Genomic DNA, 48,099 nt, shown 5'->3' on the forward strand with positions numbered 1-48,099 from the left:
ACCCAGAGCGCTGCGCGCTCTGGAAGTGATCCACCGGCGCTGCGCGCCGGTGGCCGGCCCTTCGGGCCGGTGCGGCCTGCGCTTCGCCTTCGGCCGAGTCAGTTCGCTTCGCTCTCTGACCTGCGGGGATTCGCTTCGCTCTTCCCCTTGGCGGGCTGCGCTGCGCTTCGCTCGGGGCGGCCGCTGCGCGGCCCGCGGGGCCTGGGTCGCTGCGCTCCCCTGGCCCTGGGCCCGCTTCGCGGGCAGCTGGCAGCAGCAGGTGCGGGTGCCGTGGGCATGGTCCCCTGGGCCGACTCCTGGGGTTGCATGCCTACGCGGCCCTGACGGCCCGTCTGCGGCCTTGTGGCCTGCGGTAATCCATCCGTGTCAAGCAGGTGTGGAGCGTCTCTCACAGGAGCGTACAGGGCTCCGGAAGTTGGGGCCAGGAGCCAGGAGCCACTGAAACGCACCTATCTGACGCATCATCAGGAATGTATCTCGAAATTCATCTGTCGCTCATTCGAATTCAGATTTCGTTTCTGAATTCCTTGAAACTGAATTCAGTGGCCGTGTTGATAAACCGTGTAGGGGTGAGGATTTGGGGTGCGTTTCGGGAGGAGTGGCTCCCGGCCGGGTGAAGCGGTGGACTGATGTGCGGTCCGGTTCCAGCCCGGTCGGCGGGCCGGACGGCGCTGCCGCGAGACTGGCCGGATGAACGAGCGCCGCCCGCTGGGCACCGGCCCCCGACCCGCCACCAACTTCCCGGCCACGTCCGGACCCCGGGCCCGTCTGGCGGCCGAGCCGGCCGAGATGACTCCGGCCACCGAGGCCACCGGCCGCACTGAACAGTCCGCGGCCGTGCCCGGTCGGCGCATCCTGGGCCCCGGAAGCGCAGCCGCCGATCGTCCACTCACCCACCAGGAACCTCACCGGCCAACTCACCGGTGACTGCGCCCTGGCCGAGAGCGGGGCGGAACGGACACTCCGGCCCAAGATCCCCCAGTGGGCGGCCCGTATCCGGTACTCATGGCACGCGGCCCTCTTCCGTTCTCCGGGGCCGCACCCGGCCCGGCCAGACGTCCACCACGCAGGCCGGAGCCAGTTGGCGGGGCCCCCTGCCGTCACAGCAGGGCCCCGTCACACCCCCGCATCGGGCACCCAGCCCCCGAAACCCGGGGGTCCCCAATCGGCCTGTCTGACCCGTCAACCCTGGCCACAGCCTGACGCCCGCCTGTCCTGACGCGACAGGCCGACAGGCCACCGCCACTGACCACCGGCGAACAACCGGGCCAACGTGACCGCCGTACCCACCGCCGTACCCACCGCCGCGGGACGGCCGCGGGACGGCCTGTACGGCGGTGCCACGGCGGTGGGCACGGCGGTCCGGGTCGCGGTGGTGACTCCCCGCCCGGTACCCGCCCAGAGCGCCGGACGGGAAGCCCTACACGCGCGCCTCGCGCCTGCACGCGCGCCCATGGCGCCGGCGTTCATCGGCCCCACGGCCGTAATGAACCCCCATGTGACAGGCCCCCCGCGACACCTGACGCGGTTACCGGTTACCGGTTGGGCGGACATGGATTCGCGCTGCTCAGAGCCGACCAGGACAACGTTTCGGCCTGTAACCGGTAACCCGTAACCACGTCCAGGTGCGGCACGCGTTGGCCGACTCCACCCAGGCACCGTGCTCGAGTTGGGCGGCCCGGTGGTACTGCTGCCCCCAGAGCGCTCTGGGCACCGGGCCTCACCCGAGCACGCCATATCGGCACGGGCTGCGCCGACCCTAACCACGCTGAACCTCCCCCGCTGCTCCCGGGCCAGCCCAACCCCGGACGCCCGGCGGCTCCACGGCGGTGCCGAACCCCTGTGTGACACCTGGGCCAGGGGCGGGGGTTCGGCAGCCCGCCCGTGGTCAGCCATGTGACAGGACCTCCGTGTGACACCTCCCGGCGGCCCGTGTGACACGCCCGTGTGACTCGGCTCTGACAGCTGACGCTGACAGCCCGCTCGCCGGACAGGACCGCCCCCGCCCCAGGTCAGGCGCCGTCCTGACACGTCAGGTGTCAGCCGGTCCGGAGCCGGGTCAACGCGAGCGTTTCCGCAGGTCGGCCCCGACTCCCGGAATCACGGGAGTCGGGGACCAGGCACCGGAGCCGTGCACACCGAGGGGGAAAGACAGGGGGAATCAAAGGGGGACATATGGGGGGGTACTCCTGGGGGGGAACAAGAGGGGAAACGGTTCCGCGGCCCCGGCCGCATCTCCCCAGGTCAGCCCCCGAATTGCAGCCGGTGACCAGCCAGACTTTCTATCGGGGAGGGGGTGGAGGGCGGGAACGGGAGGGGTGTGCAGGCGGGTGCTGGCGGGGCCGTGAGGAACCGTCAACCAAACATCGTCTGCAACAAAGAGCCACAGGCGCCCCGCTGAGCGACTTTCAGGAACCGATGCGACCGGAGGGGCCGAAACGGGCTGCGAGGCGCTCAGCGGGGCGTACAGCGGCTAGAACGGGGCAGTGGCGGGCTGGTCCTGCGACTGCTGGGCGTAGGCGGCCAACTCCGGGTGCTCCCGGGCCAGCTGCTCGCGCAGCCGGCGGGTCTCCTCCGCCTCGGCGGCCCGCCGGGCACGGAACACCGCGTCCTTGGCCACTTCCCGCTCGGCATGCTCGGCGTAGGCGTCGTCCACCATGGCGTTCCACCGGACCGCGGCCCTGGCCCGCTCGGCCTCGACGGCGTACTCCGTGTCCCTCTGGGCCCGCAGGGGCGCCGTGGCCCGCTCGATCGCCTCGGCCTCGGCCCGGTCGTGGCAGACCCAGCACAGGCCGTCTTCGGGCCGGGTGCCCTTCCCCGTCGCGTCGCAGCCTTCGCCTTCGCAGTCCCACCACACCACGGCCGGGCCTGCCTCCCGGGGACCGGGCACCAGGCCCTGCCGCCGCGCGGCACGGCGCTCCGCCCGGCGCTCCTCGCACTTCGGGCAGACATCCGTCGGCCCCACATGGATCCGGGCACCGTCCTCGCACATCGGGTCCGGGCAGTCCGTGGACGGGCGCACCAGGCCGACCGCCACGCCGACCGCGGAGCCGATGCCCTTGCCGCCCTCGGCCGCGTCCATGGCGTAGCCGTGGTTCCACCACCGCCGCCGCACCCGCTCCGCCAACTGTTCTGCGGTCCGGCCGCCGTCAAGCGCGTCTCGGACCGCCTGCTGGATCGGGTGCAGGTTGTGGCTGTAGCTGGGCAGCAGGGCAGCGAGCTCTAGCGGCCAAGTCGCCGTCACGGTGGTCACCGCTGCCGCTAGCTCGGGGGTGAGCGTCATTCGGGGCACCGCAGAGCCCGTCCCCGCCGCCGACCCCCGCTTCGGCGCTTCGGCGCCGTCGGACGCGGCGGAGCCGCTCGCGCTAGCACGCGCGCTACTACCTGCACTAGCCCTACGGGCGTCACCAGCGGCTCGCGCCGCAGGCGCTTCCTTGTCCTCGGATGGTGACTCAGAAGGTGACTCAGAAGGTTGGGGGACTTGTAGTCCCTGGGGTAGGGACTTGTAGTCCCTGGGGTAGGGACTTGTAGTCCCTACCCCCCTCGCCGGAATGTCTGCTTTGCCCCGGGGACTATCAGTCCCCGGGGCGGGGTCCGGGGAGGTCTTCTTCGGGCGCTTCACGCCCTTGTCCGCCCGCACCTTCTTGGGAGGAGCCGGGACCAGGACCGGCCGATTCTCCGGCGTGAGCGCATGGCGACCCAGGTTCGCGCGCTGCTCATTGATGGACTCCAGCTGCGCGGCACTCCACCACTCGGCGGGGATCATGACCTCCCAGATCACGGGTCGCTGTTCCTTGGGGATGGACAGCCACGTCCGTGACTGGTGCTTGGTCTGGCGGCGCAGGATCCCCCGAGACTCCATCGCGCGACACCTCCGGCCGGCAGTCTTCGCGTCCACCCGCGCAGCCGCGGCCAGGGTGGGGTACGACCGGAAGCAGTTCATCCCGTCGAAATCGCCCTTGACCACCAGGGCCACCAGGATCGCCCGCTCCTCGGCATCGTTGACCGGGGCATGATCGATGGCCCACAGGACCGGATACATGCTCACCGACCCACCCCCGCTCGGGTGGACCTGCCGTCGTGACCGACACCATGTGGTGCCCGGCCTGCTGTTACACGTACGCTCATCAGTGAGCGCACCTCCAACCTCTTGCTGTGATGTTGCGCCTCTCCAGACCAGGGCCGCGAACCCTGGGATGGACCTGTCGAGCCCCGCCGACCGGCGGGGCTCGCTGCGTTGTGCGGCCATGCTCCCGCACCCCGGCTCATGGGGGCCGGGTTATTCACCTTCTGACGGTTCCTCTGGGCAATGCGGCGGGGTCACATATCCGTTCAGTCGCGTGCAAGACCGATGCATGCTTCGAATCTGCACGTGAATTACGGATTTCTCGCATTGCGGTATCGGCTTATTCAGGGTTTTCCGAAGCAGTCCGAGAGTTCAAGGAAGTGGCCCATCGGAGAATGGTTGCTCCTCCGGCAACCTTGACGGCCACTTCCACTACTCGACCGTCGGTCAGGTAAACCGTCCGTACCACCTGAGTCACGATGACTTCCCCGGCGGTGAGACCTAGAGCTGCCTTTTCGGATTCCGTAGCGTAACGAGAGGTAACTTCTTCCAGGACGTGGTCCTGGTCGCTTCCCAGTCGCTCTGCCGCCAGTTCACGAGACCCGCCGGTGGACACCAGTTCCGTCAGTTCCGGCGTGACAGCGATCACGTAAGCCGGGTAGTACGAGCTGCTGACGTGCACGGGCACGCCGTTCCGGCTGACTACACGGCGACGGACATGCACTGGCGTGCCGTGAGCCACATCAAGACGCGGCGCTACCACTTCGTCCGCGCCGACCGTGCCGACCTCCAGGATCTGCGAGGTCTCACCGCCGGCCAAAGCGCTGCCGGTCGTCTCGTGCAGGCGCACCCGGGCCGCGATGTTGTTGCTGATTGGGCCAGCGACAATCGTTCCGACGCCCGCCTTGGGGAGAGTCAGCCCCTCCTGCTTGAGTACGCGAAACGCCCTGTTGGCGGTCGTCTGGGCCACGCCGAAGTGCTCGCTGACCTGCCGCAACGACGGCATGGTCTCGCCCGGCTTAAGCACTCCGTCCTGGATCTGCTTGCGGTAGTACGCGGCGATCTCCGCGTAACCGGCTGTCTCGGGCATTTCAGACCCTTCCTTTGGCTAGTGCCGCACTCCCCGCGAGTGCAGCGGTGCACCTCTGAGGCTAAACCACGCACAGTTACAGCGCTACCACTAGCGCTCTCTATCGCTAGTGGTCTACTGTTTGGCGTGCTGGCGGACCACCCGGAGCGAGAGCAACTGGGGCCTGTCAGCACGCTTATCGACCTGCGTAAACGCTGTTTGACCTGCGTGAACGCAGACTGCCCGGCAGGTCTGGACACCGGCCGGGCAGAGCGGCCCAGGTGTAGCACCTGTGCCGCTGTCGGACCCGACGTGATCACGAGGGAGTACCGACGTGGTGATGGTGACAGAGGTATTACGCAGGTGGCGGGTGCAGCGCGGCGCGTGCCGCGCCGTGGTGCGGACGCGGACGCTTCTGCCGTCCGGGTTCTGCACCACGGCGCGGCACGCGCCGGCCCAGGCGGCGCCGGAGGCGCTGGATCTGGGTGGGGATGAGCTGCGGGTGCGTGCTGGCCTGCGGGCGCTCGGGGTGGAGTTGTGACCGGGCAGGGCGGGATGCCGTCCTGGTGGTCGCAGGGTCCGTATCTGGCCGTGGTGCCGGAACAGCGCGTCGAAGAGCACGACCGTGACGCCTGGTTGAACGAGTTGTGGTCGGACCCGGTGTACGCGCCGGTGGACTCGATTGCGGACCGGGCGTCGTCGGCTGACGATGCGATCGACTGGGAGCGGGTGCGGGCTGCGGTGCGGCGGGTGCGTCCGGTGCGGACGCTGGCCGTGGCCGGTCTGGGCGTGCTGCCGGCTCTTTGGTGGGCGCAGGGCGTCACGGTGCCGCTCGCGGCGCAGGTGTCGGTGGACGCGGCCTGGGCGGCCGGGGTGCTGGGCGCCGGGATTGCCGCGGTGGGCGCGGCGACGGGCGGGCGGGTGCGTCGATGGGTGTCTGCGGCGCTGCTGGTGGCCGCTGTGGGCGGAACGTTGATCGCCGGACCGACCCGTCACCTGGTGGCGGCCTGGATCGTGGGGGCCTGACCGATGGATCTGATCACGTTCACGCACGTCGTGACCCGGGCCGGGGCTGCGTTCGGGTTCTCCCTCGCCGTGGTCACGGCGATGTGGGTCTACTACTCCAAGGGCCGCAGCCTGAAGGCGCTCAAGAAGCGCAAGGTGTGGCTCCCGTGGGGCGGCGCCGCCCTGACCATGGTCATGGCCTCGGCGGTGACCGGCGGTCTGCTCGGGCAGATCAGCGGCGGGTTCACCGGCACCGGCAACGAACTCGGGCAGAACATCGGGGATGTCGCGGTCGGGCAGTCCGGGGCCGGCGCGGTCCCGCTCTCCACCGGCGAGGTGTTGTCCTACTCCGGTTCCTGGCTCGCGTTCTGCATGATCATCGGCCTGGCCCTGTTCATCTGGTTCGCCAAGGGCTGGGAGGAGCGCGGCCTGGCCCTGTCCGGCGCACTGACCGGTGCCACCTGGGGGATCACGGCCGCGATCGGCGGCTGGGCTTCGATGCTGGGTGTCCCGCTGCTGTCGTGGCTCGGGGAGGTGCTGATCGGATGAGCCAGCGCCCCGCCCGCCGGACGCGGTCCGGCGCCCGTCACCTGGCCCTGTTCCTCGCCCACTGGGCGGGCGGGCACACCGTATCCAACGAGGAACTGTTCCGCCGGATCATCAAGCAGCGCGCCGAGGCCCACCAGGAGGCTCTGGAAGAGCACCGCCGCTTGGTCCTCAAGGCGCGCAAGAAGGCGACCAAGCTGCACCGGATTGCCGAGGAGGACGGCGGCCTGACCCCGGCCGCCAAGGCCGAACTCAAGGCGGCCACCAAGGAGGCGGAGCGGCACACCGCCGCGCTGCGCGCCCTGGGCGAGTTCACCGTGCCCGCCCTGGACCCCGGTCAGGTGCGCCACCGGCGCCGCCGGATCGCCGCTGCACGGTGCGCGGTCCTGGCGGCCCCGGCCGCCGGGATCACCGCCGCCACGGTGGCCGGCGCGTGGTGGACCGGGCCGACCGCCGCCGTGCTGGGCGTGCTCACCTCCTGGGCGCGCGGCCTGCAGGCGTTCGACCTGACCGTGCGCCCCGTCCCGGCCGACCTGATCGCCGAGACCCCGATGGTCCTTGCCGTCCCGGGCGCTGCCCCCGCTCCGGTCGTGGCCCCGGTCGTGGCTGCGGCGGCCGGCCTTCCGTCGGTACCGCCCATGCCCGCTACCGCCCCCGTCACGGCCGCTCCGGGCGGGACGGGCACGGGGGTGGAGGGCGGGCAGGACCTGGTGCTGGCCCTGTCCCGGGCGCTGGGCGCGTGCCGGGTGATTCCGCGCGGCACCCAGGTCACGCTCCTGGCCGTGCCGGAGGTCACCGCCCAGCGGTGGACGGCCGTGGTCCGCCTCCCGGATGACACCGGCGCCACGGTGGACCACGTGGTGGCCGCCCGGAAGAACCTGGGCGGGGAACTCGGGCTGGACCGGGCACGCCTGCACGTCGAGCAGGTGGCTGGCGCGGACGACAAGACGCTCAGGGTCAGTGGCTTCACCGTGGACCCGTTCGCCCAGCCGATGCTGTGCACGGCGCAGATGCTCGGCGGGGTCGACGTGTGGGAGCAGGGCATCCCGGTGGCGTTCGACGCGTTCGGGCGGCTGCTGTACCTGCGGCTGCGGGATGTGTCGATCCTGCTGGGCGGCTCCTCCCGCTCCGGCAAGGGCGCCGTCCTGCGCCTGATCATCGCCGGGTGCCTGCTGGACGCCCGGGTGCGCCTGCACTTGGCGGACGGCAAGTACCCCGGCCAGCACCGGTGGAAGGGCCTGACTGACTCCTACATCTACGACCCCGACAAGCGCGCCAAGCAGCTCGCCAAGCGCCTCGAATCCCTGGTGGCGGAGATGGGCGAGCGGGCCGGCCGTCTGGCCGCCATCGGGGTGGAATCGCTCGCAGAGCGCCCCGACCTGGTCGGCACCGAAGGCCTGACCCTCGAAGTGGTCGTAGTGGACGAGGTGTCCGCGTTCACGCTGGACGCGAAGTACGGCAAGCGCATCACCAAGGCGCTGATCGAGCTGGCGGCCCGCGGGCTGGCGTTCGGGATCGTGCTCATCCTGGCCACGCAACTGTCCACCGCCGGGGTACTTGACCGGCTGGTCACCTCGAACGTCGTGTGGCGGTGGTGCATGTACGCCACCGGCGCCGACGAGTCGAACACCATCCTCGGCAAGGGCATGGCCGGGCGCGGCTACTCCGCGCACCTCTTGGACCCCGAACAGCGCGGCTCCGGCCTGCTGCTGGCCGAGGGCCGCATCTCCACCGTCCGGTCCCTGTGGCTGGACGGGGCCGACATGGCGGCCGTCCAGGACATGGTCCGCGCGCTGCGCGCCAAGCCCCCCACCCCGCCGCTGGCAGCAGTTCCGGCGCAGGCACCGAGCCCGACGGCCGTCCCGGCCCCGGCCGCGGTGGCCGCGCCGGAGGCCGACTGGTCGGTCCTGGACGGCTGGCTCGAGCAGGCGGCACCCCCCGTACCCGGGCCTGCGCCGGTGGCGGCCGGAGCGCTCCAGCGGGCCCGCGCGTTCGACGTCATCCGGGACGCCGGCCCTGACGGCATCAAGCGCGCCGCCGTCGCCGACGCGGTCGGCGTCCCCGCGACCACGGTCGGCGGGTGGCTGCGGGAGTGGACCGACATGGGCGTCGTCGAGGCCATCGGCCGCCCCCCGCACACCCGCTACGCCGCTACAGACGGCCGCCAGTAGCCGTCCGTAGAGCGCGTTTTCTACAGACGAGTGCAGGTCAGAGCGCTGTACCCCTACTGACGAGGGGGCGTCGGTAGCCGTTCGCCAGTAGCTCGTCAGTAGCCGCACCACCGTCTGCCCGCTGCCCGCCCGCCCCCGCGTCGCACGCCCGGGGGCGGGTCGAGGGGAGCCGCCAGACGGCCCCAGACACAGCCGAGCGCCCCCGATCAACTTGGCGGAAGAGCAAGGGGCGCCCGGTTCCATCCCTCACGAGAGACGGAGCCACATCATGGCATTCCGCAAGACGATCTCCCAGAGCGAGCTGGCCGAGGGCCAGAGCGACGCCGACCGCGAGCGCCACGCCACCGAGTACAGCGCGTCGCGCGGCGGCTGGTTCAAGGCCGAGGCCAAGCCGGAGCCGGGCCAGGACAACGACAGCAGCGGTGGCCGCCGGTGGGGTCGGCGATGAGCCGGGCGACCGCGCCCAGGTGCCACGGCCGGCGCATGAAGAGCGACACGTCGGGCCGGGAGTACCGGTGCCTGCGCTGCGGGGCCTGGACGATCCGGCTCCTGGCCCTGCTCCTCGGGGGTGCGTGATGGGAGACGCCGAGCGCCAGGCCGCCGCGGCCGCCATGGAAGCCGCCCGCGCCGCCAACGCCCAGGCCATACAGCAGGCCCAGCATTCGGCCGACGTACTGAACGCCGCGAACAACGCGGCCGCCGCCCTTGCCGCGGACGTCTCGGCCCACCTGTCCGGCAACTGACCGGCCGGCGTTCCGACTGCGGAAGAGCACCCGCCCGGCGGGCAATGCCACCGCGCCCACCCCACCCGGACCGGCTCCCGGTCCCCACCGACGAGAGGACATCACCGTGTACGACCAGGACGCCAACGCCCGCCAGCTGCTGGCCGCCAGCCTCGACATCCGGGCCACCCGCGCCGACGAGGAGGTCAAGATGCACGAGGAAGCCGCCGCCGACGTGTGCCGCGGCGCCGACCAGCGGGCCCTGGCCCGCGAACGCGCCGACCGCGCCCGCCAGAAGGCCGCCAAGCTGCGTGCCCGTGCCGCGGCTCTCGACTGACGGCCGCCCCCTCGGGCTGCGGGAAGGCGCCCCACGAGGATGGGCAGCGCCACCGCGGCACCAGCACCACCCGGGCGGGACTCCGGTCCCGCCCGGCCCCGGCATCCTCAGCAGAAGGAGAGACATGACGACCACCATCGAGCCGGACACCGTCCCGGCTCCGGTGACAGGCCCGGCCTCGCCGGTGCCCGATCCGCCCGCCTCCGCCGAACCGGGCTCCGTTCCGGTGAGCGCGGATACGGTTCCGGTGAAGGCGCCTGCCGCTCCGCCGGTGGCGAAGGACCGTTCCGCCGCCGCGATGCGCGCGGTCGTGATCGGCTCCACGCTCGGCGGTCTGGTGATCGCCTCCATCGGGTTCGCCGGTTCGTACACCGCCGTGCGCGCCCTGGCCGAAGCGAAGGGATTCGGGGCGGTTGCGCCCTGGTTCCCGATCGGCGTCGATGCGGGAATCATCGTGATGTACGGCCTGGACCTGGTCCTGGCCTGGCGGCGCACCCCCAAGCCGGGCCTGCGGTTCATCGCGCATCTGCTCACGTTCGCGACGATCGCCTTCAACGCCGTCTCGGGCGAGAAGGGGATCGTGGAGGACCCGGTGGCGGCCGGCATGCACGCGGTGATGCCGGTCCTGTTCGTGGCCACGGTGGAAGCGGCCCGCGCTCTGGTCATCAAGACCGCCCGGGTGCGCCTGGGTATCGAGTCCGACCAGGTACCGCTGCACCGGTGGGTGCTCGCTCCCTTGGCCACCCCAGCTCTGTACCGGCGCATGAAGCTGTGGGGCATCACCTCGTACGCGCAGATGGTGGCCATGGAGAAGGAGCGCACCGTCTACCGGGCGTGGCTCCAGCACAAGCACGGCCGGGCCTGGAAGAAGGCGGCCGGCGCCGAGGCGCTGCTGCCGTTCACGATGGCTCCGTTCGGCCTGAGCGTCGATCAGGCGCTGGCCCTGCCCCAGGAGCAGAAGGCGGCCGAGGACGCGCGGAAGGCGGCCGAGGCCGCCGGTCAGGCCGAGGCCGCCGAGCGAGAGGAGCAGCGCGCACTCGACGCGGAGGAGCGGAGGGCCGCAGCCAAGGTACGGCGCATGGAAATCGGCGCAACGGTGACCACGGCGGAGCACCGGATCGGGGCGGAGACGACCGCGGCCGGAGCGGAGGCCCGCGCGGCCGAGGCGGCAGCCAAGGCGCAGGCACAGGCCGCGGAGGCGACCGCAGCGGCGGAGGCCGAGGCTGCCGCGCACGCCGCGCAGCTTGCGGCGGAGGCCGCCCGCCGGAAGGCGGAGCGCACCGCGAGTGAGGCGGAGCGCACCGCCGAGCGCGAGGAGGAGGCCGAACGGAGCGCGGCTGAGGCCGAGTTTCAGGCCCGCGCCGAGGCGGCCCGGCGGAGCGCCGCCGAGGACCGGCGGAAGGCGGCGTTCGAAACGGCGGAGGCCGATGCGGTGGAGCGAAAGGCTGCCGAGGACCGCCGGGCGGTCGCCGAGGCTGACCGGCTTGGGAAGGAGGCGCGCGCGGATGCGGCCGCTCTGGCGGAGCGGGAGGCGAACGCCGCCCGCTTCACCGCCGTCCACCGTGAGGCCACCGCTCGTGCCGAGCTGGCCGCGCAGGAGGCTGAGGACGCCGCCCGCCTGTCTGCCCGCGAGAGGGCGGAGCGGAAGGTGGCCCGGATGATTCTCGCCGCCGGCGGCGACCAGAAGGTCGTCCCGCTCGCGGATGTCGAGACGCTCCTGGGCGTGGGCCGTACCGTCGCGAGCGAGCGCCGGCAGGCGGCCGCCGAGCTCATCGCATCCGGCTACACGGGCTGACCGGCCCCCGTTCCGCCACGCACGGACAAGGCCCGCAGCGCTCGAATCGCTGCGGGCCTTGCTGTTCCATCCCACCACAGGCCGGGGGTCTTCCCCGGAAGCCCCCGGGGTCTTCGCGAGGAAGACCCCGGGTCTTCCCGTCACTTGGACGAAAAGACCCGGGGTCTTCCTGGGGTCTTCACGCGTCCGGCTGCCCGCTCCGCTGGGAGATCTCTGCACTGAGCGCGGTCAGCTCGCGCATCAGCTCGCTGCACGCCTCCAGGGCCCGGTCCGGGTCGCTGGTGCTCAGTCGGCGCAGGGCGGCGAGGCTGAGCCTGGCCGGGTCGATCGCGGCGGCCGACGGCCGAGGCTGGGACTCGACCTCGACCTTGAAGCCGAGCATGACGGCCGCCTTCAAGAACCCCTGATAGGTGAGGTCGCCTGCCTCCTCTGCCGCAACCCAGCAGGCGCGGGTGGCGTCGTCACCGTGATCGCGCTGCACCGACACCAGCGGCCGCAACGGCTTCTCCTGGAGCTGGCGCTTGGTCACCGGCGCCAGTGCCCGCACGACCGGGCCGATCCGGATGACCTTGTTCATGTAGTCGGCGCCGTGGCCGTTGAGGGCCTTGCCCCACGCGTCGAAGGAGCCCAGGCCGCTGTCTTCCCAGAGCCGTTCCTCACGGACAAGCTCATAGGCGCCGCTGACCATGAGGAGGTACTGCTGCTGGATCGCCTCAGTCGCCGTCTGCGCCCACGCATCGGCGCACGTGATGGCGCCCTGGCAGTGCGCCAGCCGCTCCGCACGGTCCTGACTCGCCGGCATGCGGAACACCGGGATCTGGGGTTCGGCCTCCCGGCGGACCTGCGGCTGGACGGTCTGCTTCTCCGGTGCCACCCCGGTGCCCACCGCGGTCCTGCTGAACTGCTCGGCGATGCTCGTGCGTGTCCCCGCCATCAGACGCCCGCCTCGATCTCGTCCAGCCGGCCGCTCGCGCCCCGCAGCCCGTGCTCCAGGGCGAAGCGGTAGAAGTCCTCCCGGGCCTGAAGCTCGACCCGGTTGTTGTTGTACTGGGTGACCACGCGCGTCGCGTTGGTGTGCACGCGGTACCGGCGGATGACCGTCCGCGCGACCGGCCAGCCGTGGCTCTCGCAGAACGCACGGGTGCCATCCACGTACGCCTGGCCCTCGGCCGGCGGCCAGTTGTTGATGACCACCTGGTAGGACAGCCCGCGGGGCTTCAGGACCCACTCGATCGTCTGCCACGTCGGCTCGAAGGAGTCGGGCTCGGTCAGGATCGGCACGATGACGTCGTTCGCCTGCTCCAGGAGCGCGGTCAGGAGCCGACCGTACCGGTCGTCACCGAGCGGGTCTTCACCGGCCTCGTACTGCTCCGGGGTGATCTCGGCCCATCCCGGGGTGTCCACGAAGATGTGGCTGTACGGGAGCTTCTTGAGGAGCTGGATGTTCTCCAGGTCGCCGGAGATGTCGAGGACGTCGAAGGGCTGGTCGACCAGCCGTGCCGCCCGCCACAGGGACGTGCCCTGAGGGTCGGCAGACGCGACCGCGACCGAGGGGGATCCGTCACCCCGTGGACCCGCCACATCGGCGCAGACCGCGCCCAGGTTCAGGGAGATCAGCGATTTCCCCACGCCGCCCTTGCGGTTCGCGACCACATGGATCTTTGCCATTGAAGGCCTTCCGTTCGCTTCACCGGCCCGCGAGCGGACCGGCTACTTCGGTGTGCATAAGCAGTCTGTCCCATAAGCCTCGTCTGGTTGAGCAGCCCCGCCCTAGACACAGGTCTTACCGTCCGAAAAGGGTGAAAAATGGCTCCGTCGGAGGCCACATGGACTGGCAGGACATCGGTGCGCGCGGGGCGGAGCTGCAGGCGCAGGCTGTCGACGGGCCGTCATCACCCCGCCGACGGCGCCGGAAGGGCTCCGCGCCCGCACCCGGTGGTGGGGCTGCGGGATACCGGCTACGTGGAGATCGGCTTCCGACCCGCCGTCATGGGAACGCCCCGCGAGCGCACTTTGATGACCGGCTTTGAGCGGGCGCCAGGTCTGCGTCATGAACGACTTCTGCGTGCTCACGAGAACCGTCCCGGATGGGACGAAAGTGAGGGGCGCCGACCCTGATGCGAACTCATAATCGAAATAGGGAACTATCGTTCGATTCGAGTGGCCCGAATGTGCCACGCAGGCGGGTGACCTCGATCACAGATGGCGTTTCGTGTGAGAGGTGGACTGCCGGTTGTTCACAGATGACGACCGGCAGAGGGTGAACCTGGATGAAGCGGGCGAAGCGCTTGTTTCGCGAAGGGGGTCTGGCGGAACGTTTTAGGCCCCCCGCCGAAGCGGGGGGCCTTCAAGGTGCACTCAGGCCATGAGATGCCTCTTGTATTGCGGTCAGTTGGAGCTGAACCGCGTCCCCATGGTGGCGTGCCGCGGGGGGTCATGTATCGCGATTCGCGGCTTGCTGAGCAGGACGTCACGCAAGCCTGAAGAACCACAACAACTCAACAATACCTCTGAGCTGGGATTCTTCCCTCGCGAGAGTGGTCTCGGCTGGTCAATTCTGCGGGTTTCTTCGTTACTCCGTAGGCCTGACGGCGCTCAAGAGGCGATCCGTAGGCCTGGAATGCCCGCGGCCGCTTCTACCAGATCGGCGTTCTTCATGTCGTAAGTGGGACCCGCGTGTCGTGGTGGGGCGGGTTGTTCACGAGTTCACAACCTCGTGAGCAGAGGTTGTCCCCGTGTCCTGGTGAGGACCCCATGGGGCAGACTGATTACCGCGCGCGGAAGCCTCGGAGGACCACAGTCCTCCACCCCGGCGGACAGGAGTTGGAGCTCCTGTAAGTCGGGCCTGTGGCCAGGTTCGCAGCAACTGAATATGCACTCAGGCCGAGTTACACCCCCGGCACGGAAGCCACCCGTGCGAGGGCTGAGCGAGGGCGCCCCCACTTTGGGGGCGCCCTCGCTCACATCCACCCTCTAACCGAGCGGGCACAAAGAGCCCCTCGCACAGGAGTTGAGATGTCTCACCCGAAGAAGCGCCGACGCGCCGTCATGGCCGCCGCCGCGGCGAAAGCAACCGGCACCGCAGCGGGCTTCACCGCCCACGCGCTCGGAGCCGACCCCGAAACGAGCATGACGATCGGCGCCGTCGTCGCGGGAGCCGTCGGCGACGTCCTTCTGCAGTACGTCGCCAACGCCGACGACCCGGCAGTCGAGCCCGCCAGGCCGCCCCTCGAGCCCGCAGAAGCAGGCAACGCCTCCGAAGCCACCGCGGGAATCCGCCCCCGCGAGCACCGTCGCGGCCACCGTGGATACGCGCGATGCGTGCAGCGCCACGGGACGCCGGTCACTATGGCGCAGCCTGCACCTTCCCCGCGCCCGGCGGCCGAGCCCCGGCACGCCGGCCACCGGCACCTGCACCGGGGAGCCCAGAGGTTCGTGCGGCGCCTGCACGAGCGTGACGCCGGCCTCCAGGAGGTGGAGGGACGTCGTGGCGCGTCCTGAGAATGAGATCTCCCCGGACGTGCCGATGGAGGTGGCGGAGCTCGCCCGCGAACTGCGGGCGCTCCGGCGCCGCAGCAACTTGACCTACAAGGAGCTGGCCTCCACGTCGCACTACTCCGCTGCGGCCCTGTCCACGGCGGCATCCGGAAAGAACGTGCCGAAGTGGGAGATGGTCGAGGCCTTCGTCCGCGGGTGCGGCTACAACGGTGATCTGCGGACGTGGCGGACCATCCACCGCAACGCGCTTGCCCGCGTGGCTGGCGAGGAAGCACGCAGGAACGTGAACCTGGCCGGCGCCGAGGTGCTCGTGATCCAGCAGGCGGAGCCGGAGGACCGCGAGAAGAACGAGGGCAACGCGCTGGTCAGGTCCCGCTCCCGACGGGCGCGGGCGGCCCTTGATTCCTCCACACCCATACCGGCTCCGCCCGACGGCCTGCTCGCCCTCGTACAGCAGTTCATGGAGGCGCACCAGAACGACGAGCTGCAGCGGGTGACCAGCCCGACGGTGGACCGCATGCACACGGCCCTGGCCCTGTGTACGACCCCCAAGGACGTCCTGTCCGTGATGCGTGAGCTGGTCGCGGACAGGGGACTGACCCTCAGGGATCTGGAGAAGCGGAGCCGGCGCTCGTACCCGATCTCCGGCGCGACCTTTTCACACGTCCTCAACGGGGACGAGCTGCCCACCACAGAGTGGCTGCACATCTTCCTCATGGCCTGCGGCTTGGAGGAGGAGCGCACCCTGATCTGGCACCACACGGTGACACGCATCAAGATTGCGAACCTTCGGCATCGCCAGACCCCGCCGCCGATGCCGGAGTCTCCTGCCGCCACCGAGCGGACTCTGGTGACTCTGCGCACGTGGCTCACTGTTCTGATCTGTCTCTTCATCGGCGCGGTCACCGGAACGCTGGGCTACCTAAACCTCGAATCCGTACCCCTCGCCGCCGCCGTCGGCGTGAGTTCGGCCTTCGCCGCCCTTCCTCCGCTGCGCTTTCTGATCAGCAATGGCTCCGACTAGCAAGAAAGCGGCGAAGCTTCCTCTGACGTCCTCGTTGGCGTGGGCGTGTGGACAGGAGCGAGGGCGGGCCTCCACCCCAAGTGAGGGGAGGGCCGCCCTGCTCTCTGTCCGCCATCCGGCCAGATGCGGACCGACAGGCTGCTGCGGAACAGGGGGAAGCGTGTCCTCTCGGAGGGTGCACACCTGAGGGGGCACGTCTTACCAGTGCACTGCACCCATCTTCAACATCGCGCTCACCTGGACCGGCAAGCTCGTCGCCGCCGGCGAATGCGAGCGCGGTGCGACCGGCCGTGACGTGTGCCTGACCCGGTACGGGATCGGTGCGAAGGGCCCGAAGGTCCCGACGGGCAGTTTATCCAGGGTCACCAAGGCGCCGCACGGCTCCACCGGTGGAGCGGCGGCAAGCCTCCGGAGGGCTGACCCCGAGCGGGATCGACTGCACCGCCGCGACTGACCGAACCCCAGCCCGGGACCTGGCCGGACGGCCAGAGTCACAGGTCGACACCTGACACATGTCCCACTGCCTCAGCTCAGAGGCGGTCTGGCCGGTCGGGGATGTGGTGGCTCTGAGGGCCCTCGGTCAGCTGGCTGCTCAGTCGGCTGACCGAGCCGGGGCCTGGGGCGTGTGTGGTCGGTGCGATCGGCGGGTTCCGCGGGGCTTGTTCGGAAGGCGGGGGGTGGTTGCGGAGCGTGTACGGAAGAGGGCCCCCGCCGGTAACAGGGGCCCTCTCATGTCCGTGGGGTCCGCGCCTGGCCCAGGAGGACTTGACGGGGTTTTCACGGCCGCGGCCGCCCCTGAGAGCGGCTGCACACGTTCAGTCTCATCACGGCCGGAGGCCAATAGCAAGATCGTTAGGCCGTTCCGCCCTGTTCCGAAGGGTGAATGGCCAGGCCGGCGTCCTGGACGGTACCCCGTGGGGGCCGTGTACGGAACGCCCGCAGACCGGCTGTGGCACCGGTCGGACCCGCGTGAACGGCGCCGGAATCGGGAGCGTCCGGGCGCGGAACACCCCTTGCTGGGAACGGATTTGGCGGCTGGACGTTCCGGTGGGGTCAAGTGCTTGCCAGGCATTGGCCGATCACCGCAGGCTTGCTTTCCATCACGGCCCGTAACGCGGCGCTCCGGTAAAGCACCGCTTGGGCCTGGCATGCACCACGTCGCCCAGGAGGCTTTCTCATGCACGTTCGTCGATCTTCCCGGCGTCACCGCCGGTCCGCCGCCGGCACCCCGTCCTGCGGGACGGCTTCGCTCTCCGGCGGCCTTCGCGTAGTCGTCTTCGTGGTGGTGGCGGTCGTCGTCGTCGCCCTCACGAAGTCCGGCCAGTCCATGCTCGACGCGTTCGGACTCGTGGCGGTTGCGGCCGGCGCGGCCGCCCAGATCAGTGCGGTGCTCTCCCAGCCCGCCGCGGCCCTCCCCGGCGGTGAGGCGTGAGCGGTCTGACGGGGCCCGGCGGCGCCGCCTGGCAGGAGCAGCTGTACAGGATAGAAACCCACCAGGAATACCGCGGGCTGCTGACCAGCCTCCTGAAATCCGTGGGGCTGACGCTGGACCAGGTCGCCGCCAAGGCGGCAGAGCTGGGAGGTCTGCCGCTTCCGAAGGGCACCGTGGGGGCGACCCTGACCCGGGACAAGCTCCCGAAGGCGGAGTTCGTGCAGCAGCTGCTCAGAGTCTGCGGGGTGGAGGAAGCCGACCGGGCCCTGTGGATGAAGGTGTGGCAGGCCGTGGCAGACGGCCAGGCCCCCCTGGGCGAGCCGCAGGACGAACCGCCCCCGGAGAAGGACATGCCGGCCGCGATCGAGGAAGAAGACGCCGGACCCTCCGGCTCCTTCGGCTGGGCCGCGTTTCCCCGGCTCCTGCGCGATCGGCTGCGGGGCGCGCCTCGGCGCTGGCTGGTCACGCTGACCGCAACAGCGGTGGTGGCCCCGGCCGTCGGCGGCGGCCTGTGGTGGTACAGCGACCATTGCGGCACCACGAATCCGGCGCTGCGCACGGTGCTGGGCGGTGAGTGTTCGGGGATCACCGACGGCAGCGACGGACACGGTGTCTTCGGCAGGGAGCTTGAGCCGGTCCTGGCCGCGATCGATGCCGAGAACCGGGCGGTGGTGAAGGAGGGCGGCTACGTCACGGTGGCGCTGATGGCCCCGCTGACCAAGGGGAGCAAGAGCCTGACGGGCGACCGCGCGCTGCATCAGGTCGAGGGGGCCTTCATCGCCCAGTACGAGGCGAACAAGGACAAGGCCTATCCCAGGATCCGGCTGGTGCTGGCCAACATCGGCAGCAACGAGTCGGAATGGCCTGGCGTCGTCGAGGGGCTCAAGGCGATGACCGGCGGGGATGACCAGCTCGTCGCGGTGACCGGGATGGGCCTGAGTCAGCAGCAGTCGATCGACGCAGCGCGCTCGCTGTCCAAGGCCCACATCCCGATGGTCGGCGACGTGATCACCGCCGACGGCTTCGACAAGAGCGGTGCGATCGACCACGGCGCCCCGATTCCGGGCCTGGTGCGGGTGGCCCCCAACGTCAGCACCCAGTTCAAGGCGCTCGCCCAGGAGGTGGCCAAGCATCCGGAAATGAAGGCAGGGGCCCTGGTCAGCGCGCCGGAGACCCCGGACGGAAAACCCGACTTCTACACGCAGTCCATGGAAGCGGCCATCCGCAACCCGGATATGGGCCTGCAGCCCTACCTGGATACGGGAGGCCTCGCGTTCAACTTCACCGTCGAGCAGGAAGCGGAGGACAGCAGCCTGACCACCATCGCCAACAACATGTGCGGCAACCCCAAGATCGACGTGGTCTTCTACGCGGGCCGCGCGACGTACCTGGGGACGTTCATCGAGAAGCTGCGCAACCGCCCGTGCCGCACCACCCCGATCACGGTGGTCACCGGCTCCGACGCCGCCACCCTGAACCCCAAGATCGAGGGACTGAACGACGCCGGCGCCCCCATCTCCGTCCTCTACGTCCCGCTCGCCGACCCCGGCCAGCTCGCGGACAGCGCCAATCCCGACCAGACGCTGTACCTCGACTTCGCCACCGAGTTCACCACTGCCCACCACGGACAGGAGTTCGACAAAGGCCACCTGGCCAGTGGCTGGGCGGTCATGTCGCACGACGCCCTGCTGGCCGCGCGGCTGGCCATCCGCAACGCCACAGGCAAGTCCCAGACCCCGCCCAGTATCCGCGCGGTGGGAGACCAGCTCTACCTGTTCGGCGGCTTGAACGTCGTCACGGGAGCCGGTGGCGTCTTCGGTATCGACCCGCAGACAGGCAACCGCAAGGCTGGCCACGACCCCCAGGTCGTACGCAAGGGAACCCATCGCCCCTAGCTGATCACCCCCCGGGCGGTCCCAGTGGGGCCTGCCCGGGGGCGCTAAAAGACAGCGGCGCTCGGTACCCCTCGAAGGGGCCGAGCGCCGCTGGGTGTCGAGTGTTGCGGGTGTGCGTGGGTCGGAGGAGGCCGAGCTCCTTCTCGATGTAGGCGACGATGCCCAGCGCGGCCGTGAAGGAGGCGCCCGAGCTGCAGACGCCCACGAGCGCGGTGCCGCCGACGTGGCGGGTGAGCATGTAGGCGACGAAGGCGGCGATGATCGCGCTGAGGATGGCGATGATGATCGCCATGACCTTCTCGGTCTTCGTCGGGCCTGTGGTGGGCGGGATGTTGACGGCCATGGGTGGCTGGTCCTCTCTGGTCCCTGACTGCCCCGTGTGAAGCGGTCTGGCATCAGACAAGCCCGCCGTCCCGTGCTCTTCGAGAGCAAGATCGTTCTTGAATTTTCCTGACACGCCGTACATGACGTTCACCCAGGTCGAAGGCGTAAATGTACGTCCGATGCACAAGATCGACATCAGGGTGTATAGCCCACTGAACGCGACATCCAGGGTGTACGGGATGCTGGTTGCTCGGAACGGTCGCGAAAGGGCGGCACGGATGGGAACTTGGCCGGAAGAGTTAGATGCGGCGCGGGACTGGAAGGGCTACCGCAGAGCTCTGTGCACGCTGCGCACGGCCGGGCCGGTCTTCAAGGATCTGCCCGGGCTGAGCTACGACATAGCCACGAAGAATCCCCACCTTCGCGGGTACTCCAGCCCGGCCACGTTCAGTGGGTTGCTGGACCGTCGGCTGCCTGACACGCGGCCGGACTGGCTCAAGGTCGAGCTGGTGGTCCGGATCTGCCTTGCCCACCAGGGGTATGAGAACGCCAGCGTGATCGTGGCCGACTGGGCCGTGGCCTACCGGCGGTGCGGAGGTGATCCCGGCTCCCGGTTCCCGACGCCAGCCGCCATCCCGGCACCCAAGCCGGGGCCGGAACTTCCTTTGCCAGAGCTCGACGGTGATCCGGTTCCCGTGCCTGTTCCCGTTCCCGAGCGGAAGTGGTGGAAGTGGTGGGAGCGGAAGCCTGTCCGGGCAGGCGTTGCCGTCGTCCTGGCTGCTGGTATGGCCTTTGGCGCGGTGGAGACGGCTGACTCCCTGCGTCGGGGAACCTTGTTGGGCGCATCCAAGGAGCCCAGTCCGCCGCAGCAGTCGGCCGACCGGGCTGCTTCGTCTTCCCCGAAGGCTCAGCCAGAGCCCGGCAAGAGCCCGAACGAGACGCCCACTGGGAAGACCCCTTCGCTGCCCCCCGTCATCCCCGAGGACACCCGGTCCCAGAATCAGGGCAATTCCGATGGCCACGGCGACCCGGGCCAGCCTGTGTCTGTCTCCTCGCCTACCCCTTCGGTGCAGCCAAAGCCGGTACAGGCGGTGGTCAAGTGGTCCGATGACGGCCCGAACAGTACGGACGACTCCTCGAAGGTCTGGGCCTACGACTCCACGACCACGGGCGGGGCTGAACACCACAACGGTTCTTACGTGCTGGGTGAGTCGCTGGTGGTGCAGTGCCAGATCACCGGTGGCCGCCAGTTCCAGCTCGGCGACGCCTACAAGGGACCCGACCCCCGTCGCTCCGGCGTCTGGTATCGCGTGCAGCCCGGGAAGTGGGTGCCAGCCGTCTACATCGACGCCGGCTCCGGCCCGCTGCCCGCCTGCTGATCGCTTGGTCCCGCACAGCTTCACCAGCGAAGGGAACGCCCATGACACCCGATTCCCGGTCCGCCCCGCCCTCGAAGCCACGACGCACGCTGGCGCTCAGCGCCGCAGCGGTGACCGTGATCGCGGCCGCCGCCGCGGGGATTGGCTACCTGGCTGCCGACCGCGCCCCGCACCGTAACGACAAGGTCGACGTCGAGTTGGCCGGCAAGCCGGGCAGTAACCCCCATCCGGAGGTCACCCGCACCTCCGGGGTGAGCCGGGTGAAGTCCGACAGCCCCGGCGACCCCGTCAAGATCCGCCCCTGCCCCGGCCTGAACCCCTACGGCACCCACGACTGCCCTGAATCGTCCATCGTCTCCGTGGCCGACGGGACCTCGGTGCAGATGTGGTGCTGGACCGACAGCATGGCCCCGGACGGCTATCCGGCCGACCACAAGCGCTGGTTCTACGTGATCCAGGCGCCCGGCAGTCCGAAGCCAGGGGAAGAGGGCTACGTCTATTCGGCCCTGATCCCCGTCTCCGAGCAGATCATCACGCCGGTGTGCTCGGCTCAGCGCTGGCTGGAGCTCCACCCGCCGGCCCCGGCCCCGCCCGACCCGGAACCGGACCCGGCCAACACCCCGGTCCCCGCACTTCCGTCCCCAACACCGCTGCCGGTCGCGCCCACGGTCAAGGCCCCGGAGGAACCGACCCCCGCCACGCCGACGCCCCCGCAGCCGGCCAAGCACACGATCCGCGAGCAGAGCGGCAGCCACGGCTCGCCCACCTTCCTGAACGCCCACGGCGCCAAGGGCCCCGGTGAGCGGATCCCGGCCCACACCTGGGTGGAGGTGGAGTGCCGGGTGCTCGCACCCGAGATCGACTCGGCGAACCCGGACGGCTGGTGGTACCGGATCGCCACCAGCCCGTGGAGCGGTGGCTACTACGCCGTCGCGAACACCTTCATGAACGGTGACACGCCAGGCCATACGCCCGCGACCAATACGGACTGGTCAGTTCCGGAGTGCTGACCGCAGGAGAGCTGTTGAGCGGTTCGATCTTGCACGCACGCCCGGCAAGTTCGCGGAGGGGCCGGGTCACCCAGTCTTGGGTGACCCGGCCCCTCCGCGCTCGGGGCTTCACTCCCCCCAGACGAGCAGTGGGACAAGTGGCTCAAGTCTCTATACGAGGCCCGTGGTGGCGGCGATCCAGGTGCCGGCCGTGACGAGGGGTTGGTAGGGGATGAAGTTCCCGGCGGTGAGGGCGACGGGTATGGCGATCAAGGTGGTGGCGCTCATGTAGCCCGGGGCGTTGGGTCCGCCCAGCACTGTGACCGGCCAGATGGTGATGGCGATGGCGGCGCCGGCGATGACGGCAAGGACGCACAGTCCGATCAGGCAGTACAGGATGAGCGCGAGGGCGCCGGGTCCCGGCCGACTGAACAGTGCTGCGCGGTTGCCCGCTCCGGCGATGAGCGCGGCCGTGGAGGTGAGGGTGGGCGCCAGGAAGAGCAGGACCATGTAGGTGGTCCTGGCCAGAATTCCGGCCTTGTACCTGGGCGGGGTTCCCTCGCCGGATCCCGAGGGAGGCCCCGCCGCGATGGTGCGGCGCCAGCGGTCCAGGGGCACGGCGCCTGCGAGGGCCGCTGCGATCGCTACGGCCGCGCAGGCAGTCAGAACGGTGGTGTACGCGCCGGCCTGATGGGCCTCGGCTCCTCCTGTGCGGGAGCCCACGGCGTAGGCGTGGGTGATCAGAGTGGTGGAGAGGGCCGTCGCCAGTGCTCCGCTGTACTTGGTGTGCGCGTCGAACGTGTGCCGTTGGCCCGGGGTGAGTCCGGGGGGCGGGCAGCGCACGACGGCGGTCCCGGCGCCCGCGAGGGTCAGTGCCCCCACCAGAGCGGGGACGGGGAAGGCATCCGGGTTGGACAGGCCGCTGGACAGCCACAGCAGGCCGCCGGCCGTGGCCAGGAACCCGATGAGCCGGGACGGCGCCCGCAGGCGGGCGGGGAGAGCTCGGGGGAAGGCGATGAGAGCGACCGCGGGGGCCGCGATCAGGAGCAGGGCGGCTGCCGTCCATGCCTCGTAGTGGAAGACCTGCTGCACCGCGAGGGCGCAGTAGAGCCAAGCCGTGCACTGCACCGCCCCGCCCACCCAGGCCCAGATCATGGGCACCCAGAAAACCGAGTCGCGGCTCTCCACGCTCTCGCGGTTCTTCAGGCGCCGGGCGCAGCCGAACAGCAGCAGGAGGCCGACGGCCAGGACGAGAAGGGTGGACAGCCAGAAGGCGGTGGCGGCGATCTCGATGCCCCAGACCAAGGCCACGTTTGCAGCCACTGTGAGGACCAGCAGCCAGGTATCGGGTCGCGGCGCGCGCGGTACTCCGCGGCCGGACACGAGAGGCAGGGTGAGGAGCAGCACCAGTGCCATGGCGGCCGGAACCTGGAATGCGATACGCCATATCCAGGTGGACAGGATGAACCCCGAAGCCGCGATGGCGATCGCGCTGCCTGCCACCACCGCCCACATGGTCCGCGACTCTGCCCAGGGGAAGCCTCTGCTGCCGCTGAGGATGTAGCCGGCGGCGGCCACACACAACCCCTCGCCGAGGCCCTGCAGTACACAGCCCGTCAGCAGCTGGACCACAGACCAGTCGACGATGCTCTGCGGGGTCCAGTCGAGGCTGTTCTCGAATGCCGGGGCCCAGGAAGCCATGAGCGACCCGACCGACAAGAACAGCAGCCCCGGCAGCAGAACCCGCCTGGGGCCGTACCGGAGCGCCGCGCTCCGCCCCCACCATCCTGTGACGGCCGCCGCCAGCAGGTTGCAGGTGATCATCGGCGCTGTGGCGCCGAGCCGCGCGAGTAGGTCGTGGCGGACCGCCGGGAGCGCGAGCACGACCGTCACGGACGTGTACGTACACAGAGTGAGGATCAGGACGGCCAGTACGACTCCGTCCGCGGCTTTGCTGCGCTGCAGGGCCCGCTCGTCGACACGGGAGAGACGAGGTGATTCCTGCGCCGCAATCCGGGCGCCCACCGGCCCCTGCGCCGGGTCGTCCGGATCCTCGCCGGTGCCCATCTGACGCCACACGCCCTCGTGGTGGACCGTCTGCCCGCTACCCGTCGAGTCGGACCGGAAGGCGCCATCGCTCCACTTCAGGGCACTCGGCGGAGTTGTCCCGGAAAACGGCGGCGAGGGCGGATCCGTGACGGGAGAGTCGACGACGAGCGTACTGACCGCACTCGCTTCGGCGATCCTCTCCTGGCTGGCGGTGACGGCTTCGCGGCCTTGCTCCAGCAGTACTTGTGCCTTCAAGACCGCGGCATCCGCCTGCGCCATGCTCGCCTCGTCCGGCGTCAGGTTCACGTTCAGCGCGACACTGAACGCGACGGGATCGGAGAGGGCCGGCGTCGTGTCGCCCTCGGCCGGCAGGGCTTCCTCAGCAGCCTTGGCGGCCGCCTTGAGCCGCTTGATCTCTGCTTCCTTCTCGGCGATCAGCAAAGACGCCTCATTGGCAGTCCGGTCCGCGCTCTCCTTGTCCTTCAGGGCGGCATCCAGCAGCGCCTGCGTCTCCTTCTCCCGCTCCTGGGCCCGGTCGAGCCGGTCCTGGATCCGCTGCACCTCAGGGTTCAGCCCGGGCTGCTGCCCGGCCCGGGCACGCAGGCGGTCGCGCTCCCGGGTCAGGCTGGAGACCGCATTCTGCATCTGCAGGAGCAGGCCGAGCATCGACACCGCCACCACCTGAGCTGTCTCCCGCGCCGCGCTGCTCTCCTCGTATGCCGTCTGCAGGCTTTCCAGGGAGCTTCGCAGGCTGAGCATCTTCTCGCCGGCCGTCACCAGGTCCCGGAAGGATGGCCGCGGCTCCTGTGCCGCCCTGCGGAACAGCTCGCCGACCTCGTCGCGGCGCTGGGCGTCGATGCGCGCGTCGCCGTCGGGGCCCGAGCAGACGTCGATGACGGCGCAGGCGACCTCCAAGGTGAGCTTCTTGCCGTCCAGCAGGTCGTAGAACTGGCGCTGCGTGGGGACGTCCACGCCTTGGGGGAAGTCCACCGGAGTGAGCCTGCCGTGGACTTCCTTCAGCGACAGTCCGGCCCGCTCCATGTACTGGTGGAGCAGTTCCGCGACGGCGTTGATCTCAGGGACGGGTCCCTTTGCGCCGGACCACGGGCGTCCCTCACGTCGCGCGCCCCCCATCCACCCCTCCAATATGCCGAAATTCTGTCTTCCGTTTCGGGAAAGCCCCTCGTACTACCGGACAACCAGATCGTCGCGTGCTCCGGCCCTTTCGTCGGCGTATTGGTTATCTCACCACCGCATAAAGCGAGTTGGTAGAACGGGCCCGCCGATGGCGTCGCAACCAGGACGGCGGGCCCCAGACCTCAGGAAGGCCCGATGACCCACCGTAGGACCGGCGACCAGGACCCGTCTCGCCCCAGGACACGCATCCTGCTGATCTGCGCCGCGATCTCGGGAGCCGTCCGCGCCGTGACCACCTGGCTCCTCAACCAGGTGATGACCGACCGCTGACCCCGCACGCCGCGGTCCTCTCCGGGAGGGGAGGACCGCGGCGGGGCTGGTGATCGAGACCCGGGCTCGGCGGAGGGGGAGTCACCCAAACTTGGGTGACTCCCCCTCCGCCGTGTCCAGTGGTCCACTGTTAGGCCGGTTCTTCCCGCCCGGCTCCGTCCTGGCCGTGCTGGAGGATCGGGAGCAGGAGTTCGGCGGTGTCGCATCTCGTGCGCGCCGTCGTGCCGGGTCGCGCGAGAACCTCGAGCGCCGCCGTCGTGGTCAGCGGATGAGCGCGGTTGCTGGGGAGTCGGCGCAGGATCAGAGCAGTGGGGGCGGGCGCCGACCGCCTATGCGAACGACCTGGGCCGACTGTCCTCGCTGGACGCGGTGACGGCCCGCCAGAACCGGACTCACCTACCAACACGGCCTGGCCCGTCCCCGTCTGCAGAACCCAGCCTGGCGCGGTGACCGCGGGCAGGGCGGCGTTCAGTGTCCGGCCCGCCTTTGCCGGGCTGGCCGGGCGGTTTGATTACTGGCTGGTGTTGTGGGATTGGCCGTTCCGCTTGCGGACTTCGGTGCGGATCTTCTTGGCTGTGTACCCGGTCCCCGCGACCGTGAGCGCGGCCAGGACGTTGCCGAGGACGTCGTGGGCGAGGAAGGCGTACAGCGTGTACAGGGTCATGGTGCTCTCCCGTGTCGTAGGCCCGGTTGGGTAAGGAGAGCTTCGTCCCGGAAAGGCTGTCCAGGAGCGGCTCGGGAGCGTTGTGGCTGGTCAGTGGGTATATGAGTGTGGTCATCGCGTGGTCACGGGTGGACGTGACGGTGGGGGAGGGGTGCGGTGGCGCCGCAGCGTGAGATCGATGAGGAGACTGCGGGGGGTCAGCTGGCCGCTTTCCTGGTCGGCTTGACCAAGAACACCCCGGTGCGTGACCTGGCCGACCGGTTCGGGCGCAGCAGCTCCAGCTGGGGCAACTACCTCAACGGCTCCCAGCTCATCCCCAAGCAGCTCGTCGCACGCCTGGTGGAGTCGTTCACCATCCCCGGCCCACGGCGCGAGACCATGGCGGTCGAAGCGCTGAAGTTATGGAACGCCGCTGACGCGGAGCGCCGCGCGGGCCGCTTTTCCTCCGGCGGCGGGGACTTGGTCCGCCAGCACCAGCGGCGTGACGACGCCCTCCAGCAGGTCATCAAGTACCAGGCCCTCGCGGCGAACGCCGAGAAGCACCTGGCCGAGCTGCGGCCGATGCTCGCCTACACGCAGAGCCGGCTGGAGAACGCCGAGCTGCAGCTCAAGCTCGGCGACGAGCGCGAGCGCACCCGCAGGGAGCGCCAGCTCGGGCAGGCCCGCGAGCGGCTGGGCCGGGTCCAAGTCCAGCAGGAGCGTGCCCGCGGCCGCCGGATGACGGCGGAGGAGCAGCAGGAGTTCTGGATGGCCGAGGTCCTGGCCACCCAGGAAGAGATCAGGCGCCTGGAGAGCGAGGCACGGGACCTGGAGGTCATCTCGCCCGCGGCCCTCCAACCCGTACACCGCGAAGCATCGAAGGACGTGGACGACGCTGACTTCGACGCCCGGCTCGAGCACATCACCGCCGAGGGCCTGGAAGACGAGGCGCTGATCGAAGAAGACCTCCAGCCGGAAGTCCAGGCCGGGCGCGACGACGCCGATGAGCCGCTCGTCGTCCAAGCCGTCCAAGACGGTGTCCAACTCGTGTCCAAGATGCTGTTGGACAAGCCCGCGATCGGCGAAGAAGGCACTGCCACCCCTGCGCCGGAGGAACGGAGCAGTGAAGCCGTTTCCAGTGTGTCAATGCAGGCCACTAGCGGGGAGGCAGAGCGGGTAGCCCGCCCGGTCATCATGCCCTGGGTTGGCCGTCCCACCAGCACGCCCAAGCCCCTCATCGCCCCGGGACCGCCGGATAAGAAGCCGAAGCGGGAGCCCTTGGGCCACGCGGGCACCGATTGGCAGTTCATCGAGCAGTTGCAGAAGTTGTACGCCCGGGCCGGCGGGGACGAGGCGTCGCCGCACAAACGGCCCCCGACCTCGAAGAATCCGTATGGCGGCCCGATTTGGGATGGCCGAAGGTACGTACGGTTAACCAGGTACAGGGATCGGCTTAAATGGCGACATATTGAGCCGCTTCTGTGCGCGCTGGGTGCAAACGCTTACGAAGTCCAGATCTTCAAGGCCTCCTTCGACAGGCTTCGGAGGGCCAGGATGCTGGGCGTGGTGAAGGCGGCGACCGTCCTGGCCGCGGTGGCCGTGATCGGGCTCGGCACCACCGCAGTCCTGCAGAACGGCTCAGAGTCGTGGATCTCGAAGACGGTCACCGCCCTCGTAGGACTGTTGGCCGCAGTGATCACCTACTACAACGGCTATGGACTGACGGACCGAGAGGCGGGCTCCGCCGCCGCAGGGTTGGAGCCTAGTGAGCTGATTCTCTTTGGCGGCCCGATCGTCTTGACGGCTGCTGTCATTGTGCCGTTCGCCACTGGCACCGATAGGTGGGGGCACTGGTTCGCGGACCTGATCGGACTGCTGTGACGCTGTTCAGGCGACTGAGCCGCGCAGGATGTCTGCGGGGACCCGGGGACGGTAGGCCGCTGGGGAAGGGGCCTGTACGGAAGGAGTCGGCGCCTGCGAGCTCCCTTGTCCGGCTCGTGGCTTGCAGGGGTCGCCGCCCCTGCCGGTGGCGGCTGGTCAGTGGTCGGTGGCTGTGCTTCCGGGGCCGAGGCTGCGCCGGCCGGGCGGGGCCGCGGACCGTGTGGTGGGGCCAGTGGCTTCGGCGGCTGGCGCCCTCTCGGCGGCCAGGCGGGCTCGGGGGCTGGGCGGGGCCGGAGTGTCGGTGGCGGGGCAGGGGCCGGTGCCCAGTGGGCGGCGCATGATCACCCCTGCAGTCTGACGCCTGGGCTGCTTCCTTGCCGAAGGGGATGTCCCCGATCTGGATGCGGGACATCGATGCAGGTGGGCGTCATCGGCTTTGGCGCAGGTCACGCGCCAACGTGACCTGCAGTGTCCCTGTGTCAGCCGTGGTTGGAGCCAGTAGCAGTCAGGGCGCCAGGCCGCGGACTGCCTGTTCGGGCTTTCCGGGGCCTCGTTGTCCCCAACTTTCTGCCCTAAGTACGAGGAGCGTTGGGCCGGCTACCTGGACGTGAGCGGGTCCAATGCTCGGGCTCCGGTCTTTGCCGCAGATCGTGGCCGGGTAGGGCGTGTTCCTGCTGTTCGTGTGCGTGTGGACAGATGTTGAGCCAACCCGCTGGGCTGCGCCGAATGTGCTCTGGGGCTGGAATCGTAGGTAGTTAAGTGGACGTGTATCGCTGCTCGGGTGACGCCAATCGCCCAGTGATCCGCGGCCAGTTGGAGCCAGTAGCAGCCGGGCGGCGACCGCAAGGTCGCCGCCCGGGCATCAAGGGAGCCTCAATGAGCCGTACCGGCGGGGCGTCTGTCCCATTGCCCCCTCGTCTTCCACCGCGAGCGTCCGTTTCGGCATGGCGCACGCCTTCGTGATCACCGCGTTTCTCGCGGCGGCGGTCATCCTCAGCCTCGTTGCGCACATGCAGGCGAAGGACATCCTTATCCTCCTGGGCGGGGCGGGCGCGGTCAGCGTTGCCGTCCTGGTCTCCGCGAACGTCCGGGGCGGCGGCAAGGGCGGCGGGGGAGGCCTCCTGAGCCGGCTGCTGAATGCGGCGCTCAGCAATGGCACCGGGACCGGGAACTGAGGGGCTGCGTCATGGGACACCCCGAAGCACCCGTGGACTTCACCGTTCAGGAACTGGGCGACCTCGCTACGTTCCTGCGCGGCGTGCGCTGGAGGGCCGGCGCGATTCCCTACGCCCGCCTGTCCAAGCTCACGTCGTGGTCGGCTTCCGCCCTCAAGCGCGCCACCTCTGGCAGGATGCTGCCCCCCTGGGACCTTGTCCGGCGATTCCTGGCCGCATGCCGAGCGGACCAGATCTCCGTCGACCACGCGTTCACTCTTCATGAGCGTGCGGCGAAGGAGCTGGAACTGCGGGCACAGCGGTCGAGGAAGGCCTCGGTCGTGCCGCGCCCGGAGCTCGTCCGGGACAAGGCGGACCTGAGCGGGGCTCTGCGGGACGCCTACGCAGCCGCGGGCAGGCCACCGGTCCGGACGGTCGCCGGGTACAGCGGCGGCTGGGTACTGCCGCACAGCACAGCCCACAACATCATCACCGCGCGGGCTCTGCCGACCGGCATCGACCAGTGCATCGCCTTCCTCGACGCCTGCAAGATCCCCTTCCACCAGCTGCACCTGTGGTTTGCCGCCTGGCACAAAGCCATGAACGAACCCTTCGCCGAGCCCCGGCAGTACGCGTTCTCCCGCGAGAACGTCTACGTGAGCGTGGCCATGTACAAGGCGTGGGCTGCTGCCCGGGCCATCGAGGAGGCGGCTCAGCCCTTCGCGGCCTGACGCAGCAGATGGGCCGCCCAGAACCCTCTCAGTGCGGCCCGTCCTCGCCGTCACAGCACACGCAAGGCCGCCAGCCGGTCCGGGGATGGCGCATGGCGACCCTCTCGTCATGCACCCGGGGCAAGCCCGGTTTCCTGGCTACGGGGGGTCGTCAGGGCTCAGGATTTCGGCGCGCACGCCCAGTTCCGTGCAGGCTTGCCTGGAGACGCCGTCCTTGAGCGGGACCATGGCGTATGGGTACTCCCGGGAGCTGCCGCCGGCCAATGCGTCTGTGCGGGAGCCGTCCGCGCTCACCATGACGGCGTCCCCGATATGGATCCGGTACCTCAATGACTCGTGTGAAGCGTTGTTCACCCTGATCACGGCGATGCGGCGTATCCCGTCGGTGAACGGCCTTGTCTCAGAGCAGTCCACTACATGTGCCGATAACGGAGTCTGCTCACTGGTCTGGCAGCCCGATGCAAGTCCGGTAGCGATCGCCAGGAGCAGAGCAGCACCGGTTCTATGCACGATCTGCTCCCCACCCCAGGGTTGGGCCCATCCAGGCACGGCTGCTCCGGAATCCCCGGCCCCCAGCCCCACTCTTGCAGCCAGCGGGCTGGGACGGTGCGTCTTCGGGGACCTTGAGCAAAAGCCGGTACCTGGCCTGCAGCGCTTGATCCCCCCCCAACACGAGATGCAGAGTGCGGCCGCGGCCGACGTGGCGCTCGCTCCGCGCCGCCGATGCCGCCCGACGCGGTAACTGCGGGTTGTCGGCCCCTCCGGGTCCGGCCGGCCCTCCGCTCTCAACACGTCGCGTTGCCAGCGCGGCATGGTGTTCATCGGCGTCGGAGGAGGTAGGGCAGTACCACTGCGGTGTAGAGGCCGCCGGCGCCGATGGCGACCTGTGCGGGGTCTGCCCATGTGGGTGCCAGTCGCACGAGGAGGCCTGCGCCGAGGGCGAGGACGGTGCCGAGCACCAGGACGAGTGCGTCGCGAGGCCGACCGGAACGCGAAGGCGGCGGCCGCCGACGCGGCCGCCCTGGCCGAGCGTGAGGCGGACGCCGTCCGCCTCACCGCCGTCCACCGGGAAGCAGCCGCCCGCGCCGAGCTGGCCGCCCAGGAAGCCGAGGACACCGCCCGCCTGTCCGCGCGGGAGCGGGCGGAGCGGCGGGTGGCCCGGATGATCCTCGCCGCCGGCGGTGACCAGAAGGCCGTCCTTCTCGCGGACATCGAGGCGGAACTGAACGTCGGCCGCACGGTGGCGAGCGAGCGCCGCCAGGCGGCCGCCGACCTGATCGCCGGTGGTTACACCGGCTGACCAACCCGAGGGAGAAGAGATCGTGAACGCAGTGTTCGGCAAGACCGGTACGTGTACCGCGCCGGCCGTGTGGCTGGTGGAGGGCTACACCTTCCGGGACGGGGCGCTGGAGAGCCTGGACCGCACGGTGTACGCCTGCCAGGCGCACGTGAGCGTTGCGGAGGTCGGGTGGCTGCGGGGCCTGGCCCCCCACACCCGCAGTGCCCGAGGCCTCCACTGGTGCGGCACCTTCACCGACTACGAACCGGACGCCGGATGAGCAGAAGGCACACCGCACAGAGCGAAGCCCGGGGCGCTGTAATCGCCCCGGGCTTCGCCCGTTTCTACCCCGCGGCCGCCCGTCCGGGAAACCCGTGGCAGCAGAAGACTGTTGTAGGGCCCCTGATCTGCGGGTTAGCTGGCATGCTGGCTAGCTGACAAGCCAGCGAGTCAGCTAGCCGAGGAGGAAGTGATGGCCCGACGGGTCGCGATCGTCAACAACAAGGGAGGAGTCGGCAAGACCACCGTCGCGGTGCGCCTCGCCGAGGGCCTCGCCAAGGAAGGCAAGCGGGTCCTGGTGGTGGACATGGACCCCCAGGGCAATGCCTCCGAGATGCTCGGCTGGACCTACGACCCGGAGCTGAAGCCGCCGACGATCAGCCAGGCCATCAAGGCCAACACCGAAGGCGCCGCCCGTGGCGTCATCCAGCCCATCGGATGGGACGCCCCCTACGCCGGGCACATCGCGCTCGCCCCGGCCACCCTCAAGCTCGAGAACCGGATGGCCGAGGCCGGACTTTCCTGCGCGTGGCGGCGCCTGGTGACCGCGCTCGACGGCGCCGACGACCACGTCGACTTCACCCTGTTCGACTGCCCGCCGTCGGTCTTCCACCTCACCCAGCTCGCCCTCGCAGCCGCCCACGACGTCGTCATCGTGACCGAGGCCGACATCTACGCCATCGAGGCAGCCAAGCGCGTCCGCGCCTTCGTGGAGGACCGCGCACCCAAAGACCTCGCCAACCCCACACTCACCCTGCGCGGCGTGGTCATCAACGCACTGACGGCCACCGCCGTCCAGGCCGAACAACGCGACTCAGCCCGCCGCATCTTCGGAGACCTCATCTGGGACCCCTCCATCAAGCACCGCACCTCCCTCGCCGAGGCCGGCACCGACGCCGTCCCCCTCACCGACCCGCGCTGCGCCGAGCCGCGCGCGATGTTCGAGCTGCTGACGCAGACGTTCCTGAAGGCGGTGCCGTCCGCATGAGCCCCCGCCGCGTCAGCCGGACCGCAGACAACGGCGGCAACCCGGCCGCCACCACCGCGTACCCGCCCCTGCCCCCCGACGACGACGAAGTGGTCGTCGGAGACCAGGTGGCCGCAGCCGCCGTCCCCACACCCAGGCCCAAACGCCGGCGACCCGCGTTCGGCAGCTACATGGACACCGCCCTCCAACGCCAGTTCAAGGCCCGCTGCGTCATCGACGGCATCGAGATGCAAGATGCGCTGGCCGAAGCAGTCACCCTATGGCTCACTACCCGGCAAGCCGCTGACCGGCAGGCTAGCCAGCTATCCGGCTAGCCAACGAGCCAGCTAACCAACTAGCAGACAGGAACCGCCACGGTGGGCATCGTCGGAGACAGTCTGGAGCGGGCCGCGCAGGCGGCGGGAACGCGGCCGATTCCGCGGAGCGCGGGCGCGCAGATGCGGTATCTGGTCAAGCAGCACAAGGGCTCCACCAAGCAGGTTGCCGCCCTGCTGGGCGTCTCGCAGCGCACGGTGGAGCGGTACGTGAAGGACCAGATCAAAGCCGAAGGCCGACCTGGCCGCCCGGATGGAGACCGAGGTCAAGCGCCGGTGGCAGCCCCTGGTGCGCAAGCGCGCCCGGGACAAGGCCGCGACCCAGACCGGCCTGGTCATCGAGACCCGGGCCCGCTTCGGATTCACCGCCGCGCCAGGCACGACCGATGACGGGCGGATGCGCCGGATCACGCAGCACCTGCCACCGGAGTACGCGAGCCGACTGCTGGCCGCCCAGGACGCCGGAGCCTCCGAAGCCGACCTCCAGCGGATCGCTGCCGAGGGTCTGCAAGACGTCTACTTCCGGGACGGCGGCGGCCGCGCCCAGGGGCTGCTGGTGGAGTTCACCGACATCGACTACATCGACGTGAACCTGTGACCTGTGACGTTGTACGCTTCCCGGTCTCGAACTGGCGGGGCCGGCAGTCTGATGCCAGCGGTTAGCCTGCTGGTATGTCCGAGCGTGTTGTTCCGGGTGGTGGGGGCGCTCTGATCGCTCTGGGGGCCGCGGATGCGCTGTGGGCCGTGTTGACGGCCGGTAGCGCTGTGCCGGCGGCTTCCGCGGTGTTCAACCGGCCTCCTGCTGGTGCCCGGGTGGTGGCGGGGTATGTCGTGCTCGGCGCTCGTGTGGTGGCGCTGGTCGGGTCAGAGGACGGCCGGTGGGGGGTTGCTGAGACCCAGGTGCGCCAGGCTGCGCTGGAATTCAGCTCGGTCGGGATGGATGGCCGTGACCTGGTTCGCGTCGGCCCGTTCGCCAGCGCTCCGGCGCAGGAGGACGCGGGGGCAGCGCTGCTGCGGTGGCGCGGGCGGATAGCAGAGGAACTGCGGCACTCAGCCGGTCGCGAGCGGGCGGCCCGGGGCGAGCACGCCATACCGGGTCATGTGGCGGGCATCGACTGGCGGCGGGTGCTCGTGGAGCAGACCCGCGGGGCACAGCGGTCGTGGTGGCTGCCCCGGGCCGTGGTCAGGCTGCTGGATGCGGCCGCCCACACTGAAGCTCAGTGGCTGCGAGCCGCCATGGCCCGCCATGAGTGCGCAACTGTCAAGAAAACCGCCGGTCAACGGCCGGACAGACCCGCCGACGCACGGCAGGCGACAGGCAACCCTGACCCTGTCGCTCCTCGCCCGTACAGCGGGGAGCTGAGGGGGCAGCTGTACTCGGTGCTGAGCAGGAAGCCGGGGATGTCCCGCAAGGTTGCCGGGTGGACGTGTGCCGTCTGCCGGACCGCGCCAGCTGCTGTGCTCGATCACTGCCACGAGCACGGCTACGTCCGTGCCCCCGTCTGCTCCTCCTGCAACACGCTGGAGCGCCCCGACCACCTGTACAGCAACGACATCCGCGTAGCAGGCCGCTACACGCGCCTCTTCGATGCCGACGCCGCCGGCTGGCTGGACCACTGGCACCGCTGCCCCGGCTGCCGCACCCGCACCACCCTGCCCCTGCCCCACCTGGCCGCCTGGACCGCCCACACGGCCTGCCGCACCCTGCGCCCCGCCCACCGCGAGGGCCGTGCGCGCAGGCCCTGCGGTGTGCTGCGGGTGTCCTGGACGGGCAGCCAGAACGCGCCCCGTTCCTGCCTGCTGACGGTGTCCGTCGACTTCTGCCCCTCCGGCGAGCATCGTGTGCTGGCCCAGGTCCCCTACCTCGAGGCTGTCGGCCGGTTCCGGTCCTGGCTGGCCGAGACAGCCCCCGCGGTGGCTGCTGCGGCCGGTCCCGACTGCCTGGACGGCCTTCCCGCCCTGCCGCGGCCGGTCATCGCGGACACCAGCGGCGAGGGTCTGGCGCTGTTCTGAACGGCCGGCGGCAGGAGGATGGCACGGGTATCCCTGGCCTGGGGCTGGTCCTCGTCCTGGGCGGGCGGGGTCAGCCGGGGGCGTTGGGGAGTGAGGTGGCGGCTTTGCAGGTGTGGCAGGGGACGGTGCGTGGCTGTTGCAGTGCGTCGAGGGCCTGGTCGAGGCTGATGGGTGTAGCGCCGGGGTGGCAGCCGATGACGTGGATGAGGCGGGTGCCGGGGTGGCCGGGGAGGTGGGGGAGGTCCTGCAGGGTCCAGGCCTGCCCGTCTGCGGCGGGGATGGTGCGGGTGGGGATGCGGCTGTAGTCGGCGCCGGGCAGGGGGCGGACGTGGCAGGCGTCGAGCCAGATGCTGTGTTCGGCGGGTTCCGCACGCCCGCTGCTGCCGGCGGCCCAGCAGGCGATGCCTACCCGGTACTGCCATCCGTCCGCGGCACGCCGCCGCTCGTGCAGCTGGGCCCGCAGCTCCTGGCCGTCAGGCAGCGCGACGGCCACCCGGGCCGTATCTCCCGGCATCCTCAGGCCCCCTTCGCGCGCTGACCGGCATCCTAACCGGGCCGCCCGTGCCTGTCCCGTCAGTCAGGTCGCCGGTCGCAGCCGTGCACCCGCGCGGGTCCTCGCCCGGCCTTTCGGCGGCGGATCGTGCGGCTGACGCCGCACGCGGCGGCGGCTCCACTGCATGGGCGGTAACCGGGCGCGTCATGCGCACCCGCCTTCTCCGGCCGCGCCGCCTCCTCAGACCGGACCCCTGTGCCGGGCCTGCCGGACCAGGCCGTAAAACTGGGCAGCAGAAAGGCAAGGGACGGGGAAACAGTATGAGTATTGCCGGGGACAGTCCGGAACGGACTGCGCAGGCGGCCGGTCTGTGGCCGGTGTCCGGGGGTTCGGGTGTGCGGCCGGTGCGCTCACGGGTGCGCCACGGCAGCCCTTCCTGCGCCGGCTACGGATGTGTGCGGCCCGAGTGCAGGGCCGCAGCCCGCCGTGACCGGGCCCGGCGTACCAGAGAACTCCAGGCCGGACGTCCCGCTAGGGTCCCTGCCGCTGAGGCCGCGGCGCGCGCTGTGCTGCTGCGCGGTGCCGGGCTGTCGGCCGGTGACATCGCGGCGCTTGCGGGGGTCTCTGTCACGCTGGTGCGCCGTCTCCTGCGCCTGCCCGCGGACGGGCAGCCGCCGGTCCACCGCACCACCGCCGAGGCAATCCTGGGCATACCCCTGGCCGGCGCATCTGGACGACGGCGCCATCCGGGGCTGATCCCAGCCCAGGCAAGCGCTGTGTGCCTGCAGGAGCTTGCGGAGCGGGGCTGGCCTACCCGCTTCCTGGCAGCCCGGCTCAGCGTGAGTCCCCAGACCATCGCCGCCATCCGCGCCCGCAAACGCCCACGCATCACCCTCGCCCTCGACCAGGCCATCCACAACTGCCACGCCGAACTGACCGCCAGCACCCCGGCCGAGTACCGTATCGCGGCACACCGCAGCCACAGGGCCCGCACAGCAGCCCGCCAGCGCGCCCGGCACCTCCCGCCGGCCAGCTGAACCGCACAACAGCCCAACCGCCGGCGCACCCGCGGCCGGGAGTGCGGGCCCGGGCGCCCCGGCGCGCCTTGTGCTGCAGGCTGGCCGGTCCATGCCGGCGGCGGCCTGGGTGCCGCCGACAGCCCACAGAGCTGAGCCTGGGGGATGGGGTCTGTGCGGGTGCTGCCTTCGCTGGGATGTCTGTGGCGGCGCGGTGTCTGTGTGGGGCTGGCTGTGACGTTTTTGCGGCCGGACCGTTGGGTGCGGTGGGAAGTGAGTGTTCCTCACCCCCCTTGCCGGGCGGTTGTCATGCCCGGCAAGGGGGCTCCCTGCAGCACAGCGGGCCGCAGAAGGGCCCTTGCCAGGATCTCCGCCGGTACCCATCAGCCCATCACGGCCAGCTGATCAGCGCCTCCCGCCCACCGGGGGAACTTCACCTCGCCGTCCGGTCATCTTGTGAGACGGATACGCGAGTGCTGCCCGGCCTGTATGGACCTGTTCGGCCTCATCGTGAAGGAGCGTTTCCGCGCAGCGCGTTCGGCCGTGGAGCGGTGTGGAAGGGCTGCCCGTGGCGGGCAGCGGGGGCGATCCGGTACCGGGACTCCGATGGTACGCCGCCTGCATTCCTGGTTGAGGGGGGCGAGGTGGAGGAGGCCCCGGTGATGCGCGGGGGACGCGTGGTAAGGGACCTCCTCGAAGCGACCGCTTAAGGTCGGCGGCCACCCAGGCCCGCTGGGGCCTCAAGGCAAGATCGTAATGCCGGGACTCACTTCGTCCCCGGGGACTAAAGTCCTTTACCGCAGGGCCGTTCGGCTTGCCTTGGATATGGGTGGTGCCAGCTCGGCTTCGATGGCCGGGTCGACGTCCGGCCGACGCCGCCGCCGAGGCGCCTGCGGGCGCGGGCCGCGCGGGGCTGGGGGCGTGTGAAGCGATCCGTGCCCCGCGCGGACCGGGCCGGGCCACCGGTCCGGAGGATGTTTCCCGGCCGTTGCATGATCGCAGGCGCTGGGAAGGCGCCGGTAGTCAGCCAAGCGGGGAGGCCCAGATCCGCACCAGGACAGGTGGCCGACTGGGTGTTCTACTCGATGGTGTTGGGGTGGTAGCTCAGCTGGTCAGAGCTGCGGACTCATAATCCGTCGGCCGTGGGTTCAAGTCCCACCCACCCCACACGGGGGGCTGGGTGGCGCCGACGCGCATCGCCGCCTGCCGGTGCCAGGGTCCTCCGCCTGTGGTCCCGGTCGGCTGGTGACGGTCGGTGCGCTGAGGCCGGTGCCCGGCGCGCTTGCCGGAGCATGGCTGGTTGGGGCGGTGGTGTGGTGTGATGTCCCGTATGTTCTCGTCTGGGGTGCGGGGCGGTAGCTCAGTTGGTTAGAGCTGCGGACTTTTAATCCGTAGGTCGTGGGTTCGAGTCCCACTCGCCCCACTCGGACGGACGGGGCTGTCTGGCGTGGGCCTGGGCGTCGGCCCGGTCTTCATGTGGTGGAGCGGCTGCCGTTGAGGTGGGTGCTGCGGGTGATTCCGTGGACGGCGAGGGTGTTCCAGATGTCGGTGGTGGTGCGGCCGGTGCGTTCGGCGATCCGGGCGACGGTTTCCCCGCTGGCGTAGGCGTTCAGGGTGGCCTCGGTCAGGTTGCGGCGGGCGGCGTGAAGGGCGTCCTGCGCATCCTGCAGGCCCTGCGCTGCTGTTTCCAGGGAATCGTTCTCGCTGGTCATGCCTTTGCCTTCCCGGCCTTCCCCTGGGGCGGTGTGTCCCCGGCTCTGTCTGCTGACCAGGAATCGTAGCGCCTGGCCCGTTCAGCCCGGCCCGGTGCGCTGTGGGGCTATGTGCGGTGGTGGGTGCCCCACCAGGGCAGGATCGGTGGCAGGTCGCTCAGGCCGGGTGCGGGCTGTTCGGGGACGGTGGTCTCGCCGTCGTCGCCGTCCCAGCGGCGGTCGTACTGGTCGGGCAGGCTGCCCCAGCCCCAGTAGGGGACCGGCTGGCGGGGAACCGAGCCGAGTTCCTCGATGGGGTCGATTCTTTTCTCGGCGAGGGTGCACAGGTGGGCCCAGTCGTCGCCCATGTCGAAGACGTAGGCGAACTGCTCGCCGGCCTTCAGCGTGCTGAGTCTGGTCGTGTGGCCGTCGGCGGTGTCCTCGGGGGCTTCACCGTGCCACCACTGCAGGGGGCTGATGTGGCTGCCGTCGGAGCGTGTGAACAGGTGGAGGTGGGCGAGGTCCCAGCGGCCGAAGGCCAGGTCGATGGCTTTGGCCAGCTGGGCAAAGGAATGGGCGCGTGAGGCCGCGAAGATGCGGCCGGGGCGGGGCCACAGCTCGGTTCCGTGTCCGGAGACCAGCTCCACGCGGATCGACAGCCAGATACGGGCCACGGTATGCGCACGCCTTTCCTCAGTGGACCAGTGCAGACCGGAGGCTACCCGGGAGTGGCGTGCAGGCACGCATCAAGAGCGCTGCTGTGAGCCTGGGTGCGGCGGCGGGCCGATGCGCTGGTGAGTGCTCGGCGGGTATGGCGCGGTCTGCCGGTCTGCTTCGAGGCCGGGAGCGATGCCCGGGCCGGCCAGGCCCGCACCCGAGGGAGGCTGGGGCGTGGGCCTGGCCGGGTTGTGCATCCGGCTCCTCAACGATCGGGCGCCGTAACGGTTCGTTCGTTGCCGGTGCGCGGTCAGATGGGTGGTGGTCCCGGGGCTCGGTCCCGGGACCACCTGGTACGGCGGGTGGACCTCACCGCCGTGGGTGCCGGTGACTTCACCGACCGGCGTTGCCACTGTGCCAGTCTCCGCGGCGCGGGATGTTGCGCAGGTCCGGGCTTTGCCTGGCTGTCAGGCGGACGATGCCCGTGGCTGTGTGCCTGTGGGCGCTTCCCTGATGGTGTGGGGCCTGGCTAGTTGACGGGTTTGATGGTTTTTCGGCGGCGGGCGGCGATGTTGCCGAGTTTGCGTGGTCTGTTGGCGCGTGCGTCGGGGGTGATGGGCGGGTCGGCGATGGCGGTGGCGACCAGGGTGCGCATGCGGGGGTTGAGGGTGAAGAAGTAGCGGGCGTTGATGCGGTAGAGGCCGGCGTCATCACGGATGAGCAGGCTGAGCGCGGTGAGGCGGGCCAGGCTCTCGTAGATGGTGGATGTTGCGTTTCCGCAGTCCTGGGCGACGGTGTCGGCGTTGATGGGGATCGGGGTGAACAGGCCGCCGTGGGCTTCGGCCCAGTCGAGGACGCTGCGCTGCGAAGCTGTCAGGTTGAGGCTGGACAGTGGTGTGGTGGTGAGGTTGGCGAGGTCGAAAGCCTGCTGGGTCACGACGCGTTCCCCTCGGAGGCTTGGCGGGCCCGGGGCGGTCTGGCCGCTCGGTCGGCGGCGGTTCTGCTGGAGACCGGCTATCACCCGACCCGGCTGGAGACCGAGCTGAACGCTGAAGCTGGGCACTGACCGAAACGGCGGCGGGCGGCACCCGAACCGGGTGCCGCCCGCTGTTGCTGTCCGGGGTCAGGCCCGGCCGCCCCACCACCGCCGGCGCGGCCCGTCCGTCTCTCCGGCCGGGGCTGGTTCGGCCTGGGCTTGGCCGGGCACGGTCGGCCCGCCCGCCGCCGGGGCGAGTGCGGCCCGTTCGGGTGCCGGGGTCAGGGCGGCGACCGCCGCTGCAAGTCGGCGATCCGCTCGCCCCGCTCTGCCAGCTGCGCCCGCAGGTGCTCGGCCTCGGCCTCGGCCAGCTTCTGCCCGTACTCGGCGTGGGCCAGGGCCAGGGCGTGCTCCGCGCGGATGCGGTCTTCCAGTTCGGCCCGCAGGGCGGCCACATCCGGGCCCTCGGCCGGAGCGGCGGGGCCGGCCCCGGCCGGGGCCGGCGGGTCCGCCGGGGCGGGGGCGTTCAGCCGGAAACCGGCGGCCAGCAGGTCATCGACCGGGACCATCCACCCGCGCTCGGCGTCCTGGACGGAGTTGGGCAGGTCACCGGCCTCGCGGCGGCGGCGGATGGTGGAGCGGCTGACGCCGCACGCGGCGGCCGCCTCCCGCTGGGTCAGCATCGGGCGCGTCATGTGCACATCCTCTACGGCCACGCCGTCCCCCTCACACCAAACCCCCTGCCGGGCCTGTCGGACCCGGCTGCGAAGATCGGCAAAGTGTCCCGTACGCGGGACAGAATCGAGGACCCATGGGCATCGTCGGAGACAGTCTGGAGCGGGCCGCGCAGGCGGCCGGGACGCGGCCGATCCCGCGCAGCGCGGGCGCGCAGATGCGGTACCTGGTCAAGCAGCACAAGGGCTCCACCAAGCAGGTTGCCGCCCTGCTAGGCGTCTCGCAGCGCACCGTGGAGCGGTACGTGAGAGACCAGATCAAGAAGCCGAAGGCCGACCTTGCGGCCCGGATGGAGACCGAGGTCAAGCGACGGTGGCAGCCCCTGGTGCGCAAGCGCGCCCGGGACAGGGCCGCGAAGCAGACCGGGCTGGTGATCGAGACCCGGGCCCGGTTCGGGTTCACCGCCGCGCCAGGCACCACGGACGACGGGCGGATGCGCCGGATCACCCAGCACCTGCCGCCCGAGTACGCGGGCCGGCTGCTGGCCGCCCAGGACGCCGGCGCCTCCGAGGCCGACCTCCAGCGGATCGCTGCCGAGGGCCTGCAAGACGTCTACTTCAAGGACGGCGGCGGCCGCGCCCAGGGGCTGCTGGTGGAGTTCACCGACATCGACTACATCGACGTGAACCTGTGAACCTCACAGGTGAGTGTGGCTGCGACGGGGTTCGCAGGCCCCACCCCAACGGTGAGAAGTGGCTCCGCCAATCGTTCGAATGCCGGGCCGGTAGGTGGCCCGCGCACAAGCGCAGCCAGCGAGAAGAGGCCGTCAGGGGCCCGGGTGGCATGTCGGCCGCCCGTTCGAGAGGTGGAGCCACTTCACCTGCTCAAGGCCGGGGTTCGCCCAGGTTGGCACGGCCGGCCGGGGCACCGGACTCGGGACCGTTCCTCCTGCCGGCCGTCCCCGTTTGTGCCGGTGGGCCGCTGAAGTTGTTTTTCAGTCAGTTCGGGGCGTGATGCGGGAGTTGTCGGCTCGGGGCTGGTATCTGACACCTAGGACATCCTGTCAGATAAGCGATTGTTCAGACTTTCCTTCGAATTACATGTGTATGAGCGAAGATCGTCGGACATTGGGGTGGGTTCTTCCGAGGTGCCTGGGGGAGGCTGCTGGCCGTCCTGTACTGGCGGACTGTCCGGTAGGTGTAGACCTCTGTCGTGAAATGTGCTGGTCGCCGGGTGGCGGGATACGGACTGGCTGGTGTCCGGTGTCGTTGTGGCTGGTTCTGGGTGCCGGGTACGTTTCTGCACGGCTGGCCAGCCACCGCTGTTCGATCCCTGCTTGGTCGACTCGGAAGGACAATGCTCATGCTGAAGGTCAAGAAGGCCGTCGCCACTGTCATGCTGGCGGGCGCGGCGTTCGTCGGTGTCGCTGCGGCGCCGGCCTCGGCCCATGGCAGCCTGGTCAACGTCGAAGCCACCAACCTCCTCAACGGAAACCAGGTGGTCCTGCTGCAGAACGTGTCGGTCCCGGTGGCCGCCGCGCTGTGCGGGGTCAACGCCAACGTCTTCTCCGCCCAGCTCGACCAGGGCACGGCGGCCTGCCCGGCCCTGAGCAACGCGACACAGCTCGCCTCGGCGAACTGGAACTGACGCAGTAGCCCGCGGCCCCTAAAACCGCGGCCGCAGACTCTGTGATCCCGGGGCGGGGCGGCAGCAACCAGCTGCCGCCCCGCCCTCATGACGCTCCGGCCAACCGGGCTTTCAGCCAGCCTGTTCTTCACAAGCTGACGGCACACAGGGCATGCCCGGCAGCGCTGCGGGGCAGAAGCCGCACGGGGTGGTCTTCTTGCACTTCCACCACGCGATGCACTCCCTCGTGAGCGCCTGAGTCGGCAGCCCGGGCACTGCTAGTCCACGGCGATCACGGTTCTGGCAGCCTTGATGAACTCTTCCAGCGCGTTGTTCATCTGCCCGGCCGAGGCGTTCCAGGGCTCCGGCGAGTGGGCTGGCTGCTGGCCTGCCCGTGCAGCTTTGGCGCGCTCGTCGGCGGCGTGAAGGAAGCCGGCCGCCGCGAAGATGAGCTGATGGGCGGCATCGGCCACGGCCTCGGGGCCTTCAAGGCGGACAACCTGGCATTTTTGGAACGCATCGTCATAGCGCTGGGCCAGCATGAGGAGTAGATCGTTCAGCTGAGACGCCTCCTCCGGGGTCAAGGCACGGCTGACGGGCCAGGGGATGGCTCGGGCCAGCGGCGAGATGAGATCGCGCATCTTCTCGTACGTGACGATGCAGTCCACGTACGACTGCCGCCTCAGGTCGCGATGCCATTTGTGCAGGTCACGGGCTGCCTGCTCCTTCGCCTGATGCCTCGCACCGCGTTGCACCAGGTAATGACCGGCCAGCGCGAAGAAGCCCGTCAAGAGGACACCAGCCAGCACCCAGAGGGGCGCCCAGTCGAATCCCTTGCTCTCCCCTGGAGCGGTGAGGGAGACCCATGTCGTGCGTGTCGTGGACATGGCCGCAGTCTGCTCGGCTGGCGCTTCCGCGCCAAGTGAAGCGCCCGGCCGCGGGGGTGGGGCGCGGGGGCCGCGTTGCGCATAATTCACACAAATGAATATTCGGAGGGCCTCGGGCTGTAAATCTCCCTCAATTCCGATGGGTTAGAGAGTCATTGCTCAGGAGGAATGCTAAATCGACTCATGTGTCGATTATGAAATCTAGAAGAGTTCCTAGAGAGGTGAATTGGGCGACGTCCGTAATTGAGAAACTCACCTGACGGGGTGTCAGGTAGGTGTGTTTTCGTGGCGCTGGCCCCTCGATGGGCCTGTGTGGTGCGGCCGTTGTAGTGACGCCTGTGCAGCACCGGACGGTAGGGTTTCGGCCATGCCGACGGATACCGGCTCCGCCGCCCCGACCGGGCACCCGCCCCGGCGGTTCGGCCTGGCCCCGGCTCCCTCGATGGCCGCTGCCGACCCGGTCTCCGCCGACCGCACGGTGAACCGCACGGCCCGCCGGGCCGCGGCCGCCCGCCGTTCGGCGCTGCACCGCCCCCTGCACCGGCTGTGGTCCGGACGCTGGCAGGGCTGGCCCCACATGGCCGCCGTCCTGGCGGTGCTCTGCAACCGCAGTGCGCGCGGCGCCTGGGCGGCCCGCTGGGCCCCGGGGGTTGCCCTGATCGACTGGCCCGGGGGAGCCGGCAACCCGGCGACGGCAGTCCTGCACACCCTTGGCCCGCCAGGGGGTGTGGCTCCCTGGCGCATACCCCTGAACGAGCGGCACCCTGACCGGGCCCGCTGCGCCGGTACCGCCCTGCGGCCGGCAGCTGCGCCCTGCGCGCCTCACGGCCCCTGAACCCCTGAGCAACACGACCCGCCTGGTACCACCGGGCGGTGCTTCGGCGTTCGGTCGCCCCGTAGCGGGCCCCTGAAAGCACCAAACCCCCCGGTCACGACTCCGAGGGGCGGCGGTGCACTTGCTCATTTCCCAGAAGCGGAGTGTAGCCGTGATGGCTGACACCTGCGCGTACTGTGCGCGCGTTCTCGCCTGTTCGTCCGGCTCTGCCCCGGCCGGTGCCCTGTGATCGCCCCGGAGGTCCGCCGCGGCGGGGGACTGCTGTTCGTGCAGTTGGTCCCGCAGTGGCTGTGCGATCCGCGGTACTCGGCGAACCTGCGGACCCTGTACGGGATCCTCGCCACCTACGCCGACACCACCACCCGCGACACCGCCCGCGGCCGCCCGTGGCGTACAGAGCTGGCAGTGCAGCTCGGCACATCGGTCAAGACCCTGGACCGGGTGCTCCTTGAGGGCGAGTGCGCCGGCCTGTTCCGCGTCGAGCGCCGCACCGCGCCCCGCAACGCCCGGGAGAACGACGCGAGCGTCTACCACCTTCACGACGCCGCGTTCTGGAACGGGGAGTGGACCGACACGCTCGGCCCCGGCCAGTCCGCAGCCGACGCCGCCGCGGCCGTGCTCGCGCAGCGCGTCGAGGCGAAGAAGCGGGCCGGGATCACGCCCAAGGGCGGCCGCCCGAAGCGCTCGCAGTCCCCGGGGGGTGGCGTCACCGGTGACGCCAGGGGTAGCGACACCCATGACGCCAGGGTGGCGTCACCGGTGACGCCCTATGTCTATAGCCCTGTCCAGAACCCTCCTCCAGAGAAAGAAGCGCCTGCGGCGCGTAGCGCCCTGGACGCCCGGAGGGCCTCTACAGGTAGTAGCGGGCGGGCGCGCGCGAGCGGCTGCGCCGCGTCCGACGGCGCTGTCGCGCCGCAGCAGGGTTCTCGGCCGGGGAAGGGCACCGCAGCCAGGGAACAGGGCCGTGCGGTGCGGGCGGTGTGGACGGCGCTGCCCGCACCGCTGCGGGCGCTGCTGCCGAAGAACCCGCCGGAGCCGTTCGTCCGCGCGGTGACGGAGGCGCTGGAGTACCGGACCGTTCCCGAGCTGGCGGCCCGCGCGGAACGCCGGTGGTGGGCCCACGGCTACGCCTCGGCGTTCGGACAGCAGGCGATCGGTACGGCGGTGGGAGTGGCGGTCGCCCTCGTGCGCGTCTCGGAATGCCCGGTACCGGAGTGCGAGGACGGAGTGCTCACCCACACCGGCGCCGAGTGCCGTGCATGCGCCGAACGACACCTGGACCACCGGGCGGCTCGGCGGGCGGGGATCGTTCCCGTTCCTCGTGTGGAGGGGCTACCGCCAGCACTGAAGCGCTGGACCTGTACGCGCTGCGAACGGCCCGGCCGCGGCGATCCGCCCGCAGACGGCCGCTGCGCGGACTGCACTGCCGAAGCCGCCGCCAACCAGGCCGAATGGGACGCCGACGTCGCCGCCGCTGTTCGTGCCATCGCAGCCGAGCCCACCGACACCCCGTCCGTACCCGTCTGACGGCCCGTACGGCCTGCTGCGCAGCGATCAGCCGCAGGGCGGCCCCATCCGTCGTCCGGGCGGGTGATCGGCCCGCAGCGGGCCGTACAGGGCTTCCGCGACTCCTCGGAGGTCTGATGACTGCCACCGTTGCCCGTCCCCGCACCCGCCGACTCCCGGCCCCCCGGCGCACGGAGCGTCCGCCTGGGAGTCTGGCCCGGCACGTCCTGGTGGTGGCGGTCGGTCCGGACGACTGCGCCCGGGTGCTGCTGCTGGCCGAGCATGCCGGGGGAGGCCTGCGGGTGCGACGTGCCCGCTGCTGGTCTCCGGGCGGCCCCACGGGGCCGCTTCTGGCGGCCCTGGGCGCCCTGTACCGGGCGGGGGCGGACCAGACGCCCACGGCCGTGCACGTGGCCCCGGGCGGCCGCGGGCCGTGGCTGGCCCTGGTCCGCCGCGCGGTCGGCCCGCTGGCCGAACTCACCGTGCACACCGCCCCGGCCGCCGACTGGACCGCCGCCGCCGGCCTTGGCATGGCCGTGCTCGGCGTGGATCCGGCCGAGGATCCCGAGCACCTGGCCGTGCTCGCCGAGCGTGCGATCCGCCGGGCCGGCGGCCGCGAGTAGGCCGGGCGACAACTCCCGGTTGTCGGAGGCGGCCCGACAACCGGGAGTTGTCGGTGGCGGCCGCTACCGTGCGCGCCGTGACTGAATGCCCTGGGCTCGACCTTGACGGCGACTACTGCAACGGCTGCGGCTACCCGGTCTGCACCGGCTGCTACAAGGCCCACGTCCTGCCCGGCGGGCACCTCTGCGAGCCCTGCGCCCGAGCGTGCGGCGGCCAGGACCTGGCGGAGGAACTGGAGGCCTCGGCCGCCTACGTCACCGCCCTGGCGAACCTGCGGGCGGACTCCTCCTTGGCGAACCTCGACCCGGGCGAGGAGGACCCGCCGCCCACCCCCGAGGAGTGCGCGGAGGCCGGGTCAGCATTCGTGAACGGCACCGTGGACCCGGCCCGGTGCGAGGAGTGCGGCGGCCCCGCCTGCACCCACTGCGAAGCGCACCTGACCGCCGGACCGCACGCCCCGTGCACCGACTGCGGCCGCCGCCTGATCCACGTCCTGGACCCGGCGGAAATCAGCCGGTAAATCTGACCGCATATCAGTCGCATAACGGACACAGTGGCGCTAAATCCCGCACTAAATCAGCCACATGAACCGCACGCGCGCGCCGCCCGCACATGCGACATAGTGGAACGTGGGATGACACCGCACATGTTCAGTGCGGGAAAGAGGGTGGGGTAGTGACGACACCAGCCGCCGAGGACCTCCCGGCCGCCATCACCGTGTGCTGCCCCATGTGCGGGCGGGAGGTGACGACCAGCCAGAGCGGCAACACCACCCGCTGCCCCAAGAAGCGCGGCGGCTGCGGAACCCCGATCCCGGTTCCGGCCGGCACCACCCGGCCCCCGGTCGAACTCGACTGCTACGACTGCGGCCACACCTGGACCACCCGCGCAAAGGCCGGGAGCACCGTCCGCTGCCCCGGCTGCTCCCACCCCCGCCGGGTCCCGACCGCGGCCCGCGCCGAGGACGTGGAAGACCTTCCCCCGGCGCCCCCGCTTCCGGCCCGCAGGCCCGCACAGCCGACCGCACCCCGCCGGGACCCTGCTCCCCGTCCCGTACGGCAGGACCGGGCCGAGGACGACGCCCAGGCCGAGCGGGAGCGCGCGGAGCGCCGGGCGGACACCCGCCGCGCCCTGGACGAACTCCGGGCGGTCCTACGGCCCTCGGCAGCCCCCTCGGCGCAGCCCCCGCGAAGCACTCCGGCTGCTGCGGCGCCCCGCCGGGTCCCGCAGCAGCCTGCCCCCACTCCCGGGAAGCGGTTCACTCCCCGCCCCGAGGCCGTACGCGGCCCGGTGACGGCCCCTGCCACCGCCCGGCGCCGCACGGCTGCGGCCGCGTTCCTGGACGCCCTCGGCGGCGCCCTGCGGCTCCGCACGGACGCCCCGCACGGCGGCTGCGAAGCACTCGACCCCACCCAGCCACCCGAACACCGCGCCTGCCGCCAGCAGGCCGCACTCACCGTGCAGTTCACCGACCAACGCGGCCGCCACACCCCCGTCCACGCCTGCACCACCCACGCCGAGACCCTGCGATACCTCTCCACCACCCGCCCCGGCCTCCGCGCCACCCTCCGCACCTACACCTCCGGCTGACCACCCCGAGGCCGAAACACACACCCCGGCCCCACCCACCCGGACCCGGCTCCGAAAGGCCCCGGGAAGCCCCGAGAAAGGGCCGGAGAACCCAGGAGGGGCGAACAGAGGGGGTTCCAACCACCCCCACCCTGCGATACGCTCACGGAGCGTCACAGAATCCAAACTCAGCTTTGGATTCGAGACCACCCCCGCCACCCTCCCTCCTAGCCAGCCGCCCGCGCAGCGGGCCAAGGGCCGGGGAGCGAAGCGACCGGGCCCCACCCCCTCACAACCCAGCAATGGCAAGGGGAGCGCAGCGACCCGCAGCCTCCACCCCAGAGGGCTGGAGCGAAGCGGAAGACCTCCGCCGAAGCTCGCGCAGCGAGCGCCGGCCGCCCCGCGCGAAGCGCGGGGCCCTCACACTCCGTCACGTCCCCGGGGCGTATAAACCAAAGACGCGGCCCGCGCCCACCCGAGGGTAGATAGCGGGG

At 70.5% G+C, this 48,099-nt stretch carries 43 protein-coding genes, 2 tRNA genes and 1 pseudogene; 33 read left to right on the forward strand and 13 right to left on the reverse strand.

The features are described 5' to 3' along the window. Positions 1–2,473: 2,473 nt before the first annotated feature. Positions 2,474–3,283: a hypothetical protein gene (locus tag ACFXGI_RS34540; protein ID WP_384715607.1), complete on the reverse strand. Its 810-nt coding sequence runs from the start codon at positions 3,281–3,283 to the stop codon at positions 2,474–2,476. Positions 3,284–4,406: 1,123 nt separating this feature from the next. Further along, a complete protein-coding gene (locus tag ACFXGI_RS34545) occupies positions 4,407–5,156 on the reverse strand; it encodes a GntR family transcriptional regulator (RefSeq protein WP_384715610.1) in 750 nt (249 codons plus the stop codon). Between the two features lie 516 nt (positions 5,157–5,672). Here ACFXGI_RS34545 and ACFXGI_RS34550 point away from each other — a divergent pair. From ACFXGI_RS34550 to ACFXGI_RS34580, 7 genes are all read left to right on the forward strand, one after another. Then, entirely contained in the window at positions 5,673–6,161 is a 489-nt protein-coding gene (locus ACFXGI_RS34550) for a hypothetical protein (RefSeq protein ID WP_384715613.1), read from the forward strand. A gap of 3 nt (positions 6,162–6,164) precedes the next feature. Beyond that, a complete protein-coding gene (locus ACFXGI_RS34555; RefSeq protein ID WP_384715616.1) occupies positions 6,165–6,689 on the forward strand; it encodes a hypothetical protein in 525 nt (174 codons plus the stop codon). Next, positions 6,686–8,857: a hypothetical protein gene (locus ACFXGI_RS34560; RefSeq protein ID WP_384715619.1), complete on the forward strand. Its 2,172-nt coding sequence runs from the start codon at positions 6,686–6,688 to the stop codon at positions 8,855–8,857. Before ACFXGI_RS34555 ends, ACFXGI_RS34560 begins: the two co-directional genes overlap by 4 nt. A gap of 268 nt (positions 8,858–9,125) precedes the next feature. Beyond that, on the forward strand, positions 9,126–9,305 hold the full coding sequence (locus ACFXGI_RS34565; RefSeq protein ID WP_384715622.1) for a hypothetical protein: 180 nt from the start codon (positions 9,126–9,128) through the stop codon (positions 9,303–9,305). Between the two features lie 127 nt (positions 9,306–9,432). After that, on the forward strand, positions 9,433–9,600 hold the full coding sequence (locus ACFXGI_RS34570; RefSeq protein WP_384715625.1) for a hypothetical protein: 168 nt from the start codon (positions 9,433–9,435) through the stop codon (positions 9,598–9,600). A 106-nt stretch (positions 9,601–9,706) separates the two neighbouring features. Next, a complete protein-coding gene (locus ACFXGI_RS34575) occupies positions 9,707–9,916 on the forward strand; it encodes a hypothetical protein (RefSeq protein WP_384715628.1) in 210 nt (69 codons plus the stop codon). 124 nt (positions 9,917–10,040) lie between these two features. Further along, a complete protein-coding gene (locus tag ACFXGI_RS34580; RefSeq protein WP_384715631.1) occupies positions 10,041–11,711 on the forward strand; it encodes a DUF2637 domain-containing protein in 1,671 nt (556 codons plus the stop codon). Positions 11,712–11,889: 178 nt separating this feature from the next. On the opposite strand, the gene ACFXGI_RS34585 is transcribed toward ACFXGI_RS34580, so the two are convergent. Together ACFXGI_RS34585 and ACFXGI_RS34590 are read right to left on the reverse strand one after the other, a co-directional pair. After that, positions 11,890–12,645: a hypothetical protein gene (locus ACFXGI_RS34585; protein ID WP_384715633.1), complete on the reverse strand. Its 756-nt coding sequence runs from the start codon at positions 12,643–12,645 to the stop codon at positions 11,890–11,892. Continuing rightward, positions 12,645–13,379: a ParA family protein gene (locus tag ACFXGI_RS34590; protein WP_384715635.1), complete on the reverse strand. Its 735-nt coding sequence runs from the start codon at positions 13,377–13,379 to the stop codon at positions 12,645–12,647. The genes ACFXGI_RS34585 and ACFXGI_RS34590 overlap by 1 nt, the downstream gene beginning before the upstream one ends. Positions 13,380–14,726: 1,347 nt before the next feature. Between ACFXGI_RS34590 and ACFXGI_RS34595 the strand changes: the two genes are divergently transcribed. From ACFXGI_RS34595 to ACFXGI_RS34610, 4 genes are all read left to right on the forward strand, one after another. Beyond that, a complete protein-coding gene (locus ACFXGI_RS34595; protein WP_384715638.1) occupies positions 14,727–15,212 on the forward strand; it encodes a hypothetical protein in 486 nt (161 codons plus the stop codon). Beyond that, on the forward strand, positions 15,199–16,233 hold the full coding sequence (locus ACFXGI_RS34600; protein ID WP_384715641.1) for a helix-turn-helix domain-containing protein: 1,035 nt from the start codon (positions 15,199–15,201) through the stop codon (positions 16,231–16,233). Before ACFXGI_RS34595 ends, ACFXGI_RS34600 begins: the two co-directional genes overlap by 14 nt. A gap of 1,177 nt (positions 16,234–17,410) precedes the next feature. Beyond that, positions 17,411–17,665 (forward strand): hypothetical protein, encoded by a 255-nt coding sequence (locus tag ACFXGI_RS34605; RefSeq protein ID WP_384715643.1) that lies wholly within the window; start codon positions 17,411–17,413, stop codon positions 17,663–17,665. Next, a complete protein-coding gene (locus ACFXGI_RS34610) occupies positions 17,662–19,560 on the forward strand; it encodes a hypothetical protein (RefSeq protein WP_384715646.1) in 1,899 nt (632 codons plus the stop codon). The genes ACFXGI_RS34605 and ACFXGI_RS34610 overlap by 4 nt, the downstream gene beginning before the upstream one ends. Before the next feature lie 4 nt (positions 19,561–19,564). On the opposite strand, the gene ACFXGI_RS34615 is transcribed toward ACFXGI_RS34610, so the two are convergent. Further along, the gene (locus ACFXGI_RS34615; protein WP_384715649.1) at positions 19,565–19,903 is read right to left on the reverse strand and encodes a hypothetical protein; all 339 of its coding nucleotides are present in this window, start codon (positions 19,901–19,903) and stop codon (positions 19,565–19,567) included. Positions 19,904–20,024: 121 nt separating this feature from the next. On the opposite strand from ACFXGI_RS34615, the gene ACFXGI_RS34620 reads away from it, so the two are divergent. Beyond that, positions 20,025–21,263, forward strand: a complete 1,239-nt coding sequence (locus ACFXGI_RS34620) for a hypothetical protein (protein WP_384715652.1) — start codon at positions 20,025–20,027, stop codon at positions 21,261–21,263. Positions 21,264–21,304: 41 nt separating this feature from the next. Next, on the forward strand, positions 21,305–22,273 hold the full coding sequence (locus tag ACFXGI_RS34625; protein ID WP_384715655.1) for a hypothetical protein: 969 nt from the start codon (positions 21,305–21,307) through the stop codon (positions 22,271–22,273). Positions 22,274–22,423: 150 nt separating this feature from the next. On the opposite strand, the gene ACFXGI_RS34630 is transcribed toward ACFXGI_RS34625, so the two are convergent. Next, positions 22,424–25,435, reverse strand: a complete 3,012-nt coding sequence (locus ACFXGI_RS34630; RefSeq protein ID WP_384715658.1) for a hypothetical protein — start codon at positions 25,433–25,435, stop codon at positions 22,424–22,426. 198 nt (positions 25,436–25,633) lie between these two features. Between ACFXGI_RS34630 and ACFXGI_RS34635 the strand changes: the two genes are divergently transcribed. Beyond that, entirely contained in the window at positions 25,634–25,768 is a 135-nt protein-coding gene (locus ACFXGI_RS34635; protein ID WP_384715661.1) for a hypothetical protein, read from the forward strand. Between the two features lie 511 nt (positions 25,769–26,279). Here ACFXGI_RS34635 and ACFXGI_RS34640 read toward each other — a convergent pair. Then, entirely contained in the window at positions 26,280–26,432 is a 153-nt protein-coding gene (locus ACFXGI_RS34640; RefSeq protein WP_384715664.1) for a hypothetical protein, read from the reverse strand. 222 nt (positions 26,433–26,654) lie between these two features. Between ACFXGI_RS34640 and ACFXGI_RS34645 the strand changes: the two genes are divergently transcribed. The 9 genes and pseudogenes from ACFXGI_RS34645 (at position 26,655) to ACFXGI_RS34685 (ending at position 35,050) form a co-directional block, all read left to right on the forward strand. Continuing rightward, positions 26,655–28,292, forward strand: a complete 1,638-nt coding sequence (locus tag ACFXGI_RS34645) for a hypothetical protein (protein WP_384715667.1) — start codon at positions 26,655–26,657, stop codon at positions 28,290–28,292. A 944-nt stretch (positions 28,293–29,236) separates the two neighbouring features. Beyond that, positions 29,237–29,467 carry a hypothetical protein gene (locus ACFXGI_RS34650; RefSeq protein ID WP_384715670.1) on the forward strand — a complete coding sequence of 77 codons (231 nt, stop codon included), beginning with the start codon at positions 29,237–29,239 and terminating at the stop codon, positions 29,465–29,467. An 11-nt stretch (positions 29,468–29,478) separates the two neighbouring features. Beyond that, on the forward strand, positions 29,479–30,177 hold the full coding sequence (locus tag ACFXGI_RS34655) for a helix-turn-helix domain-containing protein (RefSeq protein WP_384715673.1): 699 nt from the start codon (positions 29,479–29,481) through the stop codon (positions 30,175–30,177). A gap of 967 nt (positions 30,178–31,144) precedes the next feature. Further along, positions 31,145–31,477 (forward strand): hypothetical protein, encoded by a 333-nt coding sequence (locus tag ACFXGI_RS34660; protein WP_384715676.1) that lies wholly within the window; start codon positions 31,145–31,147, stop codon positions 31,475–31,477. Positions 31,478–31,499: 22 nt separating this feature from the next. Further along, a complete protein-coding gene (locus ACFXGI_RS34665; protein ID WP_384715679.1) occupies positions 31,500–31,736 on the forward strand; it encodes a hypothetical protein in 237 nt (78 codons plus the stop codon). Positions 31,737–31,928: 192 nt separating this feature from the next. Next, entirely contained in the window at positions 31,929–32,723 is a 795-nt protein-coding gene (locus tag ACFXGI_RS34670; protein WP_384715682.1) for a ParA family protein, read from the forward strand. Then, positions 32,720–33,037 carry a hypothetical protein gene (locus ACFXGI_RS34675; RefSeq protein WP_384715685.1) on the forward strand — a complete coding sequence of 106 codons (318 nt, stop codon included), beginning with the start codon at positions 32,720–32,722 and terminating at the stop codon, positions 33,035–33,037. Before ACFXGI_RS34670 ends, ACFXGI_RS34675 begins: the two co-directional genes overlap by 4 nt. A gap of 42 nt (positions 33,038–33,079) precedes the next feature. After that, a pseudogene (gene tpg / locus ACFXGI_RS34680) lies at positions 33,080–33,635 on the forward strand (telomere-protecting terminal protein Tpg). A gap of 803 nt (positions 33,636–34,438) precedes the next feature. Next, positions 34,439–35,050, forward strand: a complete 612-nt coding sequence (locus ACFXGI_RS34685; RefSeq protein ID WP_384715688.1) for an endonuclease domain-containing protein — start codon at positions 34,439–34,441, stop codon at positions 35,048–35,050. Between the two features lie 70 nt (positions 35,051–35,120). Here the strand turns inward: ACFXGI_RS34685 and ACFXGI_RS34690 are convergent, their stop codons facing one another. Beyond that, positions 35,121–35,564, reverse strand: coding sequence for a DUF6233 domain-containing protein (locus ACFXGI_RS34690; protein ID WP_384715691.1), 444 nt, complete (start codon positions 35,562–35,564; stop codon positions 35,121–35,123). Positions 35,565–36,382: 818 nt separating this feature from the next. Here ACFXGI_RS34690 and ACFXGI_RS34695 point away from each other — a divergent pair. The 3 genes from ACFXGI_RS34695 to ACFXGI_RS34705 all read left to right on the forward strand — a co-directional run bounded on the left by ACFXGI_RS34695 (position 36,383) and on the right by ACFXGI_RS34705 (position 37,982). Beyond that, the gene (locus ACFXGI_RS34695; RefSeq protein ID WP_384715694.1) at positions 36,383–36,580 is read left to right on the forward strand and encodes a hypothetical protein; all 198 of its coding nucleotides are present in this window, start codon (positions 36,383–36,385) and stop codon (positions 36,578–36,580) included. A 1,072-nt stretch (positions 36,581–37,652) separates the two neighbouring features. After that, positions 37,653–37,726, forward strand: a tRNA-Ile gene (locus ACFXGI_RS34700). A gap of 182 nt (positions 37,727–37,908) precedes the next feature. Beyond that, positions 37,909–37,982: transfer RNA gene (locus ACFXGI_RS34705), tRNA-Lys, on the forward strand. A gap of 49 nt (positions 37,983–38,031) precedes the next feature. Here the strand turns inward: ACFXGI_RS34705 and ACFXGI_RS34710 are convergent. The 4 genes from ACFXGI_RS34710 to ACFXGI_RS34725 all read right to left on the reverse strand — a co-directional run bounded on the left by ACFXGI_RS34710 (position 38,032) and on the right by ACFXGI_RS34725 (position 40,578). Further along, a complete protein-coding gene (locus ACFXGI_RS34710) occupies positions 38,032–38,271 on the reverse strand; it encodes a hypothetical protein (RefSeq protein WP_384715697.1) in 240 nt (79 codons plus the stop codon). Between the two features lie 107 nt (positions 38,272–38,378). Next, entirely contained in the window at positions 38,379–38,924 is a 546-nt protein-coding gene (locus ACFXGI_RS34715) for a hypothetical protein (protein ID WP_384715700.1), read from the reverse strand. A gap of 512 nt (positions 38,925–39,436) precedes the next feature. Continuing rightward, positions 39,437–39,844 (reverse strand): MarR family transcriptional regulator, encoded by a 408-nt coding sequence (locus ACFXGI_RS34720; protein WP_384715703.1) that lies wholly within the window; start codon positions 39,842–39,844, stop codon positions 39,437–39,439. Positions 39,845–40,164: 320 nt separating this feature from the next. Continuing rightward, positions 40,165–40,578 carry a helix-turn-helix transcriptional regulator gene (locus ACFXGI_RS34725; protein ID WP_384715706.1) on the reverse strand — a complete coding sequence of 138 codons (414 nt, stop codon included), beginning with the start codon at positions 40,576–40,578 and terminating at the stop codon, positions 40,165–40,167. A gap of 116 nt (positions 40,579–40,694) precedes the next feature. Here ACFXGI_RS34725 and tpg (ACFXGI_RS34730) point away from each other — a divergent pair, with 116 nt between their 5' ends. Continuing rightward, positions 40,695–41,252, forward strand: a complete 558-nt coding sequence (tpg, locus tag ACFXGI_RS34730; protein WP_384715709.1) for a telomere-protecting terminal protein Tpg — start codon at positions 40,695–40,697, stop codon at positions 41,250–41,252. 668 nt (positions 41,253–41,920) lie between these two features. Then, a complete protein-coding gene (locus ACFXGI_RS34735; protein ID WP_384715712.1) occupies positions 41,921–42,205 on the forward strand; it encodes a hypothetical protein in 285 nt (94 codons plus the stop codon). A gap of 257 nt (positions 42,206–42,462) precedes the next feature. On the opposite strand, the gene ACFXGI_RS34740 is transcribed toward ACFXGI_RS34735, so the two are convergent. Further along, a complete protein-coding gene (locus ACFXGI_RS34740) occupies positions 42,463–43,071 on the reverse strand; it encodes a hypothetical protein (protein ID WP_384715715.1) in 609 nt (202 codons plus the stop codon). Positions 43,072–43,438: 367 nt separating this feature from the next. Here ACFXGI_RS34740 and ACFXGI_RS34745 point away from each other — a divergent pair, with 367 nt between their 5' ends. The 5 genes from ACFXGI_RS34745 to ACFXGI_RS34765 all read left to right on the forward strand — a co-directional run bounded on the left by ACFXGI_RS34745 (position 43,439) and on the right by ACFXGI_RS34765 (position 47,626). Further along, entirely contained in the window at positions 43,439–43,906 is a 468-nt protein-coding gene (locus tag ACFXGI_RS34745; protein WP_384715718.1) for a hypothetical protein, read from the forward strand. 225 nt (positions 43,907–44,131) lie between these two features. Continuing rightward, positions 44,132–45,433: a hypothetical protein gene (locus tag ACFXGI_RS34750; RefSeq protein ID WP_384715720.1), complete on the forward strand. Its 1,302-nt coding sequence runs from the start codon at positions 44,132–44,134 to the stop codon at positions 45,431–45,433. A gap of 116 nt (positions 45,434–45,549) precedes the next feature. Further along, complete coding sequence (locus tag ACFXGI_RS34755) at positions 45,550–46,035, forward strand: hypothetical protein (protein WP_384715724.1); 486 nt, start codon at positions 45,550–45,552, stop codon at positions 46,033–46,035. 77 nt (positions 46,036–46,112) lie between these two features. Then, positions 46,113–46,556 (forward strand): hypothetical protein, encoded by a 444-nt coding sequence (locus ACFXGI_RS34760; protein ID WP_384715727.1) that lies wholly within the window; start codon positions 46,113–46,115, stop codon positions 46,554–46,556. A gap of 155 nt (positions 46,557–46,711) precedes the next feature. Next, positions 46,712–47,626, forward strand: coding sequence for a hypothetical protein (locus ACFXGI_RS34765; protein WP_384715730.1), 915 nt, complete (start codon positions 46,712–46,714; stop codon positions 47,624–47,626). The last annotated feature ends 473 nt before the right edge of the window (positions 47,627–48,099 follow it).

It is taken from the genome of Streptomyces sp. NPDC059355 (assembly GCF_042752335.1).
In the GTDB taxonomy this organism is placed as follows: Bacteria; Actinomycetota; Actinomycetes; order Streptomycetales; family Streptomycetaceae; genus Streptomyces.

Bases quoted from the DNA above. Each gene is read 5' to 3' on its own strand.
- ACFXGI_RS34560 (WP_384715619.1), top strand. From the start codon at position 6,686: ATGAGCCAGCGCCCCGCCCGCCGGACGCGGTCCGGCGCCCGTCACCTG.
- ACFXGI_RS34675 (WP_384715685.1), top strand. From the start codon at position 32,720: ATGAGCCCCCGCCGCGTCAGCCGGACCGCAGACAACGGCGGCAACCCG.
- ACFXGI_RS34630 (WP_384715658.1), bottom strand. From the start codon at position 25,435: ATGGGGGGCGCGCGACGTGAGGGACGCCCGTGGTCCGGCGCAAAGGGA.
- ACFXGI_RS34605 (WP_384715643.1), top strand. From the start codon at position 17,411: ATGCACGTTCGTCGATCTTCCCGGCGTCACCGCCGGTCCGCCGCCGGC.
- ACFXGI_RS34590 (WP_384715635.1), bottom strand. From the start codon at position 13,379: ATGGCAAAGATCCATGTGGTCGCGAACCGCAAGGGCGGCGTGGGGAAA.
- ACFXGI_RS34740 (WP_384715715.1), bottom strand. From the start codon at position 43,071: ATGTCCACGACACGCACGACATGGGTCTCCCTCACCGCTCCAGGGGAG.
- ACFXGI_RS34540 (WP_384715607.1), bottom strand. From the start codon at position 3,283: ATGACGCTCACCCCCGAGCTAGCGGCAGCGGTGACCACCGTGACGGCG.
- ACFXGI_RS34640 (WP_384715664.1), bottom strand. From the start codon at position 26,432: ATGACCCTGTACACGCTGTACGCCTTCCTCGCCCACGACGTCCTCGGC.
- ACFXGI_RS34685 (WP_384715688.1), top strand. From the start codon at position 34,439: ATGTCCCGCAAGGTTGCCGGGTGGACGTGTGCCGTCTGCCGGACCGCG.
- ACFXGI_RS34565 (WP_384715622.1), top strand. From the start codon at position 9,126: ATGGCATTCCGCAAGACGATCTCCCAGAGCGAGCTGGCCGAGGGCCAG.
- ACFXGI_RS34710 (WP_384715697.1), bottom strand. From the start codon at position 38,271: ATGACCAGCGAGAACGATTCCCTGGAAACAGCAGCGCAGGGCCTGCAG.
- ACFXGI_RS34625 (WP_384715655.1), top strand. From the start codon at position 21,305: ATGACACCCGATTCCCGGTCCGCCCCGCCCTCGAAGCCACGACGCACG.
- ACFXGI_RS34655 (WP_384715673.1), top strand. From the start codon at position 29,479: ATGGGACACCCCGAAGCACCCGTGGACTTCACCGTTCAGGAACTGGGC.
- ACFXGI_RS34545 (WP_384715610.1), bottom strand. From the start codon at position 5,156: ATGCCCGAGACAGCCGGTTACGCGGAGATCGCCGCGTACTACCGCAAG.
- ACFXGI_RS34725 (WP_384715706.1), bottom strand. From the start codon at position 40,578: ATGACGCGCCCGATGCTGACCCAGCGGGAGGCGGCCGCCGCGTGCGGC.
- ACFXGI_RS34735 (WP_384715712.1), top strand. From the start codon at position 41,921: ATGCTGAAGGTCAAGAAGGCCGTCGCCACTGTCATGCTGGCGGGCGCG.
- ACFXGI_RS34635 (WP_384715661.1), top strand. From the start codon at position 25,634: ATGACCCACCGTAGGACCGGCGACCAGGACCCGTCTCGCCCCAGGACA.
- ACFXGI_RS34620 (WP_384715652.1), top strand. From the start codon at position 20,025: ATGACGTTCACCCAGGTCGAAGGCGTAAATGTACGTCCGATGCACAAG.
- ACFXGI_RS34570 (WP_384715625.1), top strand. From the start codon at position 9,433: ATGGGAGACGCCGAGCGCCAGGCCGCCGCGGCCGCCATGGAAGCCGCC.
- ACFXGI_RS34555 (WP_384715616.1), top strand. From the start codon at position 6,165: ATGGATCTGATCACGTTCACGCACGTCGTGACCCGGGCCGGGGCTGCG.
- ACFXGI_RS34690 (WP_384715691.1), bottom strand. From the start codon at position 35,564: ATGCCGGGAGATACGGCCCGGGTGGCCGTCGCGCTGCCTGACGGCCAG.
- ACFXGI_RS34585 (WP_384715633.1), bottom strand. From the start codon at position 12,645: ATGGCGGGGACACGCACGAGCATCGCCGAGCAGTTCAGCAGGACCGCG.
- tpg (WP_384715709.1), top strand. From the start codon at position 40,695: ATGGGCATCGTCGGAGACAGTCTGGAGCGGGCCGCGCAGGCGGCCGGG.
- ACFXGI_RS34670 (WP_384715682.1), top strand. From the start codon at position 31,929: ATGGCCCGACGGGTCGCGATCGTCAACAACAAGGGAGGAGTCGGCAAG.
- ACFXGI_RS34745 (WP_384715718.1), top strand. From the start codon at position 43,439: ATGCCGACGGATACCGGCTCCGCCGCCCCGACCGGGCACCCGCCCCGG.
- ACFXGI_RS34580 (WP_384715631.1), top strand. From the start codon at position 10,041: ATGACGACCACCATCGAGCCGGACACCGTCCCGGCTCCGGTGACAGGC.
- ACFXGI_RS34650 (WP_384715670.1), top strand. From the start codon at position 29,237: ATGGCGCACGCCTTCGTGATCACCGCGTTTCTCGCGGCGGCGGTCATC.
- ACFXGI_RS34595 (WP_384715638.1), top strand. From the start codon at position 14,727: ATGTCTCACCCGAAGAAGCGCCGACGCGCCGTCATGGCCGCCGCCGCG.
- ACFXGI_RS34615 (WP_384715649.1), bottom strand. From the start codon at position 19,903: ATGGCCGTCAACATCCCGCCCACCACAGGCCCGACGAAGACCGAGAAG.
- ACFXGI_RS34755 (WP_384715724.1), top strand. From the start codon at position 45,550: ATGACTGCCACCGTTGCCCGTCCCCGCACCCGCCGACTCCCGGCCCCC.